The sequence below is a fragment of the Pantoea sp. LS15 genome, from assembly GCF_012241585.1.
GTDB lineage: Bacteria > Pseudomonadota > Gammaproteobacteria > Enterobacterales > Enterobacteriaceae > Enterobacter.
Genome location: NZ_JAAVXA010000016.1, coordinates 55,831 through 107,919, shown reverse-complemented (window position 1 = coordinate 107,919; position 52,089 = coordinate 55,831). Strand labels below are relative to the sequence as shown.

General features: G+C 52.4%; 50 protein-coding genes and 1 pseudogene (1 of these 51 only partly in view). 6 read left to right on the top strand and 45 right to left on the bottom strand.

The genetic code is table 11. The features are described 5' to 3' along the window. Positions 1-105 (top strand): annotated as a pseudogene (locus tag HED65_RS19715) (IS110 family transposase); the annotation flags it as partial. Positions 106-1,237: 1,132 nt separating this feature from the next. Here the strand turns inward: HED65_RS19715 and gbpA are convergent. Continuing rightward, positions 1,238-2,671 (bottom strand): N-acetylglucosamine-binding protein GbpA, encoded by a 1,434-nt coding sequence (gbpA, locus tag HED65_RS19710; RefSeq protein ID WP_223256845.1) that lies wholly within the window; start codon positions 2,669-2,671, stop codon positions 1,238-1,240. A gap of 225 nt (positions 2,672-2,896) precedes the next feature. Between gbpA and gspS the strand changes: the two genes are divergently transcribed. Further along, the gene (gspS, locus tag HED65_RS19705; RefSeq protein WP_114979838.1) at positions 2,897-3,256 is read left to right on the top strand and encodes a type II secretion system pilot lipoprotein GspS; all 360 of its coding nucleotides are present in this window, start codon (positions 2,897-2,899) and stop codon (positions 3,254-3,256) included. On the opposite strand, the gene HED65_RS19700 is transcribed toward gspS, so the two are convergent. From HED65_RS19700 to HED65_RS19625, 16 genes are read right to left on the bottom strand one after another with little or no spacing between them, the layout of a single operon-like run. Next, positions 3,249-4,016 (bottom strand): prepilin peptidase, encoded by a 768-nt coding sequence (locus HED65_RS19700; RefSeq protein ID WP_114979837.1) that lies wholly within the window; start codon positions 4,014-4,016, stop codon positions 3,249-3,251. The genes gspS and HED65_RS19700 overlap by 8 nt on opposite strands. Beyond that, positions 4,009-4,467, bottom strand: coding sequence for a type II secretion system protein M (locus HED65_RS19695; RefSeq protein WP_114979836.1), 459 nt, complete (start codon positions 4,465-4,467; stop codon positions 4,009-4,011). Before HED65_RS19695 ends, HED65_RS19700 begins: the two co-directional genes overlap by 8 nt. Continuing rightward, positions 4,464-5,498 carry a type II secretion system protein GspL gene (gspL, locus tag HED65_RS19690; RefSeq protein ID WP_114979835.1) on the bottom strand — a complete coding sequence of 345 codons (1,035 nt, stop codon included), beginning with the start codon at positions 5,496-5,498 and terminating at the stop codon, positions 4,464-4,466. Before gspL ends, HED65_RS19695 begins: the two co-directional genes overlap by 4 nt. Beyond that, positions 5,495-6,376: a type II secretion system minor pseudopilin GspK gene (gspK, locus tag HED65_RS19685; RefSeq protein ID WP_114979834.1), complete on the bottom strand. Its 882-nt coding sequence runs from the start codon at positions 6,374-6,376 to the stop codon at positions 5,495-5,497. Before gspK ends, gspL begins: the two co-directional genes overlap by 4 nt. Further along, complete coding sequence (gene gspJ, locus HED65_RS19680; RefSeq protein ID WP_114979833.1) at positions 6,373-6,939, bottom strand: type II secretion system minor pseudopilin GspJ; 567 nt, start codon at positions 6,937-6,939, stop codon at positions 6,373-6,375. The genes gspK and gspJ overlap by 4 nt, the downstream gene beginning before the upstream one ends. Beyond that, on the bottom strand, positions 6,936-7,301 hold the full coding sequence (gene gspI / locus HED65_RS19675) for a type II secretion system minor pseudopilin GspI (RefSeq protein ID WP_114979832.1): 366 nt from the start codon (positions 7,299-7,301) through the stop codon (positions 6,936-6,938). The genes gspJ and gspI overlap by 4 nt, the downstream gene beginning before the upstream one ends. Continuing rightward, entirely contained in the window at positions 7,298-7,765 is a 468-nt protein-coding gene (locus tag HED65_RS19670; RefSeq protein ID WP_114979831.1) for a type II secretion system protein, read from the bottom strand. Before HED65_RS19670 ends, gspI begins: the two co-directional genes overlap by 4 nt. After that, a complete protein-coding gene (gspG, locus tag HED65_RS19665; RefSeq protein WP_168112419.1) occupies positions 7,762-8,208 on the bottom strand; it encodes a type II secretion system major pseudopilin GspG in 447 nt (148 codons plus the stop codon). Before gspG ends, HED65_RS19670 begins: the two co-directional genes overlap by 4 nt. 6 nt (positions 8,209-8,214) lie before the next feature. Further along, on the bottom strand, positions 8,215-9,405 hold the full coding sequence (locus tag HED65_RS19660; protein WP_114979830.1) for a type II secretion system F family protein: 1,191 nt from the start codon (positions 9,403-9,405) through the stop codon (positions 8,215-8,217). Continuing rightward, on the bottom strand, positions 9,405-10,874 hold the full coding sequence (gene gspE / locus HED65_RS19655) for a type II secretion system ATPase GspE (RefSeq protein ID WP_114979847.1): 1,470 nt from the start codon (positions 10,872-10,874) through the stop codon (positions 9,405-9,407). The genes HED65_RS19660 and gspE overlap by 1 nt, the downstream gene beginning before the upstream one ends. After that, positions 10,874-12,790, bottom strand: a complete 1,917-nt coding sequence (gspD, locus tag HED65_RS19650; RefSeq protein ID WP_411266785.1) for a type II secretion system secretin GspD — start codon at positions 12,788-12,790, stop codon at positions 10,874-10,876. The genes gspE and gspD overlap by 1 nt, the downstream gene beginning before the upstream one ends. A gap of 12 nt (positions 12,791-12,802) precedes the next feature. Then, positions 12,803-13,306 carry a type II secretion system protein N gene (locus tag HED65_RS19645; protein ID WP_114979829.1) on the bottom strand — a complete coding sequence of 168 codons (504 nt, stop codon included), beginning with the start codon at positions 13,304-13,306 and terminating at the stop codon, positions 12,803-12,805. Next, complete coding sequence (locus HED65_RS19640; RefSeq protein WP_114979828.1) at positions 13,303-13,755, bottom strand: winged helix-turn-helix domain-containing protein; 453 nt, start codon at positions 13,753-13,755, stop codon at positions 13,303-13,305. Before HED65_RS19640 ends, HED65_RS19645 begins: the two co-directional genes overlap by 4 nt. A gap of 49 nt (positions 13,756-13,804) precedes the next feature. Continuing rightward, entirely contained in the window at positions 13,805-15,949 is a 2,145-nt protein-coding gene (locus HED65_RS19635; protein ID WP_114979827.1) for a polysaccharide biosynthesis tyrosine autokinase, read from the bottom strand. A 10-nt stretch (positions 15,950-15,959) separates the two neighbouring features. Beyond that, a complete protein-coding gene (locus HED65_RS19630) occupies positions 15,960-16,406 on the bottom strand; it encodes an arsenate reductase/protein-tyrosine-phosphatase family protein (protein WP_114979826.1) in 447 nt (148 codons plus the stop codon). Further along, the gene (locus tag HED65_RS19625) at positions 16,394-17,521 is read right to left on the bottom strand and encodes a polysaccharide export protein (RefSeq protein ID WP_114979825.1); all 1,128 of its coding nucleotides are present in this window, start codon (positions 17,519-17,521) and stop codon (positions 16,394-16,396) included. The genes HED65_RS19630 and HED65_RS19625 overlap by 13 nt, the downstream gene beginning before the upstream one ends. Positions 17,522-18,422: 901 nt before the next feature. Here HED65_RS19625 and HED65_RS19620 point away from each other — a divergent pair. Next, positions 18,423-19,070: a cytochrome b gene (locus HED65_RS19620; protein WP_223256844.1), complete on the top strand. Its 648-nt coding sequence runs from the start codon at positions 18,423-18,425 to the stop codon at positions 19,068-19,070. Positions 19,071-19,514: 444 nt separating this feature from the next. Further along, positions 19,515-20,138 (top strand): helix-turn-helix domain-containing protein, encoded by a 624-nt coding sequence (locus tag HED65_RS19615; RefSeq protein ID WP_114979824.1) that lies wholly within the window; start codon positions 19,515-19,517, stop codon positions 20,136-20,138. 94 nt (positions 20,139-20,232) lie between these two features. On the opposite strand, the gene HED65_RS19610 is transcribed toward HED65_RS19615, so the two are convergent. Next, entirely contained in the window at positions 20,233-21,621 is a 1,389-nt protein-coding gene (locus HED65_RS19610; RefSeq protein ID WP_114979823.1) for a lytic polysaccharide monooxygenase, read from the bottom strand. Between the two features lie 304 nt (positions 21,622-21,925). Here HED65_RS19610 and HED65_RS19605 point away from each other — a divergent pair, with 304 nt between their 5' ends. Continuing rightward, on the top strand, positions 21,926-22,609 hold the full coding sequence (locus tag HED65_RS19605; RefSeq protein WP_147279811.1) for a hypothetical protein: 684 nt from the start codon (positions 21,926-21,928) through the stop codon (positions 22,607-22,609). A gap of 44 nt (positions 22,610-22,653) precedes the next feature. Here the strand turns inward: HED65_RS19605 and HED65_RS19600 are convergent, their stop codons facing one another. The 27 genes from HED65_RS19600 to tssA form a co-directional block, all read right to left on the bottom strand. Beyond that, on the bottom strand, positions 22,654-23,253 hold the full coding sequence (locus HED65_RS19600; protein WP_114979821.1) for a hypothetical protein: 600 nt from the start codon (positions 23,251-23,253) through the stop codon (positions 22,654-22,656). Between the two features lie 78 nt (positions 23,254-23,331). After that, positions 23,332-23,817, bottom strand: a complete 486-nt coding sequence (locus HED65_RS19595; RefSeq protein ID WP_223256843.1) for a hypothetical protein — start codon at positions 23,815-23,817, stop codon at positions 23,332-23,334. Between the two features lie 751 nt (positions 23,818-24,568). Next, positions 24,569-25,462 carry a hypothetical protein gene (locus tag HED65_RS19590; protein ID WP_114979819.1) on the bottom strand — a complete coding sequence of 298 codons (894 nt, stop codon included), beginning with the start codon at positions 25,460-25,462 and terminating at the stop codon, positions 24,569-24,571. 92 nt (positions 25,463-25,554) lie between these two features. Next, entirely contained in the window at positions 25,555-26,079 is a 525-nt protein-coding gene (locus tag HED65_RS19585; protein ID WP_114979818.1) for a fimbrial protein, read from the bottom strand. 2 nt (positions 26,080-26,081) lie between these two features. Further along, positions 26,082-26,564, bottom strand: coding sequence for a fimbrial protein (locus tag HED65_RS19580; protein WP_114979817.1), 483 nt, complete (start codon positions 26,562-26,564; stop codon positions 26,082-26,084). Continuing rightward, positions 26,561-27,040, bottom strand: coding sequence for a fimbrial protein (locus tag HED65_RS19575; RefSeq protein ID WP_114979816.1), 480 nt, complete (start codon positions 27,038-27,040; stop codon positions 26,561-26,563). The genes HED65_RS19580 and HED65_RS19575 overlap by 4 nt, the downstream gene beginning before the upstream one ends. Before the next feature lie 9 nt (positions 27,041-27,049). After that, complete coding sequence (locus tag HED65_RS19570; RefSeq protein WP_147279810.1) at positions 27,050-27,664, bottom strand: fimbrial protein; 615 nt, start codon at positions 27,662-27,664, stop codon at positions 27,050-27,052. Continuing rightward, positions 27,643-28,371: a fimbria/pilus periplasmic chaperone gene (locus HED65_RS19565; protein WP_114979814.1), complete on the bottom strand. Its 729-nt coding sequence runs from the start codon at positions 28,369-28,371 to the stop codon at positions 27,643-27,645. Before HED65_RS19565 ends, HED65_RS19570 begins: the two co-directional genes overlap by 22 nt. Positions 28,372-28,384: 13 nt before the next feature. Continuing rightward, positions 28,385-30,895 carry a fimbria/pilus outer membrane usher protein gene (locus HED65_RS19560; protein ID WP_114979813.1) on the bottom strand — a complete coding sequence of 837 codons (2,511 nt, stop codon included), beginning with the start codon at positions 30,893-30,895 and terminating at the stop codon, positions 28,385-28,387. 12 nt (positions 30,896-30,907) lie between these two features. Next, positions 30,908-31,393 carry a fimbrial protein gene (locus HED65_RS19555; RefSeq protein ID WP_147279809.1) on the bottom strand — a complete coding sequence of 162 codons (486 nt, stop codon included), beginning with the start codon at positions 31,391-31,393 and terminating at the stop codon, positions 30,908-30,910. Positions 31,394-31,507: 114 nt separating this feature from the next. Continuing rightward, a complete protein-coding gene (locus tag HED65_RS19550) occupies positions 31,508-32,014 on the bottom strand; it encodes a fimbrial protein (protein ID WP_114979811.1) in 507 nt (168 codons plus the stop codon). 556 nt (positions 32,015-32,570) lie between these two features. Continuing rightward, positions 32,571-33,077, bottom strand: a complete 507-nt coding sequence (locus tag HED65_RS19545) for a C2H2-type zinc finger protein (RefSeq protein WP_114979810.1) — start codon at positions 33,075-33,077, stop codon at positions 32,571-32,573. Positions 33,078-33,185: 108 nt separating this feature from the next. Continuing rightward, positions 33,186-35,951, bottom strand: a complete 2,766-nt coding sequence (locus HED65_RS19540) for an ImcF-related family protein (RefSeq protein WP_168112418.1) — start codon at positions 35,949-35,951, stop codon at positions 33,186-33,188. A gap of 298 nt (positions 35,952-36,249) precedes the next feature. Next, on the bottom strand, positions 36,250-37,392 hold the full coding sequence (gene icmH / locus HED65_RS19535) for a type IVB secretion system protein IcmH/DotU (RefSeq protein ID WP_114979808.1): 1,143 nt from the start codon (positions 37,390-37,392) through the stop codon (positions 36,250-36,252). Next, on the bottom strand, positions 37,389-38,723 hold the full coding sequence (gene tssK, locus HED65_RS19530; protein WP_114979807.1) for a type VI secretion system baseplate subunit TssK: 1,335 nt from the start codon (positions 38,721-38,723) through the stop codon (positions 37,389-37,391). The genes icmH and tssK overlap by 4 nt, the downstream gene beginning before the upstream one ends. A 31-nt stretch (positions 38,724-38,754) precedes the next feature. Next, the gene (tssJ, locus tag HED65_RS19525; RefSeq protein WP_114979806.1) at positions 38,755-39,240 is read right to left on the bottom strand and encodes a type VI secretion system lipoprotein TssJ; all 486 of its coding nucleotides are present in this window, start codon (positions 39,238-39,240) and stop codon (positions 38,755-38,757) included. After that, positions 39,227-41,161: a type VI secretion system Vgr family protein gene (locus HED65_RS19520; RefSeq protein ID WP_168112416.1), complete on the bottom strand. Its 1,935-nt coding sequence runs from the start codon at positions 41,159-41,161 to the stop codon at positions 39,227-39,229. Before HED65_RS19520 ends, tssJ begins: the two co-directional genes overlap by 14 nt. A gap of 12 nt (positions 41,162-41,173) precedes the next feature. Continuing rightward, positions 41,174-41,563 (bottom strand): DUF4280 domain-containing protein, encoded by a 390-nt coding sequence (locus HED65_RS19515; RefSeq protein ID WP_114979804.1) that lies wholly within the window; start codon positions 41,561-41,563, stop codon positions 41,174-41,176. Positions 41,564-41,601: 38 nt separating this feature from the next. Continuing rightward, a complete protein-coding gene (locus tag HED65_RS19510) occupies positions 41,602-42,267 on the bottom strand; it encodes a hypothetical protein (RefSeq protein ID WP_114979803.1) in 666 nt (221 codons plus the stop codon). An 82-nt stretch (positions 42,268-42,349) separates the two neighbouring features. Further along, entirely contained in the window at positions 42,350-44,842 is a 2,493-nt protein-coding gene (locus HED65_RS19505) for an AAA family ATPase (protein WP_114979802.1), read from the bottom strand. 12 nt (positions 44,843-44,854) lie between these two features. Next, positions 44,855-45,805, bottom strand: a complete 951-nt coding sequence (tssG, locus tag HED65_RS19500; RefSeq protein ID WP_114979801.1) for a type VI secretion system baseplate subunit TssG — start codon at positions 45,803-45,805, stop codon at positions 44,855-44,857. Beyond that, complete coding sequence (gene tssF, locus HED65_RS19495) at positions 45,790-47,595, bottom strand: type VI secretion system baseplate subunit TssF (RefSeq protein WP_114979800.1); 1,806 nt, start codon at positions 47,593-47,595, stop codon at positions 45,790-45,792. Before tssF ends, tssG begins: the two co-directional genes overlap by 16 nt. Then, the gene (locus tag HED65_RS19490) at positions 47,588-48,085 is read right to left on the bottom strand and encodes a type VI secretion system baseplate subunit TssE (RefSeq protein ID WP_114979799.1); all 498 of its coding nucleotides are present in this window, start codon (positions 48,083-48,085) and stop codon (positions 47,588-47,590) included. The genes tssF and HED65_RS19490 overlap by 8 nt, the downstream gene beginning before the upstream one ends. 62 nt (positions 48,086-48,147) lie before the next feature. Continuing rightward, positions 48,148-48,621 carry an Hcp family type VI secretion system effector gene (locus HED65_RS19485; protein ID WP_168112415.1) on the bottom strand — a complete coding sequence of 158 codons (474 nt, stop codon included), beginning with the start codon at positions 48,619-48,621 and terminating at the stop codon, positions 48,148-48,150. A gap of 36 nt (positions 48,622-48,657) precedes the next feature. Further along, a complete protein-coding gene (gene tssC, locus HED65_RS19480; RefSeq protein ID WP_114979797.1) occupies positions 48,658-50,148 on the bottom strand; it encodes a type VI secretion system contractile sheath large subunit in 1,491 nt (496 codons plus the stop codon). Further along, positions 50,145-50,684, bottom strand: a complete 540-nt coding sequence (tssB, locus tag HED65_RS19475; protein WP_114979796.1) for a type VI secretion system contractile sheath small subunit — start codon at positions 50,682-50,684, stop codon at positions 50,145-50,147. Before tssB ends, tssC begins: the two co-directional genes overlap by 4 nt. A gap of 17 nt (positions 50,685-50,701) precedes the next feature. After that, positions 50,702-51,718, bottom strand: coding sequence for a type VI secretion system protein TssA (gene tssA / locus HED65_RS19470; RefSeq protein WP_114979795.1), 1,017 nt, complete (start codon positions 51,716-51,718; stop codon positions 50,702-50,704). 272 nt (positions 51,719-51,990) lie between these two features. Here tssA and HED65_RS19465 point away from each other — a divergent pair, with 272 nt between their 5' ends. Further along, positions 51,991-52,089, top strand: partial view of a hypothetical protein gene (locus tag HED65_RS19465; protein ID WP_114979794.1) — the 5' end (the start) only. It continues 546 nt past the right edge of the window; only the first 99 of its 645 coding nucleotides appear in the window; it begins with the start codon at positions 51,991-51,993; its stop codon lies off the right edge, out of view.

Genomic DNA, 52,089 nt, shown 5'->3' with positions numbered 1-52,089 from the left:
AGAGGGTACTGGCGGGCTGTTGTGGCCATCGCCGCCAAAAACGCGCGGCTATGCTGGGCATCACTACATTACGGTGATGATTTCCGGCTGTACTCAGCCGACTAAAGCTCGAAGCAGTATAAGCACCATCTGACCTGCAATTCGTTGATGATAAAGGGTTAGACCCCGTGAGGCCTATCTGGCTATTGTACAGGATATACGTATCCGCTTAACGAACAAGAACCTCACGCGCGTCTTTCATCAGGGCCCGAATCGATGACGATTCATCATGGCCGTTTATAGTACCGCAGTCTCTCCCCTTTATTTTTACTGAAGAGCAAACAGAAACCATAAATACCGGCGTTGACATGCCGGGGAAGTCCTTATAGTACAATAATTTTCGATATCCAAACTGACCCCATATAGATTTTTGGACTCTAAAAAATATTGAGACAGTACGATTAAACTAACCACTGGTTCGAGCAACGCGGCTGAAAGATAAATATCGCGTATTCCATTTTCGGATATTGTGAGACCATATAGAATAAATGACACGCCTTAAGCAAGTTGGTTTGAAGTTAACGCAATTCCATAGCCGCCAGTTCAGTTGTCGGTAACAATTATCAAGTTTTCTTGTCACAGAGCATTTGCGTTCTATAGCTTAACTTGGGGTGGGGTACCTGACCTGGCGGCAGAAAATGTATTTTTTCATATATTCATTAATACCATGATACATCCATAAAATGGATAAAATTATAAACAGAAACCAGTATACTGGCTTCATGGGGATCTAAACCCTGATCTAGGCTAATACTTTATGAGATAGAAGCCATACGCAAATTACATTTCTTTTCATTTCATAAAGCATATCCGAATAACCCCAGAGTTTTATGCTGCTACCATTCCCCATCAATATCTCATTGAACGTTACAGAATTGATAACACCAATTCATTAATACAAACCGCATTGCCAAATGACGCTGTGTTTTTGTTAACACTATATACAAGTCACGACCATTTTTAATTTCCATGATAATGGTTAGCATGTTATTTATTGTGTTTGTATATGTTTATAAAACAAAGTTTCTAATGTTCCCAGGCTGTGAACTACCACATTAAATGGCACAGTATTAGCCAAAACCTTTATTCTCACTACCGGCTCAAGAAAATAGATTTTTCAATAAGAACGGCTCACTCAGTATTAAGGGGGGAGCATAACAGAATATCAACGGGGACGAATGCCCCGTTGATAAAGGAATTAATGCTTGTGATTACCGTTGACCGGAACCCATGCATCCTGCCAGTTAGGCCCGGTTCCCGGCACGTAATGGTGAGAGTTGATCTTGCACCATCCAGAGTATGGGAACGGTTTACATTCGAAGACTTCATTCGTCGCAGGTTGTAATACCTTCGTACCTGCGGTGTATTTATCCATCTCTTGCGGATAGACGTAATCATATTCCGCTGTGTCCGCCATCGAGACAAGACGCGTATCAAAGCTTTGTTGGAATGTTTTCCCGTCTTTCATACGGCCTTCAATGACCACCGTATGTGCGCCCTCTTCTGCTTTCCATAAAGAGATTGGTAACGAAAGGGTTCCATCCGTCACAACGTCAGACCCGAAACCGACATTCTCCTCGCTGGCATTGTAAATCTTACCATTGAGGACCATCTCCCCACGAACCTGAGCATCAACAGTAATCATGGTCTTGCCTTCGGCGGCAATCGGATACTCCTTCTGCGTCCCGCTCAACGTCAATCCAGGGCGAGTGTCTTCCTGCGCGGAAACCTGTACCTCAATACGCGTTATTGCGCTGTCTGCTTTCGCGTAAACATGGTTAACACCGGCTGCGGGGACAACGTCGCCATCTTTATTTTTCACGCCAGCGCGAATATCGTCATGAGCGGCGTTAATTTTATTTGCCAGTGCCATCACCCAGCGGTTGGGTTCCCCCATCTCAGCGGAATCAATGGTCAGCGTAATGGCTAAATCTTCACGTTCGCCACTGGTATCAAAAAGACGCACTTTTACGCTATCGCCTGGTTCGAGCACACGTGAAGGCTGGAGGGTACCGATATTTTTCTTCCAGACAGAAGCAACTTCATCATATTCAACATCGATAATTTTATAGAACGTGCTCGCCGTATCCGCCACGTCCCAGGCACCGTAAATAATTTGATAACCGGTACGCTCAGGCAGTGTACAGGTGTGCGTCGTTTTACCGCTGGTCTCAGCCGGCCCCCCAGGAATGGTACAGAATGGCGTCAGTTCGAACGCGTCACGCGTCAGAGGCTTATTCGGATTCCAGTCCTGCTTAGTAATATAATATTTAAAATCCGCAATCGGGTGTGCCGCGGTAAATGTCCAGGTAATATCGCGTGGACCTGGCTGCACTTTATGTTTCACCCAGCGATCACTGGTTTGTGCATTCAGGGCGGTGCCAATCCAGTTACTGGTTCCACTCCCACTCGCCAGCTCGCTATCTTTCGGGCCCTTACCCGGGAAACCATCTGGTCCTTCACCAACACTTTGCGGTTCATATTGTGCCTGGCCACACATCTGATTTGGCGTCAGCGTATCGCGACACATCTGATCGCGTGAGGCCGGTTCACTGATATAGCCGTGCGCCAGTGCGCCGCCACTTACAGCCATTGCCGCGAATGCAATAGCTATTTTATTCAATTTCATCATTTTTCCCTTTTGGTTATATCCAAACGCATGCTTTTCATCTGCCAGAATTTTTATGGCAGTGATGAGAGTGTAAAAATTAAAAGGCTAACACCCTACTTAGCGCGCATTACTTCGCCTTAATTTTCATTAATTCTGTGTAAAAGAAGGTAAACCGACACATTGAAACAGAGCAAAAAGGAAAAAAGGACTACAATAGGGCACACAATAACTTTCGCGGAAATAACAATGAAACTTTGCAGATTCATACCAGCATTCGGATTATTACTCGCTGCCTGCCAGACTTCTTCGCCTTCTGAGATTTCTTCATCATCACAGGTGCAGCAACTTTCTGCGCTTGTCGCTTCTGCCAGCTGGCTAAGAGATAACTGCGCCCGAGCGGATATTCCCGCACAAAGCAAACTTATTGAAGTGGCGATAAAACAAGGACAAAAACGGGGCTGGGATATGCGTAAAATCACTGTTCAGGATGTTCAGACCGCCTCGACTCAACGCTATAACGCGCTGAGTGAAGATACGCAACCAAAGGATCAAAAATGTGCCGCGCTGAACAACAGTGCGGCCCCTTTCCTGCGGAACATTAACTGATTGACATAAAAAACACGCTAGCCCCTGCCAGTGAAAGCCAGGGGCCAAACGCTACGGTTCGGTGCAATGAGGTTTTTTGAATGCCAGAGACGATCAGCATCGACAAAATGCACCCCATTGAAGCCACTAACAGCAAAACGGGTAGTGCCTGCCATCCCAGCCATGCTCCCAGCGCCGCCAGTAATTTCGCGTCCCCACGACCCAGAGCCTCTATATGGCGAAACTGACGCCAGCCTTCACTCAGCAGACGAAAGGTTAAATAGCCTGCCGCAGCCCCCATTACCCCCTCTTCCAGCGAGCCCGGAAGGAGTGAAAAAGCATGGCATAACAAACCTGTCCATAAGAGAGGTAATGTCAACGCATCCGGTAAGAGTTGATGCTCAAGATCAATAAACGAAAGCGCCAATAATACCCAGACGAAAAAAAGTGCAGCCAAAAGGGTGATATCAGCTGGCAGGAAAAAGATGAGCAACAGACTTACTCCGCCAGTGAGCAATTCAACCAGGGGATATCGCCAGCTGATTGCATCCCCGCAGTGACGGCATTTCCCTTTTAACAGAAGCCAGCTAAACAGCGGAATATTATCGAACCATCCGATAGTTGTTTTGCAGTGGGGGCAATGTGAGCGAGGGAAGCAAACATTAATCCCCTCTTCAGGATAAAAAATCTGCCGTGGTAACCGATAAATAACGACATTAAGAAAACTGCCGATAGATATCGCCATGACAATCGCCATCAACCATAAGTATGCTTCATGCATGACAATTGATCTCCAGTTTCGTTACCAGCACGCGGGCTCCTTTACGCTCCATCTCTAGCCTGTTGATATCAATTCCCCCCATCTCACGGGTACTGGCAAGCCATTTAAGGAGTGACGAGAAATTGACGTCTGCACTCTGCTCAAGACGTAGACAGGTCTGATGTTGCACAAGCGAGAGCGCGAGACCGTGTGTGTGCGCGTTATTGGCAAGGGTTGCGGCATCCGGGGCTTTTTGCACATTGGCAGAAGCCAGTTTTGCCTCCCATAGCGGTAAGTGACGCAGCGCCTGCTGCGTTCGTGTCAGCGCCTGACGCGTATCTTCAGCATAACGCCAGGCTTCCTGCCAGCCTGTGTGCAGGGCGAATACCACAACCAGCCCGCCAGCCAGCCACAGCAAATATTTTTCTCGTTGATGGCGCTGGCTCCACCAGGCCTTGATCTGTTGTTTCATTTGGGTCCAAGAATGAGTTGATTATGTTGACGTGTCGCCTGGATGCCCTCCGGTACCGCAATGAGAATCGATGGTATGACAGGCTGCGTGAAGGTCAGCTGCAACTGCTGACGCGTGGAATCCCAGGACAGATTCTGCAGGGGGTTACTTTTTAACTGCGATAGCAAGGGCGCACTCTTCTCCAGTACAGCCAGTAATCCCGCAGGTTGTATTTGATCTTCATACGCCAGCGCTTTCTGACTGAACTGACGCAGCGGGTCAGTGGGAGACTCATCGGGAAAATAGTGCTGATAACGTTGCAGAATCTGCTGAGTTATCCCTCTCTCTGCCCGCTCGGCCTGCCATCCCAGCCACAGCGGCTCCATAAACAGGCTGGCGACCAGCAGCAACAGCGATGCCCCGGCGCTGAACAGGGGTTTTCGCACCGGGCAGTTTTCCGGCCGGACAAGCGTTGCCCGGTAGCGAATCGCCCCTTCAGCCAGACGTTCAAGCACCTTCTCTTTACCACACTCCAGCGCGGATAATTCAGCATTAACAGGGGCGAGCGTTTGCCATGCCTGCTCATTTAGCGAAAGGTACTCGCCACCCGGTGTATGAATTAACCAACGTTCCCGCCACCAGAACGCACTACAGGCCGGGACCGCGACAACGTCCGGCAAAACGCGTAAAGGGGTATACCCCAGCTGATTTATCTGACGGATTGCGCTCTGGAGTCGTGATGGATCGATGGCTGCCATTAAATGCCGATCACCATCCGGCATCAGCTCTGCAAGATGCAATGTTTCAATATCCACCGTCAGGTAAGGTTCGAGCTGCCACGCTTTGGCATGTCGGGTTCCGGTCTGGACCTTCATCAGGAAAAGGTCTTCCGTTGGTAGCAATAGCAGAGTATCCACCTCCTTCGGAAGCGGTAATGCATCCGTACCGCTTCCAGTGCACACCCTGCCATCGGCATAACTGCAATACCAGTGAATTGCTGGCTTATCCAGCAGGATCACCAGCCATCCCTTCTTTTTGTTCTTTCTCATCATGATGATTCGCTTATGCCATACTGGCGGTAAAGGATCTGAAGACGTGTATTTTTCCACTGAAGCTGGCTGCGAAGCGCGAAGAAACGGTGACTCCCTTCCTCTTTCAACCAGACCTGAAGCTCCCAAAATTCACTTTGTGTGACCACCACACCTTGCAAGGTACTGGCCAGGGCTTTTCCCTCTTCAGGCAGCGCCTGGATAAATTCATCCACGCTTTTCCATCCAGAGTCCGGACGACGGGCGAGCACACCGTGAAGGGTCGATTCATCGACTCGACCATCCAGCATGGCGAACAGTAACGGCATATGCGCAGGCGTCAGGGCGTTGACGTTAATGCGTAAACGTTTCACCGGGAGTGCGCACAGATGGGGGGCAAGGAGCGACCAATCCAGCAGACTAACGTCTGGTATTGCCCGTAGCTGCGTTTTATCATCCAGCATCGGCTCTACCTGCTGATGTCGGGATGAAGAGAGGCGAGCGTTAACTGCGCTGAGTATCTTGTCAATCTCAGCCTCTTCCAGCCCCAGTTGCACCAACATCCTGGCGAAGATACGCTGCGCATCAGTACGCCAGGTGCTTTCCCCTTTCGTTGAACCTAATGCATTGATATTCAAACAGGTCTGGCGATCCAGCCAGCGATAGCTCACCGTATCGTCCTCAAGCCTGAGCCGTGCGATCTTTCCTTCCGCTGACGCCGGAGGATGGTTAAGTAACCAACTCTCAGCGCCATGTACCGTCCATTTAAGCTGCTGCTGGTGCTTCAGCCCCATATTTCGCTGTAAAACCATGCCCCACTGACGCTGACTGACCACCACCAGCGTCGCCATCAACGTCAGCATGAGCAGAACGGTGATCAGAGCCATGCCCCGCTGGTTCATACGCCGTTTCCCAGAATAAACAACCGGTTAAGAGGTCCCCAGGATGGCGTTGAGAGACTCACCTCAAGCGCGTCGGGAAGGGCATAGCGCGCGCCCCAGGTTTCCTGCCAGTGGCCTGCGCTGCTGTAGCGCAGGCTCACCGCATGAATGTCCGGGAAATCGAGTCGGAAACCAGGTTCCGATGATAAGGTATGACGACTCAAGACCCCGTCTTTTAAACGCCATTCCACCGTGTACAGTGAGGAATGGGGTAAGGGCTCCAGAGCAAGCCGGTTACGCCGCACCAGACGTAACACTACATCCCCATCTTCAGCCACAAACGGCGCGTCTTGTGATACGAGATCCAGCCCCGACGGTATAAACGCGTGCTGGAGATCCTGTTCAAGCAGGGCAAAAAGCCGCACCATATCGCTGGATGTCCTTTCATAGCGGGAAATGTGCTGCTGCCCGAGCAGCACACCCTGTACCATTTGCCAGCCCGCCAGGCTGAGCAACGAGAACAGGGCGAGTGCCAGCATCATCTCCAGAAGGGTGAACCCCCGTTGTTGTGAGTGTGCGTTCATGAGGATTGCCACGTATAAACCCGGATCAACGGTGCCGTCATAGTGGGCGTATCATTCACCACAACCTCAATGGCATAAACCCCCTGCCTGTCGGTTGCAACTACCCGCTGTTGCCAGTACCAACGTTTGCCGGCCTGCTGACTTTCGCCTCTGAGTCCGTGTTTTGCCGCAGCCATTCCCTCAAGCTGTATCGTCGTAAGTCGGTTCTCGGCAACCCAGAGGGCAACCTGTTTTTGCTGCATATGATCCAGATGACGCACTTGCCCCTGCCCGGCCCGTAATAGTGACAATCCGGCGGTAGAGAGCAGGGCTAACGCAACAATCACCTCAATCAGTGTCATGCCTTTTTCCCCCTGTATCATTGCGGACTCCAGAGCGAAGATGGCGAGATTGAGATCCGGTGACGTTTTCCTCTCTCCTCCTGAAAGACCAATTCTGCAGGGGTCATTTCCCCTCCCGGTAAAAACCAGAGGTTGACCGGAAATGCACCTTCGGTTTCCAGAACGCCGCCAGCCAGATTCCCGAATGCAAACTGGCCAGAAACCGGGTGCCAGCTCGTTTCGGGCAACGGCCCTTTTTCCCCGTCCTGCCCGCGGATCAGTGCAAAAGTCCGCCACGAACCGGGCTGCAGCTCCATACGATAGATGCTGCCTTCAATCTGCGATTGCTCCGCCGCCCAACGAGCCGCCTGCGTTACAATCTCTTCAGGCGATCGCCCCGACGACTCAGGCAACAGACTGATAGCCAGCCGTGCCACAACCCCCAACAGAAGGATCACCATCATTATTTCCAGCAACGTGAAACCACGTTCGCGGATAATGCTCATTTACCGGAATCCGTTAATTGCCAGTTCGTCACATCATCCTCTGTACCTACCTCCCCATCCGGGCCCGCAGAGAAGATATCCAGCGCGCTAAATTTGCCGGGACTCACCAGGTGGTAAGCGTTCCCCCAGGGGTCCTGCGGGAGGCGTCGGATATACCCTTCACGACGATAATGGCGAGCAAGAGGCTCGATCGCGGGGGCATTCACGAGCGCGCGAAGCCCCTGCTCTGTTGTGGGGTAACGGCCATTATCCAGTTTGTACATATCGAGTGCATTCTCCAGCGCAATCAGATCGCTGACGGCCTTTTGTCGATCGGCACGGTCTTTATTTCCCATCAGGCTGGGGATCACCAGACTTGCCAGCACACCGAGAATGACGATAACCACCATGATCTCCAGGAGGGTAAAACCACGCTGGCGGGAAGAAGAAATCTGAATCGACATAATGGGTCATCCTGTAAAGTTATTGAGTTCCAGAATTGGTTGCAGTATGGCCATAATGATGAACAAGACTGCACCGGACATCGTGATAATCAGCAAGGGTTCCAGCGCCGTTGCTGCTATTGCCATATTGTTTGTAAGCCGCTGTTCCTGAAGGTCTGCCGCGCGTTTCAGCATGGTGCTTAGCTCACCGCTCAGCTCTCCACTGCCAATCATGTGTCGCATCATCGGCGTCAGAAGACCGGTTTCGTCGAGCGCGGACGTCAGCGTTGCCCCTTCCCGGACCCGCGTCTGGGCCTGCGACAGCTGCTGGTGAATAAAGCTATTGCCAACGATATTCATACCGATCGCCATGCCTTCCAGCAGAGGAACCGTGCTGTTGATAAGAATACTTAGCGCCTTGATATAGCGTGCCAGCCCCGAGTCAAGCACCACACGCCCGACGATCGGTATCCTCAGTTGGTTGCGATGCCACCACTGGCGACATTTCCGGCGGCGCAGCGCGAGACGGCAGGCCACGCCCGCCCCGACCATAACAAGCAAAATACCGAGGCCGAACTGCTGCATTCCTTCGCTGATCCGCATTAACAGCCGCGTCGACAGAGGAAGTTGTCGCTGCATATGCGAAAACTGCCCCACAATTTCCGGGACTACCGTCGTTAACAGAATGGCAATCACCAGTATCGCTACGCCAACCAGCAGCAGCGGATAGATCATGACCTGTAACAGACGACGCTTCATGTCGAGCATCTTCTCGCTGTAATTAGCCAGTTCTTCCAGCACAACATTCAACTTTCCCGTGGCTTCCCCGGCAGCGATCATGGCGCAATAGAGCGGCGTAAAATTTTTCGGCCACTGCGCCACCACTTCCGCCAGAGAACATCCTTCCTGCACGCGCTGTCGTAACGTCCTCAACAGCGTTTTTTGTCGCCGTGCGGTACACTGGTTTTCCAGGGCCAGCAATGATTGCGCAAGCGGCAGATTGGCCCCGATAAGCGTCGCGAGCTGGCGCATCATCAGCACAAAATCACGCTGGGGAATCGCCTGCGCTGCACGCGGGCTGCGATCGTTTGGTTTGAGCTGATGGGGCACCAGACCACGCTCGCGCAACAGCTGACGCGCGTCACGCGCAGAATCCGCGTCAATCTCACCGCGAAGACGTTTTCCCAGGGTATCGGTCGCAACATAACGGAATCGCATCAGTTATTTTCCCTCGTCACGCGCAACACCTCTTCGAGCGTGGTGAGACCTGCGCTCGCCTTCTGCATACCGTCGATCGCAATGGGTGTTCTCCGCTCACCCAGCCGCTGCATAAGCGTCAACTCATCTTCGCAGCGGGCAATAGCGGCTCGCAGGGCTTCATCAACGACGATCAGCTCATGGATCCCGGTACGCCCCCGATAGCCGCTTTGATTGCACTGTTCACAGCCGCCGGGCTTCCACAGCAATTCAGCGGGGGGAAACCCGGCAAGCCCCGGGCGACGCCACAATTCAGAAGGAGGCTGCCAGGCAACCCGGCAATGAGGGCAAAGTTTGCGCACCAGGCGCTGCGCCAGAATCGCCGTTACGGCGCTGGCCAGTAAAAAGGGCTCGATTCCCATGTCCCGCAAACGTTCAATGGCTCCTGAGGCCGTGTTGGTATGCAACGTGGAAAGTACCAGGTGTCCGGTCAGAGAAGCCTGCACGGCAATACGTGCCGTTTCGCTATCCCTGATCTCACCAATCATGACCACATCGGGATCCTGACGAAGAATGGCACGTAATCCACGGGCAAAGGTCACATCTGCGCGTGGATTAACCTGCATCTGACCAATGCCCTCCAGTTCATATTCCACAGGATCTTCAATCGTCAGAATGTTTTTTTCCGGCGTCCAGAGGGTACGTAACGCGGCATATAGCGTGGTGCTTTTACCAGAGCCGGTAGGCCCCGTAACCAGGATGATGCCGTGTGGTAGCGCCAGCTGGCGGGTGAATACAGACCTGACGGCATCGTTCATGCCGATGTTTTCAAGCGACAGCGCTTCTGTGTTTTTATCCAGCAGACGCAGGACCACCCGCTCTCCAAAACTTGTGGGCAGCGTCGATACCCTGACATCAACCGAACACCCGGCCACGCGCACCGTAAAACGACCATCCTGCGGCAGTCGACGTTCAGCAATATCGAGTTTTGACATCACTTTTATGCGCGAGACAAGATAGCGGCTCAGTTGTACAGGCTGCGTCAGCACCTGCCGCAGCACACCGTCAGTTCGAAAGCGCACGCTAAGCTGCTTTTCGAAGGGTTCAATGTGGATATCGGACGCGCCTTCCCGTACGGCTTCGGCGAGGATGGCGTTGATCAAACGAATCACCGGTGCGCCATCATCACTGTCAAGCAGGTCTCCCTTCTCAGGCAAGGACTCCACCAAATTACGCAAGTCCATCTCCTGACCCAACTCTTCCATAACGGTCTGAGAGGGAGACTGCTGCTGGTAATATGCCTGTGCCTGCTGCTGAAACTCGGCAGCAGAGACCACCTCGACGCTGGCATCCGGGCTGGTGCGACACACTTCTGCCAGCGCGCTGAGCGACGCCCCGGCGTGCAGCACAATACGCGGTGGAGCCGAATCGTCAAGACGGAGGATTTGATGCTGCTGTACCCATGCCCAGGGCAGACGGTTTATCGACATCATGGCGCGACCTGATAAAACTCAGCCAGCAGACGCGTGGTCTCCTTCAGGGCGTTATTTGTCTGTTGCCCTGTCACCTGTTGGCTTAGTCCTTGTTTAACGGCCTGGACGCCAGGTGAACTCACCAGCGTATCCCCAAATTTATCGTACTGACTGCGGGTACTCTGGCTGAAATCAATTTGACTACGAATAATGGTCGGACGAATGAACAGCATTAAATTTCGTTTGCTGGCCTTATCTGAACGATAACGGAATAACCCCCCAATTAACGGAATGTCCCCCAGCACCGGAACCGCGTTCTGGGTGCGCGCCTGATTGCTGTCCAGTAAACCGCCCACGACAACAGTATTACCACTGCTGACCAGAACGGCGTTACGCACCGTACGCGTATTAAACGTCGGCCCCAGGTTATCTTTCGTCGCTTCTTCCGCCACGCTGGAAACTTCTTGTTCAATTTCCATCATGACCGAATCGCCTTTGTTGATTTGCGGCTTAACCTTGAGTTTGATCCCCACGCTACGACGGGTCACCGTCTGATAGACGTTGTCACCGCTGGTAGTCTGCGATCCGGTCAATACCGGGACATCCTGACCCACCGTGAACTCGGCTTCGATGTTGTCCAGCGTGACGATACTCGGTGTCGCCAGAATATTATTCTGGCTGTTCGTCTGCAGTGTGGTCAGCAAGCCTGACCAGTTACCGCGATAGAACCCTGCGGCGAGCCCGTTCATTTTTGCCAGCGCTTGCGCCACGCCAGCCGACTGAAGCTGCCCTGATGTCGCCCCCGCATCCGGAAATTGTGTGCCGCCCCCGTGTTGATTGAACCACTGAACGCCCAGCGCCAGACCATCGGCATCCTGTACCTCGACCACGATCGCCTCAACCAACACCTGGGCGCGATCGATATCCAGTTGCGCGATGACGCTCTCAAGTTCTGCGAGCTGATCATGAGGAGCCGTGACGATCAGCGAATTTGTATGGGTATCAGCTTTCACGACGATATCTTTCATCATGCTGATAGCGGGCGTGGCCGTTTTGTTTGCCGCCTGCCCGCTTTGTTGACCGATCCCGGTAAGGACTTCCAGCAAATTTTCGGCTTTGGCATGTTTAAGATAGATAACCTTCGCCGTACTCTGCCGCGTCTTACCGACATCAAGCCCGCGAGCCGTCCGCGCCAGCGCTTCACGCGCGGACGCTTCTCCACTGATGAGCAACGCATTGGTGCGATCGTCTGCCACCGCTTTAGCCGGGGGAGGCGTACCGTTTTTTCCGTTGCCATGCAGGGTATTGAGCAGCTCAGCCACCTGCGTGGCCGAGGCATTCTCCAGCACCACATTTTCCACGCTGCGGTCTTCCGGCAGATCGACGTTTTCCACTATTTCCATTAACTGCTCAATAACCGCTGCACGCCCGGTCATGAGCAACACATTACCCGGTTCGTAATGAACCACGCTTCCCGCTGCGGCATCATTCAGCTGTCGCAACAGTGGGGCCAGCTCTTTGGCGGTGACGAACTGGAGCGGAACAACGCGCGTAATGAGCTCATCTCCCGCCCTGATCTCGCCGTTTTTCGACAACGGTATGACGCCGTTCCGGGCGTTTTTTGCTGGAATAACTTTAAGCACGCCATTCTTCATGTGGGTCACCGCAAAACCGTAGACTTCCAGTACGCTCAAGAAGAACTGGTAGTAGCGTTCTTCATCCATTTCCTCATGGCTGCGAACGCTGATATGCCCCTTTACTGAGGGATCCAGAATAATTGTTTTATTTAAATTCTTACTGACGGTGGCAATAAATTCACCGATTTCAGCATTTTTAAAATTGGCCTCGTAGGTACTGGCATGCGTATTCCAGGAGACGGCCACCGCAATAAGAAACAGTAATATTAAACCAGCCCGGTGAAATAAAGAGTTCATCATAGTCATAAATTAGTGTATATCCCGCTCTATAGCGATGGATTCATACTTCCCCTGGTGTGCAATTATAATTCTATCGTTCAATACAAGTGCAATTTCAGCATCTGTGCCAGGAAGTGGATCACCCGCCTGTAGCATGGTTTGTTGTTTATTACTCTCAACGATAGCCACACTTTTTTTAGCATCGTGATGATAAAGTATGCCTGTTACTTTTAGCTTCAGCGCACTGGCGGGCGCATCTTTAATTTCAGGTGAACTCAGTGCGATAGCATCAATATGAAAACGACTCCATGCACCAGCCTCCTGAAAAAGACTGAGAGCAGGCATTTCATATTGAACTGGATAAGCGTCACTGAGAGGCGGCAGCCTTGCACTTACGGGTTCCGCCAGCATCAATAGTGAAATGTTTCCCAGAGTAAACAGCAGCCCTCCTCCTGTGACGAACCACAGCAACGACGGGATGAAGCTTCTGTAATCCTCGCGTATTTCATGAAAAAAACGTAACGAAAACATCATGACAAACGCGTTATCGTCAGGAATCGTTCAAGCAGCGAGATTCGCTGATTTTGCGCCTCAGAAGACCCTTTACCCCCTTCTGATTGAGCGAGCTGGTTGCAAAGCGCTGAATTATTTATACGCAGGCCGTAGCCAGGCAATGTCAAAATAATATTATCAGGCAGGCCATTTTGCTGAAAAAGCTTACGCAATTGATAAACGAGCTGGTGATAATTATTATCACGTGTACGGACATAAGGATCATCCCAGACAACCCGGATAATATCCAGCTTACGCTCCATTTTGTTTTTCAGACACAACAATAATCTTTTCTGTGCTTCACTCAATGAAATCACTTTCGATGTCGATGGGATAACCATCTGATTCAATTCGCACTCAATAAAAAATAGTGAACCAAAATGTACCTTATCTGATGAGAACAAAGCATGATTGTTTTTAACATCAACCATTATTATCTCCGAATTCTTTATGTTTTCTTGAACAGAAAACAGTAATACATTAATTAGCCGGGGAGGTATAACGATACCCCTCGCAGCGGTAACCATCGCGAAAATAGGATAACGCGCCTGGTACAACGCCATTCAATACCACACCTTTGACGGATATCCCCTCCTGTTCGAGTTTGTTCACACACAGGGTCGTTTCTTTAACGCTGTTCAGCCCCGCTCGCGTCACCACCAGCGTTAATGGCGTCATCCGACCGATGATTGCGGCATCAATTACGGCCAGAGCCGGCGGCGTATCCACGATCACCACATCGTATTTTTGTCTGGCCCACTCAAGCAGCGTCTTAAAACGCGCGCCCATCAACAGCGTAGTCGGGTCCTGTAAATACGCACCACAGGTGATCACATCCAGTTCCGTCTTGTCGAAAGTGCGAAGTACGCAAGGGATCGTTTTCTCTCCTGACAGGAATGATGACAGCCCTTCCCGCTGCTCCAGACCAAATACACGGTGGGCATCTCCCCGGCGCATGTCAGCATCAATAAACAGAACACGCTGACCGCTTTGCGCCATCACGGTGGCCAAGGTACTGCTGACAAACGTCTTTCCGCAGTCCGGCGTCGTTCCCGTCACCACCAGCACGTTTTGCTCTTGTTCCAGCATGTCGAAATGCAGGCTGGTACGCAGGCTACGAATCGCTTCCACGGTCAGGTCATTAGGGTTTTCCTGGGCCAGCAGCGGCGTAACGCCGGCAGTTTGTCCCTGCGTATGGCGTGTTACTTTGAGTAGCCATGCTGAGTGCGGCACCGTGGCGCAGACGTGCAGTTGCGCTGCTTCAAGCTGTTCCGGCGTCTCCACACGCTGGCGGAGGGTATTCAGTACCAGCACCCCCCCCGCGGAGAGCAATAATCCAGACAGACTGCCGAGGAAAATGATCAGTACCTTTTTGGGTTTGATCGGGTCGGGGTGAATGTTCGCAGTATCAATGATGCGGACATTGCCGGTGATCCCCGAGCGGCTGATACTGAGTTCCTGCTGACGACTCAGCAGTTGGAGATAAACCGCCTGCCCTGACTCCACCTCACGGCTTAAGCGCAGCACCTCTTGCTGAACAGAAGGCATATCCGAAATACGCTGCCCCAGTCGTGTCTTCTCCTTCTCCAGAGTACGGCGTTTATCCTCCAGAGCCCGATAGGACGGATGTCCTTTTTTATACAGCTGGGAGATTTCAGCCTCCTGGAAAGTCAGGGCATTCAACTGACTGTCTACGTTGACTATCTGTTCCAGAACGGCTTTGGCCTCCAGATTGAGATCAACCGAATCACTCTGTTGGCGATAGGCATTCATCTTTTCTTCAGCATCGTTCAGCCGGGAACGTACCTCGGTAAGCAGTTGTTGTAAAAAGCTGAGACTTCTGGCTTCCTGCTCCGTCTGACGCGCCACGTTCTGCCTTTTATAATTTTCAGCAAGCCGATCGAGGATCGTGATCAGCTGAGCAGGATCACTCCCGGTGATGCTGACACTAAGCATGCCGCTGTCTTTGCCTTTCTCACTGACGACGATCCGTTTTTGTAATGCACGAACCGCGTCCTGCTCGGACAGTTGCGTTACGGTGAAGCGTGTTCCCGGTTTTGCGTCAATGGCGCTGATCAGGAGGGTAAAGCCTGCTTTCTCCAGCGGCTGCCCCACCTCCCCTTCCAGTAAGGTTCCTTCATGCATCAGGCGATAGTGGGATTTATCTTCAACCGTCAGCGTAATGGGTTTTCCGTCAGGAATATGCAACCTGTCCACAACCAGCGTGGAGGGAGCCGCGTCGCTCAGGCGCGCCCATGCCTTGCCGACAATTGGCAATAAGCGAGGTTCTGACACGATGTTGAGCTTCAGATCTCTGACCGTTTCCCCCAGCAACATCCGTGACTGGAGCAGCTCTATTTCCGGCGCAGTGCTGGTATTGAGCTCCGGCATAAAGGAACTGAGGGTGCCAGACAGCATATTTCCCTGTTTTTTCTCGACCTGAATGAGCGTATCGGCTCTGTACACTGGCGTGGTCATCAGTGTCCAGACCAACGCCAGCAGGCTGAATATAACCGTCATGCCCGCGATAAGCTTCCAACGCTCAAGCACAATGCCCAGCAGACGAAAGAGATCGATCTCACCCTCACTACGGGGAGATGAAGCCGGGAGTTCGTGAGTTGACATTGAGACTCCTTTATTTGCCAAGACGGGCAGCCCATTGCTGGCTGGCGCGTTCTAGCTGGTTAAAAACGTCGTTAAACACGGTCTGACTCTGTCGCCAGGGGTCGGGGATTACGGTCTGCCCATTCCACAGGCCAAACAGCAACGTTTTTCCCCGCGCCCACGGGGCAAGCGCCATCACCTGTCTGATGTGTTCCAGCTCCATCACCAGCAGAAGGTCGTAGCGGCGCACCAAATCCGGTGTCAGTTGCTGTGCCACATGCCCGGCCAGGCAGAGCCCATTTCTGGCGGCAACAGCATACGCGGTAGGATCGGCGCAATGCCCGCTCATGGCCATCGTCCCTGCAGAATCCACGGTTAACGTCGGGCATGTCTGACGAAGAAGGCGTTCGCCCACAGGAGAACGGCAGACGTTACCGGTGCAGACAACTAACACGGAATTCACCATCAGTTTGGCCACGTCCGAATATTTCGGGACGCCTCCATCAGGTCACGCAGGCCAATGACGCTCGGCAACAGCTGGGAGATCACCCGGTTCCAGCGCGTCACAGGCGCGGTGGTGACCCAGACGATGTCGTGAGGTTCAAGCCAAAATTCTGTCCCCAGCATCATGGCCGTCGCATCCTGTGCATTCAGCTGATAGATGCTTGCGATTTTTCCATTGTCTTTATTCTTGTGGGCGCGAATCACAAAAATTCCGCTGGCATCGGCCATATCCTGACGGATACCTTCCGCATTGCCGATAGCTTCGGTCAGAGTCATACCGCTGCGGTCCATTTTGAGTGTGCTTTGCTTACCCACCTCGCCCATGACAAACACTTTCAGGGCATCGTTACGGGGCACAAAAAGGATATCACCGGGATAAAGCAGCCGGTTATGGGTGAGATCGCCACGCTGTAATAGGGCGTGCAGCGAAATCTGGCTTTTTTCCCCCTCATGCGTTAATACCACGTTGCGCCACTCCGCATCGGCGGTTAATCCACCCGCCGCATTGATGGCATCCATCACCGTTAAGGGGACATTGGTAATCGGCTGCTGCCCAGCGTTGACCACCTCACCGGTCACGTAGGCTTTTTGCGAGCGAAACGCCGCAATACTTACGTCGACCTGAGGGCTTTCAATCACGCTTTCCAGCCGCGTACTAATGACAGCTCGCACTTCGGGTAGCGTTTTACCCGCGACGTGCAAACGACCGATATAGGGATAAAAAATTGCGCCGTCCGCTCCGACCCAGTTACCTGAGTCGCTGGTACTTCGGTACTGCCCGGCAGGGGTAGTCAGTTCCGGGTGGGACCAGACGGTAACATTGAGGACATCTCCAGGACCAATCCGGTACTGATAATTTTGGATCTGTTCATCCAGTAATGGGTTACTGCGTGACGGCACGGACGCCGGGCGTAATGTTTCGATTAACGCCGGCGTAACAGGGTAAATATCAACCTGGGTTTCAAGTGCCTTTGTATCCTGCGTATTATTTTTGACGCTGATGCTTTGCCCCGGTAACGCAGCACAGCCGGCTAGCGCGGTTAATATTACCACAATTAGCGAGCCGCGAATTAAAACGGGCGTTGGCATAATGACTCCATAAACTATAATAACAACTAAGCGCAAGTCGCTTAAAAATGATGCACACAGTATGATTTTATATAGATAAATTTACTGTCAATCACCCCCCCCCCACCCTGTAAGTGAGACCGACTTTCTCTGTAGGGGAAAGACTGCAAGTAAGCTCATTATTCCATCTTAACCCCCATTATCACCACAAAATAAATTATGTAAAAACAAATAGATAAATTTACATCACCCTTACCCTGTAAACATTTAGCTAATAGATTACATGAGAAATATCCACAACTGACTGTTTTCACCCGCTGTGATGCAACAAGACTACCCTGTAGTTCAGAACATCAATCTTTATTAAATAACACCACACCATAATGCTGAAAAATTGTTGTTCGTAAACCACTCTCGCGCTTATCAACCTTAGCACTCTTATTTTAAGGTTTATTAAAATTATTATGTCGAGAATTTTTTAAGAGAACACTATACAAATGTAAGATATATCCCCAGGACTTGTAGCATATGGCAGCATAGATATTAGCCATAAGAACAGCGCTGGTAAATCTGGCTACTGCGTTCGAACACTACAATAAAACCTCCCGCACAGTGCGCTGAAATACCTCTCACCGAGGGAATATCGTAGCCAGCGGGTAACATTAACTTAGAGACAAAACCTGTCTTGAGATGGCGGGTCAAGAACATATTAAGACTATCATTAACTTAAGTGATGCCATTATCTGGAGAACTATGTGGCCAGTCTAATATGCTCCTCTTTTCTGAATATACTGCATCAGCCTCCTGCCATTTTAAACAGCGCCACGTACTAAGTCTGGCACAGCAGCGGACAACGACCACGAGCTGGCAAGCAAGCTGAGCATACCTCAGGCGTGCGATATATTACTCTGGCTTGTAGGGCATGGCAGCACAAATGACAGCCGTAGAGACAGCTCGCACCAGAACTCGCCTACATCATTTCAGGAGAGCCTCTATATTGTCCTTCGGGTTTAACCGGTACATTGCAATAGAAATGAAACACACACCGAGTAGAAATATTTTGAATAGCAAATATAGCTGGCAACAGATTATCCTGCATTGGATCTCCGCCGCCATCATTATCTGGGCGACGCTCAGTGGTTTTTATGTGGCATTATTTACCGTATCACCGGCCATCAAAGATGGAATTGGCTTCTTTAACGTGTCATTGACTACGGTATTTATCCCGATATTCATCCTGCGAGTGTTCTTCCTGTTCAAACACGGTAAGCCGGTAAAAAAACAGCAGCCAACGGTAAGTTCTCACATTGCTCATGCCGTCCACCTCTTGCTGTACCTCAACATTGCCGCGGTACTGATTAGTGGAGTCCTGATGATGGAAAGAGACATCAATGTGTTTAACATCTTGTCTATTCCAAAACCTTTTGATGACCTGAAAATAACGCAATTATTCAATAGCTTTCATATTTTTTCTTGCGCCACACTCGCCGGTCTGGTATTGCTCCATATTATGGCGGTGGTGAAACACTCGCTGCTTGGCAACCGTATTCTGCGTAACATGTGGTTTTAACGCCAACCGCCATGATGCACAAGAGGCTGACGGCGATATCCCGCCCCAACTCAAGCGACTACGCATCACATCAATATCGTCGATGGCCAGCCTCTGTTACAAGAGGCCGGCTAACGCAAAAAGAAATAAAATTCTAATTTATCTTAAAAGATAACCACCCAACATTTACGCCTCATCCCCCTATCCTGTCGCTTGACAGGCTTCCGCATCCCCAACCAACGGAAAAATCAACAACAACTTTAATGGGTTGCGTTAACATTTGTTGAATACCATTTGACAAAATATCACAGTTCATCACACTTTCCACCTGTCTGCACTCAAGCTGCCAACGCTGCAAGGAAGTCATTATCGCCTTCAGCCTGTGGCGGTTAATACGTTCAGCTAACGTAAATAGGTCCATACTTCCCTTAAGGGTCGTGTTTGATAACGGTAAGGAGAACCAACTTGACGATCGTCCCCAAGAAGCCCATGGATTCCATCAACAAAATTTACAAATGTATATTAGAAAACTGTCATCATCGTGAGGTTAAAATCCGGGAAGATTTTCGCATTTTCATCAAAAAACACGTTTATCTAGTGAAATCCGGTTATTTTTTTATCAGAACCACGTCCACCCATATGATCAAAATTGCCGATCATGCTCCTTTTATTCTGGGATTGGTTAATCAACAGGACACGTTCCCCCCCCAACTCATTCTCTCCCCCGTAACAGAATGCACTGTGATCATCGTCGAGCCGAGTGAAGCTATTGATAGCCTATCCAAACATGCCTGTTGGCATGACGTCTATTTTTTCTCCATCTATCTGATACAACACCTGTTCATCGTTAACGATAATTTAGTAAGTTCAAACAGCTATCAAAAAACAAAAGTGTGCATCGAGAAACTGGCAAAATTACCGGACAGCATCCGCGCGAAGATCAGCACGATTCAATTTATCCTCGATGATACCGGAATGTCGAGAAGCAGAGTCTCTGCAATATTATTGGCATTGAAACAAGGGGAATATATCAGCATGAGGCGTGGAATATTAGTCTCACTCAACAAACCACTACCGAAGGATTTTTAAAAATCGCAGTCTTTGGGACCGTTGTCCCCGGTTAAAATAGCCGGGTTACAGCAATAACCCGGCAAGAATATGTCAAGCAATCCACGCTATCTGATTAGTCGATTTCTTTCCACAAAGTCTCAGCGATGCCGGGTGCCCACTCCGGCACGTGGGCAATATGAGACTGAATCGCTTCCCAATTTTTGCCGACGTGGCTCACCTTATCCCCTACACTATACGACGTTTTCAGCGCCCAGGCAGGGTAATCCCCTCCACCAGATGCCGCCGTCGTGACCTCGTGCGCATTACTGGCTGGCGAGCGACGTCCATCAATATCTTCCGCATACAGGGTATAGCGATAGGTTGTTTCAGGCGTCAAACCCTTATCAACATGGGTCGTGCCGGTAGCCGGCAATGCGGTTTCCACGCCATTTCTGTCAAGCACATAGCGCGCCAAAGGCCGTGGCCCACTGGAACTGCCCCACATCAGCGTGACGCTGGTCGCGGCCACATTCATGGAATGTAAATTGGAGGGTGCCGAGGGTGGCGTATAATCCCCGTCTTCAGACGGCGTCGTCACAATCACCGCCGGGCTGGGCGAGGAATAACCGCCTTCTGTATCAACGGCATAAATAAAGTAGCTGTATTCCGTCAACGGGATGACATCGGTATCGATCCAGGAGACATACGGATGATAAACACGGACTTCATCCTCTCCATTGCGCGTGATGACATAGTAGCTAATCGGATGAGGGCCTGTTGATGCCTGCCAGGTCAGCTCTACAGCGTTATACCTGATCTCCCCCGCCGCAAAACCTGCCGGCGGTGTCGGCTTGTCACCCGCGTCCTGGGGGATAAAGTCAAGATCTATCACCTGGTAAAACGCATTGCCCGTATTCGCCACCTCCCATACCGCCAGTAAGACATGATATCCCTCACGTTCCGGCAAAGGCACCGCATGTTCCGTTGGTTTTGGGGGCATCAATTCATCTTCATAGGCCCAGTGAGGCGTGTAGGGATAAAGATCAACGTAAAAAGGCTTTTCTTCAAACTGGGCCCGGGAAAGCTTTTGCGCAGGGTTCCAATCCGCTTTGGTGATAAAATAGTTAAAGCGACGGGTCTTATGTGCATAGCTGTATCCCCAACTAATATCCAACAAATCTCCGCTGCGGACTTCATGCTTCTTCCAGTGGGTACCCGGTTCGTCGAGAAATTGTCCGGTTGGTTGTTCCGCACTGGCAATCTTGCCGTCGGCAGGTGGTTTGAAGTTAGCGTCATCATCGGGGGCGAAACTGTCCCGCAGGCCTCCTGTCAACTGTGGAAAGAATTTTCCGCATTCGCGCTGATTCAGCGCCCCGTCATCCAATTTCCCTTCCAGGTAAGCAAAATAAGCCCGGGACGCCGGTGAAAATACATGACCATGGTATGGTTTTAGATCGGAAAAAATGCTCAATGAAGGGAACTTCCTTTTTCTACTAATGATATTCTTACCGCGACTTGCCATCTTTCACTCTCCAGTCAGTTGAAAAACACCGTTCTTTTACGTCGCCGATACTTATGTTAACCAGGCAATGAACCGCATACTTTCACTGCATTGGCCCGATAAAGCCTCGTCGTAATAAATGCCGTCGATATCCATCAACGGATGTGATGAACCTTAGCTGGTTTCTGAGATGGCACAATGTCTTTTTTAGGACATTAGTGTAGACGTTAAATTTTTGACAAAGTGCGATTTATTAATCATTCTGGTACAATATCCTCCTACCACAACCTATAATATCCCCTAGATCAAAGCTCACTTTATAATTATGTACAGTCAAATTGGGATAAGAAAAGATCTCGCCACCCTAGGATATAATAAACATCAGTCTGCTTTTTTGTGGGAAAACCAAAAATCCGTCAATAAATACCTGGCCCGGCATTTCCTCTGGGGAAGGCGCAATAACCAGCTTAATGACCTAACGGAATATGTGTTTGTGGCCTATCAAAAAGCGCTGCATGCACACTGGGCCGGTTTTATCGGCAGAATCGATGACCTCTGGCTGCAAGCCGAGCTGTCGGAGGAATACGGCGTTGATCGCCATGACGGCTTATGGTCCCCCGCCGCGCAAGGCAATATTCTGTTCCTGGATAAATGGAATATGGCGATCAACGATGCCTGGCTGCTTAGCGGCATTCATCGCCATGCCAATTTCAGACTACTGTCGCCGCTGGCGCCACAAAATCTGTGGAACGAGCAAGCGCAGTGCCATGTGGTGATAGCAAGAGAAATTCTGGGATTACTGCATTTCGGCTACCGGGCTGTCTGGCAAGCGCAAGGAATGGTGTTCACCTGTGTGGATACTGATCGGGCCAATAAGGCGGATCTGATTCGCTATGCTGAACTCATGGACATTGAAAAAGAAAAGGGACGCCCATCGATAACGCCACTCATTACTGAACCCGTCAGGGGGTTATTGCGTCAAATCAGAATGTTCAAGAAGGAACCATAATAAAACCCTCCTTTCGGCTCAACAAGAACCCCCTCCTGAAGCGGCTAAAACCATGAGCATTTTTTCTGGACCAGGCAATACCGATGTTCTTGAATTCTACCCTGACGATCGCGCAGGGGATTCCCTTCATGGTCAATAAATGGCTCACAACGGGTAGCATCACAAATCATTTTATAGTTTCTTAACTGAGAGAAATATTTTTTTACTATTTCCAGATAACCTATATGCCCACTTAAAAAACAGATTTTTCCGGATTCAGCCAATAGTTTGTCCGCGCCTCTTAACCAGATTTTTATTTGCGTTTCAGTAAAGGTCTGTGGATGAATAGACAAATACTCAAAATCTATTCTGTCAAAATGTCCTGGCGCAATCAGGTCCAGACGCATCTGTTCCCACTGCCCAAAATCCATAACCACATCCGGTTCTGACCGTTCATCCTTGTCAATCAAAACGTCATTAAGATGTTCGCGATTCATGGAGCACGGGTAACGATTTGGCAACTGGGGAGATGAAAAACCATTTTCTATTTTTCTGCCACAACCTATAACCAGTGTCTTTTTGTTTTTAATCATAGACTCAATATAAAAGTTTTGCTTTGCAGAGTGCATTTCCGCACAATCAGAGGGAGGCTGTATTGTTAGCATGATCGTCCTGTTCTGTTGGTAGATGACAGGAAATAACATCCATATTTTATTCAATGTCATTCGCAATAAATATTAATTTTAGCGATGAAAATCACTAATATCAGTCATCCTGGCATCGGAGACGGAATACTCAGAGGGGCTGAGCCTTATCCTTTTTCTGGCCAGACGTTCTGCGACGGAACTCCCTCCCATAAAATCGCGATGATTCTGTCCCTCTGTTATCCACTCTTTCCGTTTGTAGTGAAAATTAAAGGTGCGCGGGATAAACCCACTGTAGTATTCAGGGGAATACGCTGCATCAGCCCCCTGCGCCTTAAAATACTGAACGATTTCTTCGCCGATATATCTGCTGGGCTGTGAGCACCGCAGATGGCTTAATTTACCGTCGCCGCCAAAAACGGTCACGTTTAGGGATGAGATCCTGATGCCATAGTTTTCCAGACTCCGGTTGATATCCTGAAGATTCTGCCGCAGTCTTAATGACGTATCGAAATGCGCGCACAGAATATAATTATGGCTACGGGATAATGCATACAACCCCAGACAGGTTTGCACGGCTGGCATAGATAAATCCAGTCCATCCCGACTAAAAATGCCATATTGCCCCTGGTAGACTACCACTCTCATATCGCACCTCGCAATTCAATTATGCCAATAATAAAAAACGTCAACATCAAATATCATCCCATCGTATCTTGCCGTTTTTATCAACCAAACATCTACAACACCGCCTCAGTAAAGTATGCTTGCTGACAGCCAGAATTTATACCGATGACAATGAATTAAATATATCCCCAACTGTCCTTTCGCATTCGATAGCCTACATAGTATTTTTCTTCATCACCGTCCAAGAATAAAATTTTCGCCTAGCGTTCTGCTTTGCATCAGCATTTGATATCAGACCTTTTTTGGCATATAACACCACTGAATTGTAATCGCGTTTTATTGGCTGGTTACGGGTGTTCGCTCCGAATGATTACATTCCCTCGGAGTCCGTTTTACAAGATAGCACCATCATTAACTAACATCACGGATAAACCGCAGCCACATTCACCGGGGTCAGTGTAAGACACAGCGCACCATCGGTCGCAATCGGAACATTGGAATTCAATGTTTGACTGATATTCTTTCTTTTCATCTATAGCCAACCGCCAGGTAGTCTTCTTTATCACTATCGCCTCCTAATAGAATTTTTTGCCACCTGCGTTTCTATAGCTTCTGATCGGACGATTAATTCATATCACAACCTTCATTATGAGTTAATAACAAAAACTCATTGCAATTCAATGGATGTTTGTAATACTCACAGAATACATTAGTACGGTGCAATAACGAGTACCCCGCTTCCATAGAACACCCCTGCGGCAGAGTCACTGTCGGTCCAAGAAACTAGAGACTCCACATCTAAAACAGTACTAGTAACACTTGGCAAAATAACATATGAATCTCCCGTGCGATTAATATCAAGATGATGCGTCAGTGCTGCGTTAGATAATTTTATAGAACTGCCTACCAACGACAATTCCAGTGACGATTCAACTAAACAGTCTATTTTAATTTTATCACTCCGAAAAGAACCCCCTCCACCAGGGCGAGTTATGACCTCATCATGTATAAATACCAAGTCCCCACCAGAGATTGCCTGTATAGAGCATGCATCCGGCCCATCAGGAATGTCTGCAGAATAGGTAAAAGTACCACTATAATAGCTTTTATAGCTTACATCAGCATTCTCGATTGTGATATGAACGTGTGCTATACGATTATCCTGATATGTTCCAAACCATACATTGGGGAAAATAATAAAACCTATTCCAGCAGCATCTATATAGTCACCCGCTTTCCTTATCTCACCTAAATAAGGATTTTTTATTATTTTCGTTTCACTATGCCTTCCATTAGGAATATTTAAGTGATAGACTAAAACGGATATTTTTATATTTTCAGCCTTATCTAGAGGAGGGTCTCTAACGACAGGAGTGTCTTTTTCCCTAACGGGATGATCCATCAAATCAATATAGAGTGTACCATAATAAGACAGGCCCAACGGTGACCAGTTATTCCTTTCTGTTGCGACGACATCCATTTTAACACCCGCATATACATCCAAGGGGTAACATAAAATTAAAGCGTACAGCAAAGAAAATATGTTAGGCCACTTCATCATATTATACGGCGTATGCTTAATTGAATTTACAGTACTTGGCATATAACCTCCCCTATGCTTTTCACAATTTATAGCTTTCATGACATACGCATAGGAACATAAATAAAAAAATGTGATTTTAGCTTCTTATAGCATCACGGATAATAAAGCTCAAAACTTGCATTCGCCGTAAAGTGACCGGGCGTAATGCCTTTCGTCACCAATGCATCCGGCTCCACCTGCAGGCGGCGGTAAAACACCAGTTCGGTATCAGGCTCCGTCAGCGGTGAGGCGCTTTGCTCGCCAATTTTTACGCTATTCCTGGCGGCGTCTTTGAACATAATGGCGAAGCCGCCCGCCTTGCTCCCTGAATCCAGCGCAAGCGAGCCCGGGATCTTGGTGTTGGTGTGCCCGAGAAAGGTGGTTTCTACCGAGCCGGCCACTTTCCGGTTGCAGTTCAACAACCGGATGGTAAAGCGTTCATCGTCGGTTCCGCCATTGAGGTAGAGATCGCGAGTGCCTACTCCATCGAATTTCACGCTGATCAGCGCATCGTCGGGGTGCAAAGTGCAGGCCTGGGCGCGCAAGGTGCCGCTGAACGCCATATTATCCGCCGCCGCCCCACAGGCGGTCAACAGCAAGGCGGCTGCCAGCAGCCGCTGTGAGTTGGTGATTTTCATCGTTAGTAGTACTCCGCCTGCAGGTTCGCCGCTGCGGTAAATACCCCTTCATCGGGCGAGTCCGCAGGATTGGCCACAGGCACCGCCACTAATACCGGCAGGTTGGTGCTGTCTGTGACCGGAATATAGCTGCCAAAATTGACCGGCGCGCCGTTGAGCGTCATGCGGATGCCGAGGTTTTTCTCGCTGGTGAGCAAAGCCTGCGCATCCCAAACTGCGCCGGTACCGACAAACCTTAGTCGCAGCGGCCATTTCTGCCCGTCGTCGCCGCAGGTCACCCCATAGCCCACCACCTGACGATAGTTTGTGCCGTTAAGGCGGTTGATATTGATGTCGTCGCCAAAATCGACGTCGATGTCGCCGCCGCCGCCGTTATGCACCGCGCAGGCCGGGGGTAACAAGTTCCCCTCAACGGACACTACCGTTGCCGCCGAGGCGCAGCCGGTGAGCGCCGCCAGCAGGCAGGCCAGCCTCGTCAGCTTCATACGATGCTTACCACCACCGTCGCCGCTGCGGTAAACGCGCCAGTGACGTAAGGTACCGCTGTCACATTCACCGGGGTCAACGTCAGTTTCAGATCACCGTCAGCATCCATCTTGATATTAGTATTCAGCGATTGACTAACATTGTTTCTTTTCAACTGCAATTCAAACCCCTTGGCTGTGCCGTTGATCGGGATGCGATCGGCGGCCGTGCCGGCCGGGGCATTGATCCGCACATAAACGCTCTGCAGCGGGTTACGGTTGCTGCATGTCAGGGTGATCGGCACCGGTTTCACGTAGTTGGTGCCATTTATCTTATCCGTCAGGATATCGTCAAACTCCACTTGCACGGCCGCAGAGCCCAGGTCGCAGGTGGTAGGCATATGCAGAGTGCCCTTAACGCTGACGTTCACCGTCGTCGCCGCCTGAGTCAGCATCGGCGCGGCCAGCAATGAGAGCAAAATTAGTGACTTACGCATGTCTGATCCTTAATGATAATGAAGTTGAAAATCCAGGGTTGCCCGGTAGCCGCCGGGCGACAGCGGCGCGAGAGTCCGCTCAGGCGCCACGCTAAACAGCAGCGCGTTGTCGCCGGGTGATAAAAACTGCGGCGCGCTGCGCTCACCGGGACGCAGGGTATTGCCCTTCGCATCTGTCAGCCGCAGCCCGATACCGCCAGCGCCTGTGACCTGAAACAGGCCGGGGGAGGAAGCGTCTGCGGGTGCAGAGAAGGTCAACATCACCAGCGGCTGCTGCGAGCTCCACGCCAGCGTATTGTTGCGCTCATTGAGCACCACGCCCGCGGCGCGCAAACACCCCGTCAGGCGCAGCGTAAATGGCGTAGCCTCTCCTCTTTCCCCCACTCTGAGCAACTCAAAAGCGCTGGCAGTCGGCAACGTGACGGCCTGCCGACGCGACGGCATGTCCAGGCGGCAGGCGATTTCTTGCAGGGTGCCGGAGACATGCAGCTGCCCTACCGTACCGCCGATATCCTGCCCCTGGTGTTCAGCGGCGCCGGTAAATGTGGAAACCACCGACAGAACGGCCAGCCAGACGCAACCCCCCAGCCCCTTCTTCATATTTACGCCTCTTTCGCCGTACAAAGCCCGCCGCTGCAGCTAAACTTCAGCTTTGGGCGACCGCCGTAATCGTTGATATAGGTCAGCACCGGAGCGCCGCCCAGCTGCGCAGCTCCCGCTTTCAGCGGCAGCTCGCTCATCGGCGCTACCATCACCGGCTCAAAGTTATCGACATTGTGGTCAGCGCTTTTGCCCACGGCCGCAATCGTGATGTAGTATGGCGTCGGATTCATCACCACATAGCCGTCGCCATTTTTTTTCAGCGTCATTTTCAGCTGCGGGGCGGGCGCATTCGGGGGGATCGCCACTCCCTGCGGCCGGTAAAACACCTTCACACGGGTTTGCAGCGCCAGCTGCAGAGTATTGGGTTTATCGCTTTTAGGCGGCACTTCACGCAGGTTGAAGTAAAATAACGACTCGCGGTCTTGCGGCAACGCAGACGCAGCTGGCAGCGATTGGATCTTCAGCTGGCCGCGGCTATCCGGCTCCATGCGCTGCAACGGCGGCACCACCAGCAGCGGCGACTGGATCTTTTGCCCCGCCTCGTTTTCCAGCCAGCCCTGGGCCAGATAAGGGGCTTCCTTACTGTCATTGCGAATATTCAGCGTGGTCACTTTCGCACCGCCATCCACCACGATGCGGGTGCGGTCCAGCGCCACGGCAGCCATCGCCGGCAGGGTCGAGGTCATGGCGGCCAGCGCCACGGGAAGTAATGTTAAATAAGCTTTCATAATTTATCCAAATTCAAGAGGGTTCAGACTTTACAGCAGCTCCGGACACCAGACAGGGGAGCAGCAATACCGTCTCTTCAGCCACAGCAATCTGGTCAGGCAACGCAATCTCGCATCGCACCGCACCGTCCCACTGGACCCGTAGGGTCTCACCCGCTTTCATGCCGCTCAGCCAGGTGAGACCATCATCGCCGACCATGCCGGCCTGTTTCCCTTTCAGGGTTAATACCGTAGCGCCAAACGGCGGCGCTTTGCCGTCCTGCAGACGGAGCGTGGCGAGCCCTTTTTGCCCCGCCACCACGTCAAGCCGTCGATAGCCGATCGCCCCCTCCGTTAGCGTGAATTGGGCGACCGAGTCTGCGGCCTCGATATCATCGCGCAGCTTGTCGAGCGCCACGCTGGCATGCGAGCGGTTATAGCTGCTGACACCGGTGAGTACCGCCACTCCCTGTCGGTTGGTGCGGGAGCTTCTGCCCGCTCCTTTGAGCGGCACATCGGCCACGCCGTCGGTATCGACAATCAACCGGGTGCCGCCGTTGCCGCCCGCCCCATGCAGCGCCGCCCCGTGCGCAGTGAGCGTCATGCCGCCGGCCAGCCCCATGTTCGCCGCCAGCCGCGACGAAGTGCTGCCGGTGGCGCTCAGGCTGAGATCGCCGCGATCGCCTTTCTGGTTCCAGAACCCGCTGAGTTCAGAATCCTTCCGACCGGTGGTCGCGCGCACGTTATACGAATCGTTGTCTTCCGTACGGCCGGAGTACCCCAGCGACTGCGTGTGGTAATCTTTGCTCTGGTTGCCGGTATAGGAAACCGTCCCGTTTTTCCCCAACGGCAGGCTCAGCGACAGCGAGACGCCGTCGTCACTGCGCCCGTAGTAGTTCTGGCGATAGGCGCGCCCGGAAACGCTGATATTCTTAACGTCGAAAATATCGAAATAGCTGTTGAGCGACAGCTCAAAACGATCCGACGCCGGGCGATTCCAGTAGGATTGATGCGTATAGGTTAAATACGCGCTCACTCCGGAATCGGCGAATCGCTGGTTGAACGTAATGTCATAGCGTTCTTTGCTGTTGCCGCTGTAATTGCCGTATCCCTTACGCGTCGACAGAAACTCCGCCATCGAATAGAAGTCTTCTTCCGAAAAGCGGTAGCCGGCGAAGGTGACCTGGCTGTTGTATTCCTCAAACATTTTGGCGTAACTGACGCGCCAGGATTTACCTTGCCGCGTGTCAGTTGCCGTCAAACGGCTGCGGGCAACAGTAATGTCCGAAGAGATCGCACCCAGGCGGTATAAATCGCGGCCGACGCCGAGCGCCAGCGACTGATAGTCGTCACCGCCGATACCTCCGCCGTAGAGCGACCAACCGTTGGTCACCCCCCAAGAGACCTCTGCTGCGGTAAATAGCGGCCCCTCTACCACATGTTGCCAGTCGGTTGGCCGGCCGGTGAAAAGTTTGTAGCGCACTGCACCCGGCCGCGTCAGGTAAGGCAGCGAGGCGGTGGAGACCTGATAGCGGTTCACCCGACCGTCCTGTTCACGAATCTCCACATCGAGGGTGCCACTGACGGACGAATCCAGGTCCTGAATGCTAAACGGGCCGGGGGCGACCTGCGTCTGATACAGCACCCGCCCCTGCTGGCTTACCACCACCGTGGCGTTGGACTCCGCCACGCCATTCACTTCCGGCGCGTATCCCCGCAGTGAAGGCGGGAGCATTGATATGTCGGACACAAGGCTCGCACCGGCAAAACGGAAGGTGTCGAAAATATCGGATGTGAGGTAATCCTCACCCAGCGTCAGCCGGGCCTTCCAGTCCGGCAGCGCCCGGTACAGGTAATAACGAGACCAATACAGCCCTTTGCCGTTGCTGCGGTAATTGTTGTTATCCGCCAGTAGATCCCGCAGCTGCCAGTCGGCGCGCAAGCGCCAGGCGCCCCAGTTGGCGCCCGCAGTGCCGCTGCCGGTCAGCGATCGGCGCTCGCCGTAGCGATTATCCCGTGTTACGCCAGCATTCAAGCTATAGTCCAACAACATTCCCGCCACGCCGTTGTCCCAGCGGCTCGGCGGATCCCAGTTGGCGCTTACGTACTCAAGATAGATCTGCGGCACGGTAATATTCAATGCCGACTGGCCCAGATCCGCTTTTACCGTCATGCCGGGCAGCGAGTCGAACGCCAGCCCTCCATCAGGCAGCCAGTGCAGTCTTTTCAGATACGCCGGTTTCAGACCAAACTGAGCGACCACATCTTCATTCAGCAACGGTTGCGGCAGCTCGGCGTCTTTCAGCGTACGGTAAAGCACCGTATGTTCTCCCAGGCTGTAGCCGTTCACTTTAATCGCCAGCATATAGTCGCCCGGCATAATATAACCGGCGCGTGAAAACTGGCTAAGATCCATATTTTCACGATCCTGAATATCCAGAACATCAGTGTTAAACTCAAAGTCAGCGGCAAGGGCAAAAGGAACAGCGATCAGACAAGATACAATCATGCCGGCACTGACTTTACTAAGTTTCTGGAAATTCATTTCTTTATTTTCTCAATAATACTCGAGCTTATATTTAATAACGGAAAAATGATCACCCACTTGCAGCAATGCTGCGTTACCTACCAAACGCAAATTATACTTAAGCGTTTTCTCGCCGGTGGGTACCGGATGCGGCTGCATCGGTACGCCAGGGGCGGCTACATATCCCCGATCATCCTGTATCTCTATCGCCAGCCCTTTCGCATTTCCCTGCATTAAAAAATAATCACCGTCGCGAGGACCATCAAAGGTAATCTGAAATGCACTCCAGTTTTCTTTATTGCCACGTTCAGGGTTACAGTTAACAAGCTTAATTTCAAACGGATGTAGTTCACTGCCTTCATTGCGAATAACATGATCGATAGAAATATCTTTTAACCATATAGCTTGTTGATGGCTATCTGGGTGTAATGCGCAGGCTGACTCAACGACCGTTCCTCCCATCTGCACTTTGCCGTGAATGGTTCGCGCAGACTGGCCGTCCAAAGAATAAAACATCGTCAGGCACGCGGTTATACATCCAACAATCATTGACGCTGTACGCATAATATTGTTTAGTTTAAAGGGGCAATATGCCCCTTGCATTAATCGAAGCGCGAAAGATGCGAGAAATTAGTTATAATCGATTTTGAAATCGGCGGTACCGGAGAATTTACCCGTACCTACCGGCTTCAGTGTACCATCGGCGTCACCCATGGCCATCGCCTGGAAGCTCAGGGTGTTATCACCCGGGATTAATGCACGGTCAACACTTTCACCCGGCTTAATGGTAGTGCCGCCATGCTGCAGCAATACGCCGACGTTATCGACCCCGGAGACACCGAAGGTATCGCCGTGACCAGTGGCCCCACCGAAAGTGATGGTGGCATTTTTCAGTGTCGTGGTGTCGCAGTTCTTCAGGATGATATTAATGTCTTCCGGTGCGCTCATGCCCCCGCCATTCAGCGACGACTGTGAAAGCGCGCCGAAATTAATGGACTGCAGCAGATCGCCCGCTTCAACTGAGCAAGCCGAATCGACCACTTCACCTTCAAAATCAATCTTTCCACTGCTCGCCTGCGCCGCGGAAACCATCCCCAGGGAAACCATCGCTGCGAGCAGCGTTTTATTCAGTTGCATTGATTACTCCATTTTTATTCCAAATCCGACATTCAAGTTAAATTTCCCATGCGAGTCTTCACCGTATGAATGGAAGCGCCGCGTATATTGAATATCGAATTTAATGTGAGTATTTTTCGCAATAGCATGTTGCACAGTACATTTGGGTTAGTTGAACCAAGTTATTGTCGCCCGCCCCTGCCTGCACCCTAATAATATGCTATCGAAAAATATTTTTTATCACGCCGGGTTAGCCAGCGCTTGAAACTAGAATAGTGAATAGTACAAAGGTAAACTATCAGACGGCCCCACCTCTCCCGCCAGCCAACAGGAATTCTTTGGTAGGATATGGACTACACGAACTATCGACGCGGGTAACCCATCAGTGCCTGGATAAGGGAAATCCGTTCGCGCTTCTGAGCAATTTTCTTATTAATTAACTTCTTCAGCTCCTGGTCGTCGATGTGCATACTGGTCATCGACCCGGTATTGTTGCTCCGGATGATGGCAGAGTATTCAGAGATCGATCGCACTTTAACACTGCAATTGTCAAAAGCTAAACCCCTGTTATCCGTTGTTACTTATCGAAAGTCATTCCATGTTTGGCCAGTACGTAATGATTAATGAGACCGCGTTCTGTCCTAAAAGAGTCAAAACAGATAAAACAAACATGCTGTAAGGTTAAACCATGAGAAGTCTTGTGGTGTTTATCCAAATCATCTCTATATATATAAGCTTTTTTACAATAATCACAGAAAAATTCTTTTCTATGAACTACACGTTGATGCGCTATATAACTGTCTTCACAGGTGAAGCTTTTCTTGCATTGGTAGCACACATTATCTCCATAGAGTGTGCTTTTCTCCATTGGATAAGGTCCAAAGAGGTCCAGGACTTTCCTGGCGCTATCGGTCTCTTCAGCAGCCAAAATTAACTGGCGCGCCAAACTATAATAAAGCTCTTTACTTGGCTCAGCTGGAAGAAGCAGGGGTTGCTTCCAGTTTAAGAGTAAGCACTCAAGGCGCTGTGGTCCCATTTTTTCGAATTTATCAGCGAGCCATGATGTTTTTCTTTCAAGTGACATGGTATTTAATCCTTGTTTCCAACATGAACATTACGTTGCCCGATGAGCATGCAAAACACCCAAGTCGCACAATGCCTTAACCAGCCCCGGATCGAGTGGAATCATTCATTAACTAAAAAGATCCTCTTGCGGACAAAGCAACCTCTGCCGCAACGCCTCCGGCACTGCAGAAGCGGTTGCAAAGGCCACCCGCATATTCACTGGATATCCGGCTACATCCAGAGACAGGCGCGCCTCCCCCTCCCGTTTATGCTCGTCAATCTGCTCGAACAGCCTGAACCACGCCCAGCGGCCACGGAACACCCGGCTTTGGGTTTCTCCATTTTTCAGCACGATCTGCGCCTGAACCTCTCCCGTCGCTGCAGAGCCAGGCCAGTGAAAATTGACGGGGCGCAGCGGGCCGTGGGCATACCGGAGCACCTGGTCTCCGTCAGTCAGGACAAAGCTATCGATATCCGGGTGCATATTTTCCGCACTCAGACTGAAGGCCAACGCCGCTTTTTCTTTGCTTTCAGCAAACAGAAAGCGTTGTATCGGAACAACCTGGGAAAACAAACGCGAGCTCAGTTGCCCGTTCTCCGCTCTGACCATTACGCTGGCCAGCTCTCCTGCCGGGGAAAACCAGCGATTGAAATCGGCTAACAGCACCTCCTCCTGCGCCTGCGAATCGAAAGGGTAGCGATCTTCCAACGCCAGCCGACAGGCCGCCGCCAAATCCCGTTTCCAGAACCGATTTAGTCTCGCATGCTGGCGTTGCGTCAAAGCGGCCCGGCTACTGTCCAACAGCTGTTGTAATAATGGCTGCAGCAGTGGCGGCGCAGCGAGAACGCTTTCTGTCAGTGCCCCAGACGCCTTCTCCGCCACCGTCTCCCCCTCTTCAGCTATCCGTATTTCTCTTGCCGTCGCCATCAGCGCCATTTGCAGGGAAGTATTGAACGCCGGTTTTGCCAACGTGCGCCGCAAAGCATCAAAGTGGCGAGAAACGGGATCGGAAGCACGCGCCGCATGCTCTCCTTGCTGCGCCGGGGATAATTGCGTTTCCTCCGCGAGGATTGCCAGGAGAATAAACAGCGGTGACTCGTCCTGTGCCAGACGTGTTAACCATCGCCCCCAGTCATCGCCGTCTGAAGGTAGTGCAAAGGTGAGCTTGGTCGGCAAAGCCTGCCAGTAGCTAATGTAATTTGCATAATAGCGTTGCATAACACTCTCGGCCAACGCGGGCGAGAGTGTCTCTCTGAGCCCCATCACCTGATTGTCGTTAGCCACGATCTCGGGAAATTGCTGACGCATAGCTTCCAGTAACCGCTGATAGCCTTCCCGGCTATAGCTGCCGCGCAACATCCGGCTTACCTGAGGCTGATGCTCCGATCGAAAAAGCAGGTCAATCTCGCTATCGTGCTCGCCCGGCGGCATTTTCTCCTGTTCAATCCAGGCCAACAGCTGTTCGAGCAGACGATCTGGCCGCTGTTTCTGCGCCAGACGCTGCCGGTTCTGTTCGATCAACGCCTCATTAAGCCGCGCTTCGCCCGGCCGAATCTCCAGCAGCAGCTCGCGCAAATGAACCACCAACTCAGATCGCTGATCCGCACTAAGGCCCAACAGTGGATCGTGACGCCACGACTCGGCCAACCAAGCGACGGTATTTTCCTGCTGTGCCGCCGTTGCGCCGCCATTCAGCGTAAGATAAGCTGCCAACGGCACAGCAAGATTGCCGTCATTCACCGTAAGCGCCTGCTCCAGGCGATGGCGGCTATCCGTCAACAGCGCTCCCATCAGCCACTGACGATACAGCCGTCGGGTATCCTGCGCGATCTCGCGACCAACAGGCAAACGCCCGGTAAGGTTGTCATCCCGCATCTGTCTGGCGATGACCAATTGGCGGAGATACTGCGCGTCAAGATGGGCATGGCTGCGGGCAGCCTGCGGCGATTCAAAAGCGGATAACGCCTCAGCGAGGCGGGCAAGCCTCTGTCGTTCCAGCAGATAACTCCCGACGAGCACCCCGCAGAGTAGCGCCGCGACAATCCCGACGTTTATCGCAGGCGAGCGAGGAATGACGCGGCGACAGCCGCGCCACCAGCGCCATAACCGAGTATTTTTTTTAGCCGCGACCATAGCCTTCAGCAGCGTCTGATAGACCGTTGACGACGGCATCCCGGTGTCGTGCCCAGAACAAAAGTAAAGCCGTTGCATCCAGCACTGCTTCTGGCCGGGCGGTGCGGCCAGGGCCAGCTGAAGAAAGGCTTCTGTTCGCTGCGCCAACTCCGCCCATGCCACAGAAAACCCGTAAACCTGGCAGCGATTTCTGCGGTTAGGCTGTGCCTCCATCCATCCCATGATCTCCCCAGGGGAAAACGAGAACAGCCCCTGAATACGTTGCGCCAAACCCGCCGGTACCTGCGGGGAGCAGCCGGGAGGGAAAGACAGCACTGGCGACGCGTCCTGGATCGGCAATAATGCAAAACCTTCCATCTCCTCGCATCCCGCCACCACGACTTGCAACGGTAACCGGTTCCCCCAACGCCCGGCCAACTCACTCAACCTTTGACGCAGGCCTAACGCCATCGCCTGCCGCTGCGCCTCGCGCTCATTCAACAGTTGCGAGGCATCAAGGGTCAGAATCACGCCGCGCGGCGCCCGACGGCCATAGACCTCCAGCAAACACCACCACAGTGCGGCATCCTCCTCCTGCGTCTGCAGCAGCAGATTGCGCTCGACCTCAAGCAGAGCCCGGTCACCGACGATTTTAACGTACAGATCGTCGGCCTTCGCCAGCGGCTCATCCTCTGCCGGCGGATAGGTTCCCTGGTATTTCAGCATATTTAACCGCAGAAACGTGCGATCGCCCGGACCGTTTGTGATCTGGTGAGCCATTACCACATTGTGCAGCTGCTGCTCACGAGGTGATACTGAGGCAAAGGGAGCTGGGACTGCCCATTTGTTTTTCAGCCAGCTGCCGATCCTTCCGATCAAAATCAGTAAGAATCCCGTGCCAAGAAAGGCGTAAAACAATCGCCACGGAGTTGCCGTCAGCTGAGTCCATTGTCCCGTCAGCCAGGATTGCATCGCCCAGCCAGCCGGTAGCAACAACGCGACGACAAAATACTTAAGAAAATGTAAAACACGCAGCAACATAGACCGTACTCCTGGTCAGGAAAATCATCGACTCACGTCAGGCGGAGGAAGATTCAAAGGGTGTGATATAAATTTCAACACGGCGATTGCGCGCCCGATTGTCCGCACTATCGTTGGCCACCAGGGGGTCTTTGTCGCCACGGCCCTCTGCGCTAACTGAAAACGACGGCGATGCCGTCGGCAAATTCATCGCGTCCATCACGGCCAGGGCCCTGGCCAGGGAGAGTGACTCGTTGTCCGGCCATCTGCTGCCTGCCGCGACATTATCGCTATGGCCAACAATACGCAGCCTGACAGGAAGATGACGCACGCGATCCGCCAGGCGCTGCAACACCAACCGCTGTCGGGCTGAGAGATCGGCATGGCCACTGGCAAAGAATGCTCCGCCGCTGAGGAGTAAGCGTACCCCGTTATCCTCCGCGTCCAACTGCAACGCGCCGCTGCGGATCTCGGCAGCCAGCGCGACGGAAAGGCCTTGTATCCAGTCTTGCGCCCCGACGCTGGCCAGAGCGTTATCCAGGCGTCGTTGCTGCTGCTCATACTCCGATAACAGGCTTCCTCCACCCGCCAGCGCCGCACTCAACATCATCAGGCCTAACCCGGTTCCCCAACCCCATGCGTGATGCCAACGCAAGGCGGGCGCCTTGCAGGGCGTTAGCGGCGAAAGTACGGTAATTTGCTGATAGAGTCGCCGCCGGATCGTCGTCAGCTGCGCCAGCCCCTCGTCCCGGAGCCGATACTTTCCTTCCAGCCCCAGCGCCAGGCAAAGATAGAACACCTCAGCCAGCCCGGCGCGGTGTCGGCTCTCCTCCTCTTCCAGTTTCGTCAGCAATGAGAAGAAACGCTCCCCACCCAGATTTTCACCGTAAAAATGGAGCAACAGGCTCTTTCTGGCCCAGACACCACCACCCCAGGGCGTATCGCAGATCGTCTCATCGAGCAAGGTGCAGAGTGCGTAACGCGCCCTGTCCCAATCAGCTTTCACGATCCCGGCGTCTCGCACCCGTTGCGCGACCGTCTCGAAACGCACAATTAGCGCTGCCCGCAACGCTTCTACGTCGGGCGCCTGTCGTAACGTACGCAGCCTGGCCGTCTCGTGGAAAAACTCTTCGGTAAGGTGAGGCAGAGAAGGTAAGGCGGAAGGCTCTCTCCGTCGCCACAGGCGACTCATCCATCTCATCCTTCCCCCTCAGCCAACGCCCACAGCATCAGCTTGCCTTCGGGAAACTCCCCGGCGATATGAATGGCCAGCCCCCCCGCCGCGGTTAACCCGGTGCCGATGGCCCGCGCCTCATCCAGCAGGAAGTACTGATAGCCATTAAAATGCGGAATGTCTTTCGGCAATGTTTGCACCGGGGTGACCGACGCGCCAGGCAGTTGCAAGTTAACCATGTCCCTGATGCTGTCGCCGGCCCCCACTTTAATCCGGGCGGGAAGTTCATCGCGCAATACGTCGGCCGGTAAAGCGGCTTTCACAGCCAGGATCAGCGTCGCCGAACGCAGTAAAGCCATATCAGTTATTTGGGTATAATAAATGCCGAACTCACCTTGTCTGAGCGTTAACTCAAACACAGTTGGGTTGACTACGCGGGTTAACAGGTGCTGCAAGAGATCAAAAAGCGGTGCGAACGAGCGTTCCGGCTGCCGGTGGCTATAGTCGGGCAGGGGCTGAGCGTCTTGCGCAGCGTACATCTGCCATTCTCCGGCCAACGCCAGCAATTCGCGGAACAGGGTTTCCGGGTGGGTCTCTTCCTGGCGGCTGAGATGGGTCAGTAACGCCAGGGCGCGCCCTACCGACAGCAAGAACAGTAAATAACCGGCCCCCTCGCGGGTTTCGCTGCCTGCTAACGCATTTTTTTGCCGTAACTGGTGTTGCCTCTGGTGCAAACGCCCGACAAAATCATCCATGCTGCGCGCCAGTCGCGGCGAGCAGCGATAGTGAAGCACGGGGGGAATACAGCCTTCATCCAGCACAATGCCACCGTCAGGTCGTATCGCCTCTATCCGTGCTACCGTTAAAAAACAGTGCGAGTGTCGGACTTGCTCTTCGCAGGCGAGCAGCATATTCAGTTCACCCAACTGCATCAGGATCGCCTCGCCTTCCGGTGTAATGCGATCGACGACTGTTTTCTCCACCGTATGATAACGGGCGAGTGACGGCGACGAGCTCATTGGCCGGCTTTCCATTACATCTCGCCCCGTCAGGGGCAACGCCAGCACCAACGTTTTGCCCACCCACTCTTCACCGATCCGTAACGCCGTTAAAGGCGTGAGGCGTTCGGCCAGATCAAAAGCGGTGCCATCCGGCATCATGCCGGCGCACTCGCTCAGCACAACTACGCCCAGCTTTAACTGAGCCGAATCGATGCGCAAACGGGTAAATCCCCACTGGTGCGGTTGCCAACGCCGGGAGGCATCCAGCTGCGCCTGCCAATACCTGTCTTGTTGCTGGAAATGGTGCGGCTGTAAAAACATTCCTTCGCACCAAATTACCTTGCATTGAGTATCCATTGTTTTCACTACCTGAATAATGACCGTTCACTCACTCGTTAAGGTCGTCCAGCGCCACCGACTGACGCGAAATCCGCACCCCCAACGGCACCGTTCTGTCACGGCTTATAGGCCAGAGTCGATGCCAGCGCCCTTCGGTCAGATCGCGAAACTCCGCCAACACGGCGATATAGCGCCCCTCATCGGACGGCGATAATGTGATGTCCGTCGACTCTCCCGGGCGCAGCATCAACGAACGCCGGGCAAGCACGCCCAACGCTGGAGATTGCGACGCTCCCTCGACAAGGGAGAAAAAATCCGCGTGTCGTAAGGCCTCATCGTCAGACAACGTGAGCAGCCAGATCCGAACCGGCGAGGGACGTCCCGTGATGTCCGGATTGACGTCCTGGGCCGCGTTCAGCCGGAATGAATAGGCTCTCGGGTTATCAACACCGCCCTGACAGCCGCTCAACAAAAAAACGCCCGCCAGAATCAGGATGACTCCCCCGATGCTTGTCCGCCATTTAATGACTGCCATCGTCTGCCTCCCGGGCCTGTTGCGGCGTCACAGTGCTCGGGGCGTCGGCCGATACAGCTTTTCCACCGCCGCCGCTGTTGATATTCACCAGGCCGCTCGCTTTGATATTGATGAGCACACCGTCGATGGAAACCCCTTCTGAGCCCAGAACAAGCGTGCTGGAACCCGCCTTTAAGGTCAGCCGCGCCCCCGCTTCGAGGGTCAGATGACTTTGGCTTTTGACATCCACCTTGTCGGCGCTCAACGCCAGCTTTCCGTCGATCTTACAGGCCCCGTGACCGCCTATTTGTAGGGAAAAGTCGCTTCCTATCCGCTGAATTTTCTTTCCTTCCACCCGACCATGCGCATCGCCACCGATGTCGATAAACTGCGACTCGCTCACCCGCAGGTGGTGTTCATTACCCACCGACTCCAGCGCATCATGGGCGACAGAGACCGCTTTATTCCGCCCCGCGCGCAGCAACAACTGCTCGGCGCCGGCTTTATCGTCAAAACGCAGTTCGTTGAAAACGGCGTCATCCCCCAGCGATCGAGAGCGAAAACCGCTGCGCGATCCCTGTTCCGGCAGCATATATGGGGGCATCATCCCGGCGTTGTATACACTGCCGGTCACCAGCGGCCTGTCCGGATCACCGTTCAGAAAAGTCACCACCACCTCCTGTCCGGGGCGGGGCAAAAAAAGGCTGCCCCAACGATCCCCTGCTACTGGCTGCGCGACACGCACCCAGCACGAACAGGCTTCATGGGTATTCTCCCCACTGTCCCAGTGAAATTGCAGTTTGATCCGGCCGTAGCTGTCGATCCATTGTTTCTCGCCCGCTTTGCCCACCACCAGCGCCGTCTGACAACCCGCAATGATCGGCCTCGGCGTTACGCGCGGCGGGCGAAAGATCTCCCCCTCTTTTTGCACCACCATCTGGCTGTGGAACCGGCCATTGCAGGCGCCCGACGCCGAGAGTTCCGTTTGCAACCGAGGCGCGGTTTCCAGGATCATATAGTTGCCCTGTTCACTCACTTCGGCATGTTCTTTGAGCGTCATCATGCCCCCGGCGAAAACGGCAGGCATGCGGGTCTCGGCAAGGCATCGCTTCGCCCCGGTTTGCAACGACTCACTCCTCAACCGGGCCACGTTCTGCGCCGCGCTCTTGCTGGCGGCTCTGGAGGGATAATCCAACCAGAGGCGAGTACCCTCACCGACCTGAGCATGCTGAAGCCCGGCTTCCCGGCTCATGGCTTTGGTATACTCAAAGTCACATGCGGCGGCCGTACTGAAACGCCACTGCTCCAGAGACTGCCAACTGTGCAAGGTATTGACACCACCCTGATCCGTCGGAAACCAAACCATGGCGTCCCCTCCTTCGACAGCGGGATGCGCCGCCGCCGAATCGGCGATCACCAGATGATGCTCGTCCGCCTCATGACGGAAAAAGTAATACAGCCCATTCTCTTCCAATAAGCGGCAGATAAATTGCGCATCGCTTTCCAGATACTGGACGCAATAGTCCAGAGACGCGTAACCCGCCTGACATTGCCAGTCAACGGCGACATCGGCGGGCAGCAGCTGCTTGATAATGTCGATAATCGACTTCCCTTGAAAAATCCTGCACTGTCGGTTGAAAGATAAAAACCACAGGGCCGGGCGCAGGGTAAAACGGTAGCGAAAGTAACGCCCTTCAGGCCCTTGCCCTGCACATTCGGCGATGCGGCCATGAAAACAGCGCAGACTCCCTCCCTCGCCGCTCACCTGCACAGCCAGGCGCTCACCGGGCATCGAGGAAAGGTCGAGACCCCCTGTAGCCAGCAAGATCTCAATCTGAAAACTAAAGAACTGGCTTATGCCCTCCTGCCCGCTCAGGCTACAAACCTGCGCCTGCGCCAATGCGGCTGGCGCATTGCGCAAAACGGCGCTGATACTTCCCATCTGCATATCTCCTTAGGCGACCTGAGTGCGCAAACTGCCCGGCTGCACAATCCGTATAACACCGCCCCACTGGCACTGGCAGGTGGAAGGAAGAGTCAGTGCCGGCATCCCGGCGATACGGGTGCGCAACGCGCCCGGCAACCAAGGGGCCGGGATCACCGGCAGGCAAGGCATTGGCGTTAACACCCCCATGGCGGCGGCGGTTGCCGCCGCCACCGTAGGGTTCGCGAGCGAGCGACACATACCGAAAGGCGGTATATTGACCAGTGGTATATGATCTTTAATATTCGCCGCAGGTTTTCCCTCAATCATCACCCGGTTTATTGGCAATACCAATAATGTCGCCGGCGCTATTCCTTGAATACAGGTCAGCATTGCGCCAGCACAAACCACATTCGGCATGACGTTATCATCCAGTACGCGTTGCAGATTAAATCGTATTAAAAGGAATGTTGCAGCCTGTGTTTGAGCTTCAAAACTTCCTCTTTGGTATTTATCGGGGGCACCTCGGGATTAGCGGCGCACAGTGACTGGAAAACAGGGTCATTGGGGTTTCCACCCGAATACACGCCAACGACTTCAATATTCCTCGTTGCCGGCATCCCCTTATAAATATTCACGTAGGGTCGCCCTACGGCCAATATTTCGTTATGTCTCCCTACTGTTTGTTCATTTAACAAATCCAACGGAGTCATCAGCCTACGGAATTTACGAGGGTGGTCAATAAGATACTCCCCCTGCAGATCTCTTCCAGACCATAACGTTTCCACGAGCAATGCATTTCTTTCAACTTTAGTTTTACGCCTGTTTTTATGATCCCTATCGGTACCAATATGGTTGGGAAACCATACATCATAAGGGTGTGTGCCAAGAATATTTTGTTCCGGAACTTTAAGGATAAACCCCACATTCCTTATTCCGCTCTGCCCAGAAAACAAAAAATTGACAAAAGAAAGCGAAATTACATCCCACTGCGAAAAAGTTTGCTCGGCCGGTTGACTTAACAAAACGCTATTCTTATCTCGCACGCCATGGAATAAAAACCCCAAAGCCGAAAGCTTTTGGGCATTCCACTTTGTCAATACATCTTTAGCTGTTTGTCCCATTTACCCCTCCAGTTAGTATAACATTCGTCATAAGCCAAGATATAAAAAATCGAGCACGAAAACCGTCAAAAAACAAAACGCTTTATGACTTTTTATCAACAGATATACTGTCAACAACAATCCGGTCATTTTCCACCTTCAAACGGCAGGCAGAAATCGCAACGTTATCGCGCTGCTGCGCCAACAAATGAAGGCTGAGTGTTGGCAATAGGTCCTGGGTGAGCAGCTCATCGATCCTGCGCCCACCGCTGCTGCTTTCCCGGCAGCGACGAACCAAATCGTCGACCAATTCAGCTTCGTAACTCATCGCTATCTGATAACGTTGCAGCACCCGTTCGCTAATGCACGCCAAGCGTTCAAGAATAATCGCTTTGAGCATCGGCTCATCCAGCGGTAGAAAAGGCACGGCGATCAAACGACCGATAAACGCTGCCGGGAAGACGCGCAGCAACTCTGCCTGCAACGCCTCGTGCAACGCCTCCCCAGCATCTTCTCGCTCTGCATGCTGCGAGATAAGCGCGGAGCCGACATTGCTGGTCATTAAAATCAACGTATTGCGAAAATCAATCAAGTTACCTTCAGCATCTTCCATTCTTCCTTTATCAAACACTTGAAAAAAAAGCTCATGTACATCAGAGTGTGCTTTTTCGATCTCATCCAGCAGCACCACGCTGTGCGGGCGGCGGCGAACGGCCTCCGTTAGTACGCCCCCTTCGCCATAACCGACATAGCCGGGTGGCGCACCTTTCAGCAAGGCGACACTGTGCGCCTCCTGATACTCGCTCATATTAATCGTGATAAGTTGTTGTTCACCACCATACAGCAACTCCGCCAGCGCCAATGCAGTTTCCGTTTTGCCGACGCCGGAAGGCCCCGCCAATAAGAACACCCCGACAGGTTTTTCCGGCTGATCCAGCCCGGCATGCGCGGTCTGAACACGTTTGGCTATCGCCTTCATCGCCTGCGGCTGGCCGAAAATACGCCCCGCTAAATGCGTTTCAAGATTCATTAACGACGCGATCGCATCCTGCCGCAGCGTCGTCAACGGGATCCCCGTCCAGCTCTGTAAGACCTCAGCTACATGCTCGCCGTTGACAAGCACTTCTTGCTCAAGCTGAGCCTGCGATAGCCATTCAGCCTCTTGCGAAACCAGCGCATCCGTTGCGGCTTTCAACTGCCCACGCAAATCATCCAGCGACGTTTTCCCCCGGCTTTCCTCCTCTTCCTCCTGCTGCGACAGATGCAAACCCGAGCTTAAACAGGCAACGCGCTCACGTAGTTCGAGCAGCGCCGTCGGCGGCGTCACCTGATGCAGTCGGGCACCGGCACATGCCGTATCCAGCAAGCTCATCGCCTTGTCCGGCAGCTGACGCTCCGGCAGATAGCGATGCGACAGCCTCACCGCCGCCTCGAGCGCCGATGCCTGAATACGCACGCAATGATGGGACTCCAGAGCCGCTACCGCGCTACGCACCATCGACAGCGCCGCCTCCGGTTCAGGCTCCTCAATGCGAACGACCTGAAAACGGCGTTTCAGCGCCGGATCTTTCTCTATGTACTTTTTATATTCGCGCCAGGTGGTTGCCCCGATGGTGCGTAATGCGCCACGCGCCAGCATCGGCTTGAGCAAGTTCGCCGCATCCGCGGTCCCCGCCTGCCCTCCCGCACCGACCAACGTGTGAACTTCATCGATAAACAGCAACGTGGGCGTCGACGCAGCCTGAATTTCCTCAATCAGCTGATGCAGCCGCTGTTCAAATTCACCTTTCACGCCGGCACCAGCCAGCATCAGGGTAATATCCAACGCCAGAATGCGCGCATCCTGTAACGATGGCGGCACTTCCCCGGCGGCGATCATCAGCGCCAAACCTTCCACGACAGCGGTTTTGCCAACGCCGGCTTCGCCCGCCAGGAGAGGGTTGTTTTGCCGTCGCCGCATGAGAATATCCATCAACAGGCGGATCTCACGGGTACGCCCGCAGACCGGGTCGAGTTTTCCGTTACGCGCCGCCGCCGTCAGATCGCAGGTAAATCGGGCAACCGCCGTATCGTGGCCGTTGTCAAGATCGGTTGCATACGCCGTAACGCGCGTCTCATTCTCCGGCGAACTTCCCAGTATTTCCTGTAACCGCTCACTGAGGACAGCGGCTTCGATGCGAGCAAAACCCGGTGAAATCGCCAATAAACAATTATGGAGTACCGGAGTGGACAGTGCGCCCAATAACAGATGAGCCGTGCGGATCCGCGGCTCATCGTACTGTAACGCGCCACACAGCCAGCCACGCTCCACCAGCTCTTCCAGTTGCAATGAGAAATCAATACCCGATGTTCCCCTTACGGGTAAACGGGATAGAGCCTGATGCAGATCTTTCAGCAGCACGTCTCGCGGGATGCCGAAAAAACCCAGGATTCGATGTAGATCTGAATCTGCGTGCTGCATCACCTGATACAGCCAGTGGACGACTTCAACGTATGCGTGTCTTTTGGCCCGGCAAAGCTCCGTGCCTTGCGCCATGGCGCGATAGCTAAAATCACTTAATTTAGCGAACAATTTTTCACGGCTGATAATGGCCATAATGAAGTCACCCTATGAATAAAAACGCAAGGCGCTGAGTGAACAGGCAGCCCCTTCCCTTTTGCCGGCTTTACCCAGCCAAGTGGCATACCCCAATGCCAATTCCGCGCCCAGCCGCCACGCCGGGCGCTGCGCTGGCGGCAAAGTCAGATTCAATCGCCAGCTAAAACTCTCACCGACATAACGGCGAACAACGCTCACGATCGCCGCAAACTGCGCCTCACCGGGTAGACAGCGCCGGTAAGCAGCAAAGTCTAACGGGCGCAACGTCATAGTGATGTTGTGCTGCGCGCCACAAACCCGCCCCCCCAACGCGATACCCGGGGTAAACCCGCAGCTCCCCAACCTGGGCCTATCGTCAGCGGCCAGCGGCCACCAGGCGCGCTCCAGCGCCGTCACCTCCGCCGCGAGATCGAAAGCCTCGCGCATCACGCGACGCAAGCCGTCGCGACTCCGTCGTTGCTCAATAAACTCACCGTTCATCCACCTCTCGGCGGCCAGAGCGGGAGGTCGGGATTGAGTGCCCGTCAACGCCGAGAGAAAATCCGCTAACGTTTTTCCCGCCCGCGCCTGCGACCATGCGCGATAGAGCACCGTTAACAAACGGTGATGAAAAATATCAAGGAAGTGCGCTAACGACGGATCTTTCTGATTAATCAACCGAAAGTACGCCTCTTCGCTCAGATGCAAAGGCATGGGGGCATTCGGCCCCAGCAAGCCAAAAAAAGTCACTTCCAACCGGGCAGTTTTTTCACCCCGTGGGATAAACCGCTTCACCATCGCCGACTCAAACCCCAGAGAAACGTGCTGCCCCAGGCGTATGGGATCGTCCGTTAATCGCCCGGCCGTGCCCAAAGGGGACGCCGGTAAAAAGGCGCTCTCCACTAATGTCAGCGCACTGAAAAAATCATAGCGCCAGGGTTCCTGACGCAGCGGCTCCAGCACATCTAAATCACCGGACATTGCCCCCTCCTCGCCGCCCACAGCTTCAGAAAGCCCCGCTGACGGCTAGTCAGACTCAGTTCCGTGAAACTGTTCAAAGCGGCATATCTGGTAAGAAAAACGTCAAGCAGAGAGCCGAAAAGCAAGGCGCCAATTCCTTCGTAAGCGGTTTCATCCAACTCCAGCTCAAACCGCGTTCCCCGGGCAAAAACGATCGGACCGGGGCCGGGGAGCCGACGCACAACCGTGCGGCTGCGCAGGATATCTATCCCTGCCAACCAACGTTTTCCTACCTGATTGCCTGGCATCAAAAACAACGCCAGCAGCTCGCGTAGCGCCTGAGCCCCCACCTCGCCCTGATGCGCCGCCAGCGACAAGTAGCCTCGTGATAAGTGATTGATCGCACTGCGGGCTCTCTCACCCGGTTCGGGGGAAGCCAGCGGTCGGGAAGGTCCGGTGATGATGCGGATTGCCCGTACGGGAAGCGGCCTCTCCGGCACCAGATCGGTATTGCCTTTACCCAACGCCATCTGCAGCGGAAGACCGCCGTTGGAACAGACTGCCGTCACCCCCAGCTGCTTTATTTCCGCGCTATTACCGCCATGTACCGAGATGAATACAGTGCTGCTTGCATCGCCACCTTGCCCACATTGCAGCCCGCTGCGGCGCAGTGAGTACTCTCCAATGGTGCGCTCGCCGGGCCAATATCCACCATACAACGGCGCCAGTTGCCCCAGTTCACGCCCGTTTGCAGCAAAGGCGCGTACCGATAACACCCTATGCAGCAGGTGATCTTGCCGACGAATACGATCGATAATCACCGGGTACTCATGGGAGTAATGATCGATACGGATCCGATCGCAACGTCGATGAAACATATTCGCTATCGGCGCACAAAACAGGGCTATCGCCTCCGCGTTTAGCGCTTTTGATAAGACCGGCACACGCGTGTTAAGAACCATCACGATATCCAGGCAATCCACAGGGTGGCTCTTCACGACCTCACGCAAACCGACCAACCGCACAAAGCGGTAGCCCTGAGGAAAGGCAAAGAAATGCTTCAGTACGGTATAATCTGAGCCTGCGTCCTCCAGGATGGCGGGATTAAGCATGCCATCCGGGTGGATGTGAACGCCTTCACACCAGCGTTCTGCGCCAACTTCACCGATAGCCACCCCGCTACACTGCACGATCATCGCCTCATACAGCGCAGCCGCATGAACGCCGTCAGGTATGTACACAGAGAGTTCATCCATATCCAAATCGGAAAACAGCTGCCCGCCCTGTGTACACAAACGAAGGCGAAGCTGCGCAACGCCCTGAGCCTCTCCGCCCCCGACCATGCCGGACAAAGGAGCGGCGACGTAGCTGACCGCCGAAAGTACGATAGGCCACAACGTTACCGGAGAAAGCAGACGAAATTCACAGCGCGTGATGGGTCGATCGGCATGCTCGGCCTCACTTAATCTTTCCCCCGCAGGCAAGGTATACCCCTCTTTCAGGGATCCCTCCCCCCAATCCGGCGTCAGCTGCGCCACGGCAAAAGCAGGCGTTGGTGTCAAAACCTCGGGTTGCACTAATGAGAGCAAATTCTCCGAAAATTGCGGAAAGGCGGCCTCCAGTTGCAATTGAATGCGCGCGGTTAAAAAAGCGACACCCTCGAGCAATCTCTCAACGGAAGGATCCGGTGCACCTTGTTCGGCCATCCCGAGGCGAGAAGCGATGCCAGGATAATCTGCGGCGAATTCTTGCCCCGCTTCGCGCAGGAATTGCAATTCACGCTCGTAATGACGCAATAAATTGTTATCCATAGGCCGTTCCTGAATAAAATGGCAACACCTGCACCTCGCCGCTGTCGGTATTCCAGCGTGAGTTCAGGCTAAAAGAAAATCTCTCCCATTGATAACTCACTGTCCCCTCAATAATAAAATTGAGTAGCGTTCCAGTATCATCCTCTTTTCTGGCAAAACTGACTTGCAAGCTATAGCCATCAATTCGCGGCTCAAAACGTAAAATCGCGTCGCGAATACGTCTGGATAGTTTCAGCGTATCAATACCCGACACGGTCATGCCGGCAAGATTGACCACACCAAAGTTCAATACGGAAGAAGCGGTGTAGGGGTAGGCCTTCTGCTGCACCAGGTCTTCATTACCGCTCGCATTGAACAAAATAGACAGGCGACCACATAAATAATCAGTAATCTGCCTTTTCGCACTTTCCGACAGCCTGGTATCAAGGCGGATTGGTGCATCTGGAATAAACCGCTCCAGTAAGGGCAATGCACGATTTACGGTTGACATGCTGGCGGCCTATCATTAATAGGCAAGTGCGATTGTCACACTTGCCTGGGGCTAAAAAAAATTTACGCTGGTGCGTGTTTCAACAGGTCCCATTTTTTACGGACTTCCGGCGTTTTATCCTTACCGGTATATTCTGTATATGCGTATTCAATATTAGTAAAGTTAATCTGAATGCTTTCCGTAGGGCGACCGCCGCTCGATTTCGCTGAATAGCCGCTAACAATCGCCTCGGCCAATTTCAGCTCCATAAAGACCTGATTGGTATTATCTTCTCCTGCGGTTTGAATCAGATGAACGGTCGTCTCTCCAAGAGTCTTTCCCGTCAGAGATTGCAGAAACAAGTTAGGCGAAGAAATATCTCCATCCTTGTTCAAAATGAGCTCAGAAACATAAGGCTGACCGGTTTCACGCTCGCTGTTAGTCACATGGATATGACGCCCTGAAGAAAGCAGCATGTCATTAAACTCAATCCACCCCTCATGGCCTTTAACCTTGGAATTGCCTTTAATTTCTGTCGCAAACTTTAATAAAATCACAATACATCCTCATTGATAAATTAAGTCTATGGAATATCAGGAAGCAGCCGACGGTAACTTGGCAGTAAGGCGCAATGAAACCGTTAACCCCTCCAACTGATAGTGAGGTTGCAAAAAGAACTTAGAGCGATAATAGCCCGGATTACGTTCGTCCTCTTCTACAACAACCTGTGCTCCGGCTAAAGGCTTGCGCGCTTTATCCTCATCCGAGGCGGTAGCCGGGTTATACTCTACGTACTGATTAATCCAGTTATTTAGCCAACTCTCCATATCCTCACGCGTTTTAAAACTGCCGACTTTGTCACGCACAATACATTTCAGATAATGCGCGAAGCGACAAGTGGCGAATAAATAGGGTAAACGCGCCGCCAAATTCGCATTGGCCGTAGAATGCGGATCATCATACTCCTGGGGCGCATGCAAAGACTGCGCGCCGATAAAGACGGCACTAGTGCTGTTTTTACGGTAAATCAGTGGCATGAAGCCACTTTTTGCCAGTTCCAGCTCACGACGGTCGCTAATGGCGATTTCCGTCGGGCAGGTGGTGTCGATCCCGCCATCAGCTGAAGGGAATGTGTAAACAGGCAAGCCATCAATCGCCCCACCGGACTCCACGCCGCGGATACGTGAACACCAGCCGTAAGCCTTGAAAGAACGGTTAATATTGACCGCCATCGCATACGCGGAGTTCGCCCAGACAAAGTTTTCCGCTTTCCCTTCTGTCGTTTCTTCAAAGTGAAAATCCTCGACGGGAGCCGTACTGGCACCATAGGGTATACGCGCCAGAAAGCGCGGTAACGTCAGGCCGACGTAGCGGGCATCTTCAGAGGCACGGAAATCACGCCAGGCGGCATAATCCGGCGTCATAAACAGCTTGCTGATCTCGCGCGGGTTCGCCAGCTCTTGCCAGGACTCCATCATCATCACCGACGGTTCCACTGCTGAAATCAATGGCGCATGGGCTGCGGAAGCGATTTTAGCCATCGCACTGAGTAGCGCGACGTCCTGAGGAGAGTGGTCAAAATAGAAATCGGCAATTAACGCACCGTAGGGCTCACCGCCAAACTGACCATACTCCTGTTCGTAAACTTTCTTAAACAGCGGGCTTTGATCCCAGGCCACACCTTTATATTTACGCAGGTCCAGATACAATTCTCTTTTCGACACATTAAGGAAGCGGATCTTCTGCATCTCATCCGTTTCAGTATTGCTGACCAAAAAATGTAAACCACGCCAGGCGGATTCAAGCTGAATAAACTTTTCATGATGGAGAATCGCGTTGACCTGTGCAGAAAGCTTTTTATCAATTTCCGCAATCAGAGATTCAATCGTAACCTGAGTATCTTCGACAATCAGTTCCGTATGCCTCAGCGCATACTGCGACAGTGTCTGCACCGCATGTTCAACGGCATTTTGCAGTTGTGATGTCTTAGGCCTAAACTCCCGTTTTAACAGGCTGTTAAAATCATCTGCCGCGAGCTCAACCGTTGCCGAGGTGTTAATTTCGTTTTCTGTTTGCGTACTCATTCTTTATCTCCTTCGACGACATTTTCCTGCGTTTCCGCCTTCTCGCCCAGTTGAGCACCCAATGATCCCATCAGCGCCTCGTTAGCCAACAGATCGGCAACCAGTTGTTCGGCACCCGTTTTGCCATCCATATAAGTCATCAAATTGGCTAACCGGTTACGTGCCTCCAGCAGCTCGCGTAGGGGCTCTACGTTGCGCGCGATAGCCCCAGGGGAGAAGTCATCCATTTGGCTGATGTCCAATTTCAGCACCATCTCGCCTTCATTGGTTAACGCATTCGGCACACTGATCTCAATGGAAGGATTAATCGCCCGTAAACGGTCATCGAAATTATCCACATCAATTTCTAAAAAATGCCGATCAGCAATGGGGGGTAATGCCTGACGATTATCCCCGGAGAGATCGGCGATCACCCCATTAATAAATGGCAACTGAACTTTCTTATCATCACCTTGAACGTCAACATCATATTCAATTTGCACACGAGGAGCCCGATTGCGCCCAATAAACTTTTGGCCATTGTCTTTTATTGCCATGTGATTATCCTTTTCATTTAGTCGTCCTGGTCATTGAGCCCGACGAGACCTTTAATTTTCTCAATGCTCTCAGGGGTTAATTCATTGATGATTTGCAAAAAATCCATCTCGACGAGTTTCTTTGCTCGCTCTATCAATAATGGAATTGGGCTATTCGGTTCATGACTGCGGTAATACCGGCAAACCTCATCCAACGCCCGGATAACGTCGGCACGACCGCGGCAGCTTCCGGAGAATGGATGTGATAAAGTCGCACCCACCTCCGCATGAGCCGTCAGCGCCTCTTCGCCCTCAACCGGTATTTTCAGATAAGGGCGCAGCAGCGCAACTCTGCGTTGCAAAATGGCATTGAGCGGCTGCAAAGGTAACCCGGCCACCGCCCCAACCCGTTCGCAAAGTGCACTATGAATGCGCTCCACGGCATCAAGCATCCGTTGCAACACATAAAACGAATCATGAAAAGCGGCGATTTCATCTTCCGCCGATAAACGTTGCAACCTCTCAATGCTGTCGTTTCTCCGCACCTCAGCGTTCTGGTCATTACCGGAAACCATCTCGCCTTCCAACCAGGCAAAACACACACCTTCCTCGTCTGAATTCCCCAGCAGAGGTAAACGTCCCAGCACTTTCCCAACCGTATTTGGCGCACATAAATACGCCAGCGAATTCAGGCGCAGCAGCGGATCAAAATCATCCTCCGCCAGCAATTGGGGATGCAGATCGTCCCAGCGCTGTTCGATGAGCGCGTGAAGCAGATCCAGACCAGCGCAGAAACCTTCCATTCCTTCGCATTTCAGCAAGGCATAGCTTTGATAAACGGCAATCCGAAGATCGAGGCTACGCTGGAGTAATTCTCCGCACTGCTCTTCAACCCAACGCCAGTCAATCTCATCCGGCAGGTAGATGCGATCGCCGTACTGAACATCCTCTTTTTCTTCCAGTACCTGAAGCAGGGCATGAAACTGCGGATCGAATTCCAGATCGCTACCTGCAGGGCGTAATATCAGCGCTTGTATGTCATCGTGAGAATACATTCCCCATCACTCCTGTACTGTATTTCAAATACCGGACGCCAGATCCGTGCTGTCGTTAAAGCTAACCCAATCTGTTCAAAGCTTTCGTCATCTCCTCTCCTCAATATTTGTAGGAAGCATCCGACATCAAGCTGATTAATACCCAAAATTGAAAGTCATCAATTCCCTACATCCCTTATCCTCTCGTCCTCTTTTTAGATGCAGCATTTTTATCTAAGATATTGACCGCACTTATTCTTAAAAAAAGAACCACTCTACGTAAGGAGACCGCGATGAATAAAGGCGATGAACTCTTCAGTAAGTATGAGTATGGTGACAATAGTGAATATAAAAGTTGCTACTTTGACGCCAACCGCCAACATTTGCATCAG

Excerpts from the sequence above, each read along its gene's own strand:
- HED65_RS19555 (WP_147279809.1), bottom strand. The coding sequence starts at position 31,393 with ATGTTTTATTCTTTGGACGGCCAGTCTGCGCGAACCATTCACGGCAAA.
- HED65_RS19560 (WP_114979813.1), bottom strand. The coding sequence starts at position 30,895 with ATGAATTTCCAGAAACTTAGTAAAGTCAGTGCCGGCATGATTGTATCT.
- HED65_RS19605 (WP_147279811.1), top strand. The coding sequence starts at position 21,926 with ATGTACAGTCAAATTGGGATAAGAAAAGATCTCGCCACCCTAGGATAT.
- HED65_RS19595 (WP_223256843.1), bottom strand. The coding sequence starts at position 23,817 with ATGCCAGCCGTGCAAACCTGTCTGGGGTTGTATGCATTATCCCGTAGC.
- HED65_RS19645 (WP_114979829.1), bottom strand. The coding sequence starts at position 13,306 with ATGATGTTTTCGTTACGTTTTTTTCATGAAATACGCGAGGATTACAGA.
- HED65_RS19670 (WP_114979831.1), bottom strand. The coding sequence starts at position 7,765 with ATGAGCATTATCCGCGAACGTGGTTTCACGTTGCTGGAAATAATGATG.
- HED65_RS19545 (WP_114979810.1), bottom strand. The coding sequence starts at position 33,077 with ATGTCACTTGAAAGAAAAACATCATGGCTCGCTGATAAATTCGAAAAA.
- HED65_RS19565 (WP_114979814.1), bottom strand. The coding sequence starts at position 28,371 with ATGAAAGCTTATTTAACATTACTTCCCGTGGCGCTGGCCGCCATGACC.
- gspD (WP_411266785.1), bottom strand. The coding sequence starts at position 12,790 with ATGAACTCTTTATTTCACCGGGCTGGTTTAATATTACTGTTTCTTATT.
- gspJ (WP_114979833.1), bottom strand. The coding sequence starts at position 6,939 with ATGAACGCACACTCACAACAACGGGGGTTCACCCTTCTGGAGATGATG.
- tssK (WP_114979807.1), bottom strand. The coding sequence starts at position 38,723 with ATGGATACTCAATGCAAGGTAATTTGGTGCGAAGGAATGTTTTTACAG.
- gspK (WP_114979834.1), bottom strand. The coding sequence starts at position 6,376 with ATGAACCAGCGGGGCATGGCTCTGATCACCGTTCTGCTCATGCTGACG.
- HED65_RS19585 (WP_114979818.1), bottom strand. The coding sequence starts at position 26,079 with ATGAAAATCACCAACTCACAGCGGCTGCTGGCAGCCGCCTTGCTGTTG.
- HED65_RS19620 (WP_223256844.1), top strand. The coding sequence starts at position 18,423 with ATGGCAGCACAAATGACAGCCGTAGAGACAGCTCGCACCAGAACTCGC.
- HED65_RS19700 (WP_114979837.1), bottom strand. The coding sequence starts at position 4,016 with ATGCATGAAGCATACTTATGGTTGATGGCGATTGTCATGGCGATATCT.
- gspI (WP_114979832.1), bottom strand. The coding sequence starts at position 7,301 with ATGATACAGGGGGAAAAAGGCATGACACTGATTGAGGTGATTGTTGCG.
- tssB (WP_114979796.1), bottom strand. The coding sequence starts at position 50,684 with ATGGCAATAAAAGACAATGGCCAAAAGTTTATTGGGCGCAATCGGGCT.
- tssG (WP_114979801.1), bottom strand. The coding sequence starts at position 45,805 with ATGTCCGGTGATTTAGATGTGCTGGAGCCGCTGCGTCAGGAACCCTGG.
- HED65_RS19600 (WP_114979821.1), bottom strand. The coding sequence starts at position 23,253 with ATGCTAACAATACAGCCTCCCTCTGATTGTGCGGAAATGCACTCTGCA.
- HED65_RS19590 (WP_114979819.1), bottom strand. The coding sequence starts at position 25,462 with ATGCCAAGTACTGTAAATTCAATTAAGCATACGCCGTATAATATGATG.
- tssJ (WP_114979806.1), bottom strand. The coding sequence starts at position 39,240 with ATGGCAGTCATTAAATGGCGGACAAGCATCGGGGGAGTCATCCTGATT.
- HED65_RS19510 (WP_114979803.1), bottom strand. The coding sequence starts at position 42,267 with ATGGGACAAACAGCTAAAGATGTATTGACAAAGTGGAATGCCCAAAAG.
- HED65_RS19575 (WP_114979816.1), bottom strand. The coding sequence starts at position 27,040 with ATGCGTAAGTCACTAATTTTGCTCTCATTGCTGGCCGCGCCGATGCTG.
- HED65_RS19490 (WP_114979799.1), bottom strand. The coding sequence starts at position 48,085 with ATGTCAACCGTAAATCGTGCATTGCCCTTACTGGAGCGGTTTATTCCA.
- gspL (WP_114979835.1), bottom strand. The coding sequence starts at position 5,498 with ATGATGAGAAAGAACAAAAAGAAGGGATGGCTGGTGATCCTGCTGGAT.
- tssC (WP_114979797.1), bottom strand. The coding sequence starts at position 50,148 with ATGAGTACGCAAACAGAAAACGAAATTAACACCTCGGCAACGGTTGAG.
- HED65_RS19540 (WP_168112418.1), bottom strand. The coding sequence starts at position 35,951 with ATGGCTCACCAGATCACAAACGGTCCGGGCGATCGCACGTTTCTGCGG.
- gspS (WP_114979838.1), top strand. The coding sequence starts at position 2,897 with ATGAAACTTTGCAGATTCATACCAGCATTCGGATTATTACTCGCTGCC.
- gspE (WP_114979847.1), bottom strand. The coding sequence starts at position 10,874 with ATGTCGATAAACCGTCTGCCCTGGGCATGGGTACAGCAGCATCAAATC.
- HED65_RS19520 (WP_168112416.1), bottom strand. The coding sequence starts at position 41,161 with ATGGGAAGTATCAGCGCCGTTTTGCGCAATGCGCCAGCCGCATTGGCG.
- HED65_RS19550 (WP_114979811.1), bottom strand. The coding sequence starts at position 32,014 with ATGCAACTGAATAAAACGCTGCTCGCAGCGATGGTTTCCCTGGGGATG.
- HED65_RS19660 (WP_114979830.1), bottom strand. The coding sequence starts at position 9,405 with ATGCGATTCCGTTATGTTGCGACCGATACCCTGGGAAAACGTCTTCGC.
- HED65_RS19640 (WP_114979828.1), bottom strand. The coding sequence starts at position 13,755 with ATGGTTGATGTTAAAAACAATCATGCTTTGTTCTCATCAGATAAGGTA.
- HED65_RS19515 (WP_114979804.1), bottom strand. The coding sequence starts at position 41,563 with ATGCCGAATGTGGTTTGTGCTGGCGCAATGCTGACCTGTATTCAAGGA.
- icmH (WP_114979808.1), bottom strand. The coding sequence starts at position 37,392 with ATGAGATGGATGAGTCGCCTGTGGCGACGGAGAGAGCCTTCCGCCTTA.
- tssA (WP_114979795.1), bottom strand. The coding sequence starts at position 51,718 with ATGTATTCTCACGATGACATACAAGCGCTGATATTACGCCCTGCAGGT.
- HED65_RS19625 (WP_114979825.1), bottom strand. The coding sequence starts at position 17,521 with ATGCCAACGCCCGTTTTAATTCGCGGCTCGCTAATTGTGGTAATATTA.
- HED65_RS19635 (WP_114979827.1), bottom strand. The coding sequence starts at position 15,949 with ATGTCAACTCACGAACTCCCGGCTTCATCTCCCCGTAGTGAGGGTGAG.
- HED65_RS19610 (WP_114979823.1), bottom strand. The coding sequence starts at position 21,621 with ATGGCAAGTCGCGGTAAGAATATCATTAGTAGAAAAAGGAAGTTCCCT.
- tssF (WP_114979800.1), bottom strand. The coding sequence starts at position 47,595 with ATGGATAACAATTTATTGCGTCATTACGAGCGTGAATTGCAATTCCTG.
- gbpA (WP_223256845.1), bottom strand. The coding sequence starts at position 2,671 with ATGATGAAATTGAATAAAATAGCTATTGCATTCGCGGCAATGGCTGTA.
- gspG (WP_168112419.1), bottom strand. The coding sequence starts at position 8,208 with ATGTCGATTCAGATTTCTTCTTCCCGCCAGCGTGGTTTTACCCTCCTG.
- HED65_RS19505 (WP_114979802.1), bottom strand. The coding sequence starts at position 44,842 with ATGGCCATTATCAGCCGTGAAAAATTGTTCGCTAAATTAAGTGATTTT.
- HED65_RS19695 (WP_114979836.1), bottom strand. The coding sequence starts at position 4,467 with ATGAAACAACAGATCAAGGCCTGGTGGAGCCAGCGCCATCAACGAGAA.
- HED65_RS19580 (WP_114979817.1), bottom strand. The coding sequence starts at position 26,564 with ATGAAGCTGACGAGGCTGGCCTGCCTGCTGGCGGCGCTCACCGGCTGC.